The organism is Micromonospora sp. NPDC005257 (assembly GCF_042872445.1).
GTDB lineage: Bacteria > Actinomycetota > Actinomycetes > Mycobacteriales > Micromonosporaceae > Micromonospora.
Map to the genome: position 1 here is coordinate 55,896 of NZ_JBIAKL010000003.1, position 56,238 is coordinate 112,133.

54 protein-coding genes, 1 pseudogene and 1 riboswitch (2 of these 56 running past the window's edge) are annotated in these 56,238 nt (G+C 73.4%); of the genes and pseudogenes, 8 read left to right on the forward strand and 47 right to left on the reverse strand.

All coding sequences use genetic code 11. The features are described 5' to 3' along the window. The 6 genes from rplT to ACFYO8_RS07105 all read right to left on the reverse strand — a co-directional run. Positions 1-331: the 5' portion of a 50S ribosomal protein L20 gene (gene rplT / locus ACFYO8_RS07080; protein WP_354866882.1), read on the reverse strand. It extends 62 nt beyond the left edge of the window; 331 of the gene's 393 nt are visible here — the first part of the coding sequence; the start codon lies at positions 329-331; its stop codon lies beyond the left edge, outside the window. 32 nt (positions 332-363) lie between these two features. After that, positions 364-558 carry a 50S ribosomal protein L35 gene (rpmI, locus tag ACFYO8_RS07085; RefSeq protein WP_184684674.1) on the reverse strand — a complete coding sequence of 65 codons (195 nt, stop codon included), beginning with the start codon at positions 556-558 and terminating at the stop codon, positions 364-366. Positions 559-577: 19 nt separating this feature from the next. After that, complete coding sequence (gene infC, locus ACFYO8_RS07090; RefSeq protein ID WP_354867591.1) at positions 578-1,225, reverse strand: translation initiation factor IF-3; 648 nt, start codon at positions 1,223-1,225, stop codon at positions 578-580. A 322-nt stretch (positions 1,226-1,547) separates the two neighbouring features. Continuing rightward, positions 1,548-2,021 carry a PH domain-containing protein gene (locus tag ACFYO8_RS07095; protein ID WP_354866884.1) on the reverse strand — a complete coding sequence of 158 codons (474 nt, stop codon included), beginning with the start codon at positions 2,019-2,021 and terminating at the stop codon, positions 1,548-1,550. A gap of 86 nt (positions 2,022-2,107) precedes the next feature. After that, positions 2,108-2,953, reverse strand: coding sequence for an ATP phosphoribosyltransferase (gene hisG, locus ACFYO8_RS07100; RefSeq protein WP_357706808.1), 846 nt, complete (start codon positions 2,951-2,953; stop codon positions 2,108-2,110). A gap of 43 nt (positions 2,954-2,996) precedes the next feature. Beyond that, complete coding sequence (locus ACFYO8_RS07105; protein WP_013285536.1) at positions 2,997-3,260, reverse strand: phosphoribosyl-ATP diphosphatase; 264 nt, start codon at positions 3,258-3,260, stop codon at positions 2,997-2,999. Between the two features lie 102 nt (positions 3,261-3,362). On the opposite strand from ACFYO8_RS07105, the gene ACFYO8_RS07110 reads away from it, so the two are divergent. Further along, positions 3,363-3,935, forward strand: a complete 573-nt coding sequence (locus ACFYO8_RS07110; RefSeq protein ID WP_387256864.1) for a winged helix-turn-helix domain-containing protein — start codon at positions 3,363-3,365, stop codon at positions 3,933-3,935. After that, complete coding sequence (locus ACFYO8_RS07115; protein ID WP_387256865.1) at positions 3,932-5,170, forward strand: MFS transporter; 1,239 nt, start codon at positions 3,932-3,934, stop codon at positions 5,168-5,170. The genes ACFYO8_RS07110 and ACFYO8_RS07115 overlap by 4 nt, the downstream gene beginning before the upstream one ends. Positions 5,171-5,308: 138 nt before the next feature. Here ACFYO8_RS07115 and ribH read toward each other — a convergent pair whose 3' ends face one another. The 7 genes and pseudogenes from ribH to rpe form a co-directional block, all read right to left on the reverse strand. Continuing rightward, positions 5,309-5,806: a 6,7-dimethyl-8-ribityllumazine synthase gene (ribH, locus tag ACFYO8_RS07120; RefSeq protein WP_355097335.1), complete on the reverse strand. Its 498-nt coding sequence runs from the start codon at positions 5,804-5,806 to the stop codon at positions 5,309-5,311. Between the two features lie 4 nt (positions 5,807-5,810). Next, positions 5,811-7,076 (reverse strand): bifunctional 3,4-dihydroxy-2-butanone-4-phosphate synthase/GTP cyclohydrolase II, encoded by a 1,266-nt coding sequence (locus ACFYO8_RS07125; RefSeq protein ID WP_354866892.1) that lies wholly within the window; start codon positions 7,074-7,076, stop codon positions 5,811-5,813. Further along, a complete protein-coding gene (gene pnuC / locus ACFYO8_RS07130) occupies positions 7,073-7,768 on the reverse strand; it encodes a nicotinamide riboside transporter PnuC (RefSeq protein ID WP_354866894.1) in 696 nt (231 codons plus the stop codon). Before pnuC ends, ACFYO8_RS07125 begins: the two co-directional genes overlap by 4 nt. Then, positions 7,758-8,379 (reverse strand): annotated as a pseudogene (locus ACFYO8_RS07135) (riboflavin synthase); the annotation flags it as partial. The pseudogene ACFYO8_RS07135 and the gene pnuC, both read right to left, overlap by 11 nt. Position 8,380: 1 nt before the next feature. Continuing rightward, positions 8,381-9,442, reverse strand: coding sequence for a bifunctional diaminohydroxyphosphoribosylaminopyrimidine deaminase/5-amino-6-(5-phosphoribosylamino)uracil reductase RibD (gene ribD / locus ACFYO8_RS07140; RefSeq protein ID WP_355095665.1), 1,062 nt, complete (start codon positions 9,440-9,442; stop codon positions 8,381-8,383). Positions 9,443-9,610: 168 nt separating this feature from the next. Next, positions 9,611-9,783, reverse strand: a riboswitch (FMN riboswitch). A gap of 80 nt (positions 9,784-9,863) precedes the next feature. After that, on the reverse strand, positions 9,864-10,820 hold the full coding sequence (locus tag ACFYO8_RS07145; RefSeq protein WP_354866900.1) for a response regulator: 957 nt from the start codon (positions 10,818-10,820) through the stop codon (positions 9,864-9,866). Between the two features lies 1 nt (position 10,821). Next, complete coding sequence (rpe, locus tag ACFYO8_RS07150) at positions 10,822-11,502, reverse strand: ribulose-phosphate 3-epimerase (RefSeq protein ID WP_354866902.1); 681 nt, start codon at positions 11,500-11,502, stop codon at positions 10,822-10,824. A gap of 261 nt (positions 11,503-11,763) precedes the next feature. On the opposite strand from rpe, the gene ACFYO8_RS07155 reads away from it, so the two are divergent. Beyond that, entirely contained in the window at positions 11,764-12,651 is an 888-nt protein-coding gene (locus tag ACFYO8_RS07155; RefSeq protein ID WP_355095666.1) for a septum formation family protein, read from the forward strand. Positions 12,652-12,727: 76 nt separating this feature from the next. Beyond that, positions 12,728-13,618, forward strand: a complete 891-nt coding sequence (locus ACFYO8_RS07160) for a septum formation family protein (protein WP_354866905.1) — start codon at positions 12,728-12,730, stop codon at positions 13,616-13,618. A 46-nt stretch (positions 13,619-13,664) separates the two neighbouring features. On the opposite strand, the gene ACFYO8_RS07165 is transcribed toward ACFYO8_RS07160, so the two are convergent. From ACFYO8_RS07165 to pyrR, 20 genes are all read right to left on the reverse strand, one after another. Beyond that, a complete protein-coding gene (locus ACFYO8_RS07165) occupies positions 13,665-15,410 on the reverse strand; it encodes a M28 family peptidase (RefSeq protein WP_354866907.1) in 1,746 nt (581 codons plus the stop codon). A gap of 235 nt (positions 15,411-15,645) precedes the next feature. Beyond that, complete coding sequence (locus ACFYO8_RS07170; RefSeq protein ID WP_354866909.1) at positions 15,646-17,193, reverse strand: transcription antitermination factor NusB; 1,548 nt, start codon at positions 17,191-17,193, stop codon at positions 15,646-15,648. Continuing rightward, a complete protein-coding gene (fmt, locus tag ACFYO8_RS07175; RefSeq protein WP_354867595.1) occupies positions 17,190-18,116 on the reverse strand; it encodes a methionyl-tRNA formyltransferase in 927 nt (308 codons plus the stop codon). Before fmt ends, ACFYO8_RS07170 begins: the two co-directional genes overlap by 4 nt. Before the next feature lie 5 nt (positions 18,117-18,121). Further along, positions 18,122-18,682 carry a peptide deformylase gene (gene def / locus ACFYO8_RS07180; protein WP_354866911.1) on the reverse strand — a complete coding sequence of 187 codons (561 nt, stop codon included), beginning with the start codon at positions 18,680-18,682 and terminating at the stop codon, positions 18,122-18,124. 42 nt (positions 18,683-18,724) lie between these two features. Further along, positions 18,725-19,987, reverse strand: coding sequence for a cytochrome P450 (locus ACFYO8_RS07185; RefSeq protein WP_354866913.1), 1,263 nt, complete (start codon positions 19,985-19,987; stop codon positions 18,725-18,727). A 94-nt stretch (positions 19,988-20,081) separates the two neighbouring features. After that, positions 20,082-21,059 (reverse strand): AAA family ATPase, encoded by a 978-nt coding sequence (locus tag ACFYO8_RS07190; protein ID WP_354866915.1) that lies wholly within the window; start codon positions 21,057-21,059, stop codon positions 20,082-20,084. Between the two features lie 223 nt (positions 21,060-21,282). Then, a complete protein-coding gene (locus ACFYO8_RS07195) occupies positions 21,283-23,277 on the reverse strand; it encodes a primosomal protein N' (RefSeq protein WP_354866917.1) in 1,995 nt (664 codons plus the stop codon). A 59-nt stretch (positions 23,278-23,336) separates the two neighbouring features. Beyond that, positions 23,337-24,527: a methionine adenosyltransferase gene (gene metK, locus ACFYO8_RS07200; protein ID WP_354866919.1), complete on the reverse strand. Its 1,191-nt coding sequence runs from the start codon at positions 24,525-24,527 to the stop codon at positions 23,337-23,339. 97 nt (positions 24,528-24,624) lie between these two features. Further along, on the reverse strand, positions 24,625-25,833 hold the full coding sequence (coaBC, locus tag ACFYO8_RS07205; RefSeq protein WP_354866921.1) for a bifunctional phosphopantothenoylcysteine decarboxylase/phosphopantothenate--cysteine ligase CoaBC: 1,209 nt from the start codon (positions 25,831-25,833) through the stop codon (positions 24,625-24,627). Between the two features lie 14 nt (positions 25,834-25,847). Then, positions 25,848-26,114, reverse strand: a complete 267-nt coding sequence (rpoZ, locus tag ACFYO8_RS07210; protein ID WP_013285517.1) for a DNA-directed RNA polymerase subunit omega — start codon at positions 26,112-26,114, stop codon at positions 25,848-25,850. A 3-nt stretch (positions 26,115-26,117) separates the two neighbouring features. Continuing rightward, the gene (locus tag ACFYO8_RS07215) at positions 26,118-26,669 is read right to left on the reverse strand and encodes a guanylate kinase (RefSeq protein WP_355096936.1); all 552 of its coding nucleotides are present in this window, start codon (positions 26,667-26,669) and stop codon (positions 26,118-26,120) included. Positions 26,670-26,694: 25 nt separating this feature from the next. Continuing rightward, the gene (gene mihF, locus ACFYO8_RS07220; protein ID WP_013285515.1) at positions 26,695-27,012 is read right to left on the reverse strand and encodes an integration host factor, actinobacterial type; all 318 of its coding nucleotides are present in this window, start codon (positions 27,010-27,012) and stop codon (positions 26,695-26,697) included. A 175-nt stretch (positions 27,013-27,187) separates the two neighbouring features. Further along, entirely contained in the window at positions 27,188-28,027 is an 840-nt protein-coding gene (gene pyrF, locus ACFYO8_RS07225) for an orotidine-5'-phosphate decarboxylase (protein ID WP_355096938.1), read from the reverse strand. An 86-nt stretch (positions 28,028-28,113) separates the two neighbouring features. Continuing rightward, complete coding sequence (locus tag ACFYO8_RS07230) at positions 28,114-29,388, reverse strand: adenosylmethionine--8-amino-7-oxononanoate transaminase (protein WP_354866928.1); 1,275 nt, start codon at positions 29,386-29,388, stop codon at positions 28,114-28,116. 128 nt (positions 29,389-29,516) lie between these two features. Continuing rightward, a complete protein-coding gene (locus ACFYO8_RS07235) occupies positions 29,517-30,530 on the reverse strand; it encodes a quinone-dependent dihydroorotate dehydrogenase (protein WP_355096757.1) in 1,014 nt (337 codons plus the stop codon). Between the two features lie 130 nt (positions 30,531-30,660). Continuing rightward, the gene (gene carB, locus ACFYO8_RS07240; RefSeq protein ID WP_357706822.1) at positions 30,661-34,008 is read right to left on the reverse strand and encodes a carbamoyl-phosphate synthase large subunit; all 3,348 of its coding nucleotides are present in this window, start codon (positions 34,006-34,008) and stop codon (positions 30,661-30,663) included. Beyond that, on the reverse strand, positions 34,001-35,173 hold the full coding sequence (gene carA / locus ACFYO8_RS07245; RefSeq protein WP_355095086.1) for a glutamine-hydrolyzing carbamoyl-phosphate synthase small subunit: 1,173 nt from the start codon (positions 35,171-35,173) through the stop codon (positions 34,001-34,003). The genes carB and carA overlap by 8 nt, the downstream gene beginning before the upstream one ends. A gap of 61 nt (positions 35,174-35,234) precedes the next feature. Next, positions 35,235-36,512 (reverse strand): dihydroorotase, encoded by a 1,278-nt coding sequence (locus ACFYO8_RS07250; RefSeq protein WP_357706824.1) that lies wholly within the window; start codon positions 36,510-36,512, stop codon positions 35,235-35,237. Beyond that, complete coding sequence (locus ACFYO8_RS07255) at positions 36,509-37,435, reverse strand: aspartate carbamoyltransferase catalytic subunit (RefSeq protein WP_354866936.1); 927 nt, start codon at positions 37,433-37,435, stop codon at positions 36,509-36,511. Before ACFYO8_RS07255 ends, ACFYO8_RS07250 begins: the two co-directional genes overlap by 4 nt. Continuing rightward, a complete protein-coding gene (gene pyrR, locus ACFYO8_RS07260; protein WP_354866938.1) occupies positions 37,432-38,016 on the reverse strand; it encodes a bifunctional pyr operon transcriptional regulator/uracil phosphoribosyltransferase PyrR in 585 nt (194 codons plus the stop codon). Before pyrR ends, ACFYO8_RS07255 begins: the two co-directional genes overlap by 4 nt. Positions 38,017-38,300: 284 nt before the next feature. Between pyrR and ACFYO8_RS07265 the strand changes: the two genes are divergently transcribed. Beyond that, on the forward strand, positions 38,301-38,789 hold the full coding sequence (locus tag ACFYO8_RS07265) for a transcriptional regulator (protein WP_013285505.1): 489 nt from the start codon (positions 38,301-38,303) through the stop codon (positions 38,787-38,789). A 62-nt stretch (positions 38,790-38,851) separates the two neighbouring features. Here the strand turns inward: ACFYO8_RS07265 and nusB are convergent, their stop codons facing one another. From nusB to aroB, 4 genes are all read right to left on the reverse strand, one after another. After that, the gene (gene nusB, locus ACFYO8_RS07270) at positions 38,852-39,262 is read right to left on the reverse strand and encodes a transcription antitermination factor NusB (protein WP_174361785.1); all 411 of its coding nucleotides are present in this window, start codon (positions 39,260-39,262) and stop codon (positions 38,852-38,854) included. A 23-nt stretch (positions 39,263-39,285) separates the two neighbouring features. Continuing rightward, entirely contained in the window at positions 39,286-39,843 is a 558-nt protein-coding gene (gene efp, locus ACFYO8_RS07275; RefSeq protein WP_354866941.1) for an elongation factor P, read from the reverse strand. Positions 39,844-39,929: 86 nt separating this feature from the next. Then, positions 39,930-40,370: a type II 3-dehydroquinate dehydratase gene (gene aroQ / locus ACFYO8_RS07280; protein WP_355095078.1), complete on the reverse strand. Its 441-nt coding sequence runs from the start codon at positions 40,368-40,370 to the stop codon at positions 39,930-39,932. Beyond that, on the reverse strand, positions 40,367-41,443 hold the full coding sequence (gene aroB, locus ACFYO8_RS07285) for a 3-dehydroquinate synthase (RefSeq protein ID WP_355095080.1): 1,077 nt from the start codon (positions 41,441-41,443) through the stop codon (positions 40,367-40,369). The genes aroQ and aroB overlap by 4 nt, the downstream gene beginning before the upstream one ends. Positions 41,444-41,536: 93 nt before the next feature. On the opposite strand from aroB, the gene ACFYO8_RS07290 reads away from it, so the two are divergent. After that, positions 41,537-42,079 (forward strand): DUF2243 domain-containing protein, encoded by a 543-nt coding sequence (locus tag ACFYO8_RS07290; protein ID WP_355095082.1) that lies wholly within the window; start codon positions 41,537-41,539, stop codon positions 42,077-42,079. Then, positions 42,076-42,876, forward strand: a complete 801-nt coding sequence (locus ACFYO8_RS07295; RefSeq protein ID WP_355095084.1) for a cytochrome c oxidase assembly protein — start codon at positions 42,076-42,078, stop codon at positions 42,874-42,876. The genes ACFYO8_RS07290 and ACFYO8_RS07295 overlap by 4 nt, the downstream gene beginning before the upstream one ends. A 229-nt stretch (positions 42,877-43,105) precedes the next feature. Here ACFYO8_RS07295 and ACFYO8_RS07300 read toward each other — a convergent pair whose 3' ends face one another. From ACFYO8_RS07300 to ACFYO8_RS07310, 3 genes are all read right to left on the reverse strand, one after another. Next, entirely contained in the window at positions 43,106-43,615 is a 510-nt protein-coding gene (locus tag ACFYO8_RS07300; RefSeq protein WP_354866949.1) for a shikimate kinase, read from the reverse strand. Then, on the reverse strand, positions 43,612-44,790 hold the full coding sequence (aroC, locus tag ACFYO8_RS07305; RefSeq protein WP_354866951.1) for a chorismate synthase: 1,179 nt from the start codon (positions 44,788-44,790) through the stop codon (positions 43,612-43,614). The genes ACFYO8_RS07300 and aroC overlap by 4 nt, the downstream gene beginning before the upstream one ends. Positions 44,791-44,948: 158 nt before the next feature. Next, on the reverse strand, positions 44,949-45,773 hold the full coding sequence (locus ACFYO8_RS07310) for a shikimate dehydrogenase (protein WP_354866953.1): 825 nt from the start codon (positions 45,771-45,773) through the stop codon (positions 44,949-44,951). 437 nt (positions 45,774-46,210) lie between these two features. Here ACFYO8_RS07310 and ACFYO8_RS07315 point away from each other — a divergent pair, with 437 nt between their 5' ends. Then, complete coding sequence (locus ACFYO8_RS07315; RefSeq protein ID WP_355096000.1) at positions 46,211-46,462, forward strand: RICIN domain-containing protein; 252 nt, start codon at positions 46,211-46,213, stop codon at positions 46,460-46,462. 73 nt (positions 46,463-46,535) lie between these two features. On the opposite strand, the gene mltG is transcribed toward ACFYO8_RS07315, so the two are convergent. The 7 genes from mltG to ACFYO8_RS07350 all read right to left on the reverse strand — a co-directional run. Further along, on the reverse strand, positions 46,536-47,738 hold the full coding sequence (gene mltG / locus ACFYO8_RS07320) for an endolytic transglycosylase MltG (RefSeq protein WP_354866957.1): 1,203 nt from the start codon (positions 47,736-47,738) through the stop codon (positions 46,536-46,538). Then, positions 47,735-48,196 carry a Holliday junction resolvase RuvX gene (ruvX, locus tag ACFYO8_RS07325; protein ID WP_354866959.1) on the reverse strand — a complete coding sequence of 154 codons (462 nt, stop codon included), beginning with the start codon at positions 48,194-48,196 and terminating at the stop codon, positions 47,735-47,737. Before ruvX ends, mltG begins: the two co-directional genes overlap by 4 nt. Positions 48,197-48,323: 127 nt before the next feature. Next, positions 48,324-51,005, reverse strand: coding sequence for an alanine--tRNA ligase (alaS, locus tag ACFYO8_RS07330; RefSeq protein ID WP_355095998.1), 2,682 nt, complete (start codon positions 51,003-51,005; stop codon positions 48,324-48,326). Further along, positions 51,002-51,307, reverse strand: coding sequence for a DUF6167 family protein (locus ACFYO8_RS07335; protein WP_354866963.1), 306 nt, complete (start codon positions 51,305-51,307; stop codon positions 51,002-51,004). Before ACFYO8_RS07335 ends, alaS begins: the two co-directional genes overlap by 4 nt. Positions 51,308-51,339: 32 nt before the next feature. Continuing rightward, a complete protein-coding gene (locus ACFYO8_RS07340; protein WP_354866965.1) occupies positions 51,340-51,801 on the reverse strand; it encodes a DUF948 domain-containing protein in 462 nt (153 codons plus the stop codon). Positions 51,802-51,947: 146 nt separating this feature from the next. Next, complete coding sequence (locus ACFYO8_RS07345) at positions 51,948-52,565, reverse strand: hypothetical protein (RefSeq protein WP_355096002.1); 618 nt, start codon at positions 52,563-52,565, stop codon at positions 51,948-51,950. Between the two features lie 2,441 nt (positions 52,566-55,006). Next, a protein-coding gene (locus ACFYO8_RS07350; protein WP_354866967.1) for a replication-associated recombination protein A crosses the window boundary here: on the reverse strand, positions 55,007-56,238 show its 3' portion. Its footprint extends 259 nt past the window's final position; only the last 1,232 of its 1,491 coding nucleotides appear in the window; its start codon lies off the right edge, out of view; its stop codon occupies positions 55,007-55,009.

Below are 56,238 nucleotides of genomic sequence, written 5' to 3' on the forward strand. Positions count from 1 at the left end.
CGACGATCGCCGCGAAGGCCGCGGCGTCGTTGACGGCCATGTCGGCCAGGATCTTCCGGTCGACCTCGATGCCGGCCAGGCGCATGCCCTGGATCAGCCGGTTGTAGGTCAGGCCGTTGGCCCGGGCGCCGGCGTTGATCCGCTGGATCCAGAGCTGCCGGAAGTCGCCCTTGCGGTCGCGACGGTCCCGGTAGGCGTACTGCATCGAGTGCAGCACCTGCTCCTTGGCCTTGCGGTACAGCCGGGAGCGCTGACCGCGGTAGCCGCTCGCGGTCTCCAGCAGGGTACGACGCTTCTTCTGGGCGTTCACAGCCCGCTTGACGCGTGCCATCTCAACTCCTTCTTCGGTTCAGGTGGCGCGCGTCAGCGGCCGAGCAGCTTCTTGATGCGCTTGATATCGGCCTTGGCCAGCTCGACGGTGCCGGTCAGCCGACGGGTCTGGGTGCTGGGCTTCTTCTCCAGGTTGTGGCGAAGGCCGGCCTGCTGGGCAACGATCTTGCCCTTGCCGGTCACCTTGACCCGCTTACCCATGCCCGTGTGGCTCTTCATCTTCGGCATTGGAACGTCTTCTCCCCTGTTACTGGCCGCTGGTCTCAGCGGTCGTGCCGGTCTCACCGGCTGCTGCGGTCTCGCCGGCCGTCGGGGTCTCGCCGGCCGGAGCGGCCGGTTCCTCCGCGGTCCGGTCGCGCGGTCCACCGCGGGACGCCGTGGCGGCGACCGCGGAGGCCTTCACGGCCCGGTGCGGAGCGAGAACCATGATCATGTTTCGGCCGTCCTGCTTCGGCGCGGCCTCGACGTATCCAAGGTCCGTGATCTCGGACTCGAGCCGGCGCAGGAGCCGGTAGCCCAGCTCCGGGCGGCTCTGCTCCCGACCGCGGAACATGATCGTCACCTTGACCTTGTCGCCGGCCTTGAGGAACCGCACCACGTGACCCTTCTTGGTCTCGTAGTCGTGCGGGTCGATCTTCGGCCGGAGTTTCATTTCCTTGATGACGGTCTGCTGCTGGTTACGCCGCGCTTCGCGCGCCTTCAGTGCGCTCTCGTACTTGAACTTGCCGAAGTCCATGAGCTTGCACACCGGCGGGCGCGCCATCGGCGCAACCTCGACCAGGTCCAGGTCGACGTCCGCGGCCAGCTGCAGGGCGCGCTCCAGCGGGACGATGCCCACCTGCTCACCCTCAGGACCGACCAGTCGGACCTCACGTGCCCGGATCTGCTCGTTCACGCGTGGTTCGACGCTGATGGGGCCTCCTCGAGTCGAGTCTCCTAATGCCGACTCCGTGGGCTCCCAGGTGGGAGCCGACCCGGAAAGCAGAAGGCCCCGGCGTATGCCAGGGCCCACTCGACCGGTCGGCACGATCACAGGATCGCGCATCCGGCGTCGGGACGTGCCCGAAACCGGGACCGGACCCGGCCACCGTGGCGGCGACTCGGGTGGGAGCGGGCGCTCCGCTTCTCGACCGCCCGCACGTCAGTGACGGAGGCAGTCTGGTCGACTCCGCAACACTACACCCTCGGCCCAGGGCCGCCCAAACCGGGATCGCTGGTCAGCGGGGTGCCGGCTGGCCGGCGGACAGCGCCACCAGGTGCGCCTGGTGCAGGCGGCGCAGCGCGCGGACGGCCTCGACCGCGCTCTCCTTGTCGGCGGCCTGCAACGCGACCATCGGCAGCAGGTCGTCGTCGTGCAGCTCCAGGCTGGCCCACGGGGCGCCCCTGTCGAACCGGACACCGCGGACGACCTCCCAGGGCAGCTCGTACGAGCTGAACACGTTGCGCACCCGCACGCCCTTGGCGTCGGCGACCACCCGGGGGCGGGTGAACAGCAGGAAGCCGAGCGCGCCGAAGACGCCCAGACCGATCATGGCGAACTGGTCGCCGCGCTGGAACGTGCCGTAGCCGTTGCCGGTGGCGCCGGTCAGCGACGTCGCGACGAGGCTGAACACCACGAACAGCGTGACGGCCGACACCCAGCAGACGACCCGGACGCGGCGGGGTCGCACGGTCACCACGGAATCGCTCACCCGACCAGTCTGCCATCCGGCTCGCGCGCGTCTTCGGCCGCCACACGGTCCGGGCCGCTCCGGCGCGACCCGGAGCGGCACCGGCCTCACAGCCGGCAGGCGTGGATGTTGGTGACCAGGATCGCGCGGGCGCCCAGCTCGTACAGCTCGTCCATGATCCGGTGCACGTCGTCGCGGAGCACCATCGCCTGCACCGCGACCCAGCCCTCCCGGTGCAGCGGCGAGACCGTGGGCGACTCGATGCCCGGGGTCAGCGAGCTGGCCCGGTCGAGCAGCCCGGCCGGCACGTCGTAGGCGAGCATCACGTAGCGCCGGGCCACCAGGACGCCGTGCAGCCGGCGCAGCAGTTGCTCCTGCTGCGCGCCGCCGGGCGCGCCGGCCCGGCGGACCAGCACCGCCGAGGAGCGCAGCAGCGGCTCCCCGAAGACCACCAGGCCGGCCTGGCGCAGCGTCGCGCCGGTCTCCACCACGTCGGCGACCACGTCGGCCACGCCGAGGCGGATGGCGTTCTCCACCGCGCCGTCGAGGCGGATCACGTCGGCCTTGACGCCCAGCTCGGCCAGGTGCCGTTCGACCAGACCGGGGTACGCGGTGGCGATGCGGTGCCCGCCGAGCTGCTGGACGGAGGCGACGTCGTCGGGCCGGGCGGCGAACCGGAAGGTGGCCCGCCCGAAGTTGAGGTCCAGGATCTCCTCGGCCGGGGCGCCGGAGTCGATCAGCAGGTCCCGCCCGGTGATGCCGACGTCCAGGTCACCGGAGCCGACGTAGGTGGCGATGTCCTTGGGGCGCAGGTAGAAGAACTCGATGTCGTTCTGCTCGTCCCGGCAGACCAGGTCCTTCGGGTCGGTGCGCTGGCGGTAGCCCGCCTCGCGCAGCATCTGGGCAGCCGACTCGGCCAGGGTGCCCTTGTTGGGTACGGCGACGCGCAGCATGGGAGTGCTCCTTCGTTCGATCGGATGATCAGCGGACGGGCACTCACAGATGTCGGTAGACGTCCTTCAGTTCCAGACCGGTGGCCAGCATCAGCACCTGCGCCTGGTAGAGCAGCTGGGAGATCTCCTCGGCGGCCCGCTCCGGGCCCTCGTGCTCGGCGGCCATCCACGACTCGGCCGCCTCCTCGACGACCTTCTTGCCGATGAAGTGCACGCCCTTGGCGAGCGCCTCGACGGTGCCCGAGCCCGGGGTGCCGGCGGCGGCCTTGGCCTGCAGCTCGGCGAACAACTCCTCGAACGTCTTCACGGGAGGCGATTCTTCCAGCCGCCCGCGGTGGCCCGTCGCGGCGGGTGGGACGGACTCGAAAGACCCCTTTCGAAAGGGATCTTTTGAAAGTAGTCTTTCGATATGGCTGAGCAACACCCCCGCGAGATCACGGACGTGGAGACGCTCCGCGCGTTCGCCCACCCCCTTCGCCTGCGCATCCTCAACGCCGTCGGCCTGCACGGCCCGCTGACCGCCACCGAGGTGGCCGAGCGGGTCGGGGAGAGCCCGGCCAACTGCTCCTGGCATCTGCGTCAGCTCGCCAAGTACGGCTTCGTGGCCGAGGCGGGCGGCGGCACCGGCCGCCAACGGCCCTGGCGCCTGGTGACCGACGGGCACCGGTGGGGCGACGGCGACGAGAGCCCCGAACTGGCTCGGGCCGGCGACGCCGCCGCCCGGGTGCTGCTCGATCTGGAGTACCGCAAGCTCTGGGACTGGATGGCGGCCCGCCGGCAGGAGCCCGCCGAATGGCGGGACGCGGGCTTCTTCAACCAGTTCATCGGCTGGTACACCGCCGAGGAACTGGCCGGGCTGCGCGAGGAACTCCGGTCGTTGTTCGCCCGCCACCTCGACCGGCTGCAGGATCCGGCGGCGCGGCCGGCCGGGTCCCGCCCGGTGCGCCTGATGGCCTGGGGCGTACCGGAGGTGGAGCGGTGAGGGGCCTGCTGCGCCAGCCGGACTTCCGGCTGTTCTTCCTCGCGCTGACCGTGAGCATGGTCGCCGAGTCGGTGCTACTGCTGGCGCTCGCGGTGTGGGTGAAGCAGATGACCGGCTCGGACGGGCTGGCCGGTGCCACCTTCGTCGCCCTGACCGCGCCGATGGTGCTCGCGCCGCTGGTCGGCTGGGTCGTCGACCGGGCGCCCCGGCGGCGGCTGTTCGTGGCGCTCAACGCGGGCACGGCCGTCCTGCTGCTGCCGCTGCTCACCGTGCACGACGACAGCCGGCTCTGGGTGATCTACGCGGTCGCCGCCGGTTACGGACTGTCCTACCTCGCGCTGGGCGCGACGGTCACCGCTCTCGTGCAGGAACTGGTCCCCGTCTCCCTGCTCCCCGACGCCAACGGCGCCACGCAGACCGTCAAGCAGGGCCTGCGGCTGGCCGGCCCACTACTCGGCGCCGGGCTGTTCGTGCTGCTCGGCGGTCCGGCCCTGGCCGGGGCCTGCGCGGCCGGTTTCCTACTGGCCGCGGTCGCCGGGCTGGGTCTGCGGCCCGCCCCGGGCGTCACGGTCGCCGGGGGTCACGCCGCGGGAGGGCGCGACGAACTCGTCGCCGGGGTACGGCACCTGCTGGGCGAACCGGCGCTGCGCCGGGCCCTGACCGCCGTCGTCATCGCCACGGTCGGCCTCGGTCTCGGCGAGACGCTGTGGTTCGCGTACGTCGACCAGGGGCTCGGCCGGGAGCCCGCCTTCCTCGGTGTGCTCGTGTCGCTGCAAGGCGTCGGCGGGCTGATCGGCGGCGTCGGGTCGGCCGCGCTGGTGCGTCGCCTGGGCGAGCTGAACGCCATGGCGCTCGGGGTCGCCTGCGTGGCGCTGGGCGGCCTGGCGCTGGTCCGGCCCGCCCTCGGCCTGGCGGTCGCGGCGAGTGTGCTGATCGGACTGGGGCTGCCGGTCGCCTGGGTCGGTGTGATGACGCTCGTGCAACGGCGTACCGCCCCGCAGCTGGTGGGCCGGGCCTCGTCCGCGCTGGACGCGCTGGCCAGCGGGCCGCAGGCGGTGGCGATCGGCGCGGGCGCGCTGCTGGTCGGCCTGGTCGACTACCGGATCCTCTACGCGTCGATAGCGTTCGTGCTCACGATCGCCGCCGGCTACCTGCTCACCGGCCGGCACCTCAGCCCACCGGCCGTGACCGGCGCTCCCGCCACCCCACCGCCCTCCGAACTGCCCATCACCTAGCCCCACCCCACCCCGCCGATCATGACGTCAGCGGTCTCAACCGTCCGGTTTGTCCACGCCAAGGAAACAAGTGTTCCTCCGCCGGTGGCACGGGATCCCGCAGACGCGGGGCCAGGTTGCGCCGTGCCGGGCGCACAGTCAGGCGAAGCCGACGCGGTGGGCGGACTGGGCGTCCAGGCCACGGATCGCGAGAGCGGCGTCCAGCGCCGCTACGGTCGCCGACCAGCCCTTGTCCTCGGCCGAGCCGGGCAGCCCGGCCCGGTCCCGCGCCTGCTCGATGGTGTCCACGGTCAGCACCCCGTGCGCCACCGGCTTGCCCTCGTCCAGCGCCACCCGGGTCAGCCCCTCGGTGACCGACTGGCAGACGTAGTCGAAGTGCGCTGTCGCGCCGCGTACCACCACGCCGAGCGCGACGACCACGTCGTAGCGGCGGGCCATCGCCTGGGCCACCACCGGCAGCTCCACCGAGCCGGCCACCCGGGCCACCACGGCCCGCGCCCCGCACGCCTGCGCGGCGGCCACCGCACGCTCGGTCATGTGGTCGGTCAGCTCGCCGTGCCATCGGGCGGCCACCACACCGACAGTCATCCCGGCCGCGTCCACAGCGGTCACGCCCGGCTCACCGAAACCCGCCATCGCCCTACGCTCCGATCTCGTCACCGGCGACCGGGCGGCCCATCGGCGCCTCGGTCACCTCGTCCAGTCCGTCCAGCAGGTGACCCATCCGGTCCCGCTTGGTGCGCAGGTAACGCACGTTCTCCGGGTTGGACCGCACGGGCAGCCCTTCCCGGCCCGTCACGGTGAGGCCGTACCCCTCCAGGCCGGCCCGCTTGGCCGGGTTGTTCGTCAGCAGCCGCATCGAGCGGACGCCCAGGTCGTAGAGGATCTGCGCGCCGGTGCCGTAGTCGCGGGCGTCGGCCGGCAGCCCCAGGTCGAGGTTCGCGTCAACGGTGTCGCGGCCCTGGTCCTGGAGCTGGTACGCCTGGAGCTTGTGCAGCAGGCCGATGCCGCGGCCCTCGTGCCCGCGCACGTAGAGGACCACGCCGCGCCCCTCGGCGGCGACCCGGGCCAGCGCGGCCTGCAACTGCGGCCCGCAGTCGCAGCGCAGCGAGCCGAACACGTCGCCGGTGAGGCACTCGGAGTGCACCCGCACCAGCACGTCCCGCCCGTCGCCGAGATCACCCATGACCAGCGCGACGTGCTCGGCCGGGTCGTGCTCGACGCGGTAGCCGAGCGCCCGGAACACGCCGTACGGGGTGGGCATGCGCGCCTCGGCGGCCAGCTCGACCTGCTTCTCGGTACGCCGCCGGTAGGCGATCAGGTCCGCGATGGTGACCAGGGTCAGCCCGTGCTCGGCGCAGAACTTCTCCAGGTCCGGCAGGCGCATCATGGTGCCGTCGTCGTTCACCAGCTCGCAGAGCACCCCCGCCGGGCGCAGCCCGGCCAGCCGGGTCAGGTCCACCGCCGCCTCGGTGTGCCCGGGGCGGCGCAGCACCCCGCCGGCGCGGGCGCGCAGCGGCACCACGTGACCGGGCCGGGCCAGGTCGGTCGGGCCGGTGGCGGCGTCGGCGAGCAGCCGGATGGTGTGCGACCGGTCGGCGGCCGAGATGCCGGTGCTGACGCCCTCCCGGGCGTCCACCGTCACCGTGTACGCGGTGCCGCGCCGGTCCTGGTTGGTGTGGTGCATCGGCGGCAGGTCGAGCCGGTCGCACTCGTCCTCGGTCAGCGGCACGCAGATGTAGCCGGAGGTGTAGCGGACCATGAACGCCACCAGCTCCGGCGTGGCCAGCTCGGCCGCGAAGATCAGGTCGCCCTCGTTCTCGCGGTCCTCGTCGTCGACCACGACGACGGGGCGCCCGGCGGCGATGTCCGCCACCGCCTGCTCGATCGATCCGAAAGTGGTCATGCCACTGCCTCCGAGTACGTCGCCGGGATCGGGGCGGGCGCGGTCGCGACGGCCCGGGAGGTGCGCCACCAGCTGTACATGCCGGCGGCGCAGAACGCGCCGTAGACCAGGTACATGGCGGCCGACGGGTAGAAGCCGCCGCGCAGCAGCAGCGGCACGCCGACCGCGTCGACGGCGATCCAGATCAGCCAGAACTCGACCCAGCCGCGGGCCATGCCGTAGGTGGCGAGCAGGCTGCCGACCAGGATCCAGGCGTCCGGCAGCGGGCCCCACGAGCCGAGCGCGGCGAGCACCGGGTATGCGGCGGCGGTGCCGACGGCGGCGGCCACCAGCAGGCCGAGCCGCTCCCGCCAGGTGGCCCAGCGCGGCACCACGGCCGGCTCGTCCCCGCCGCCGGCGCGGCGGTTGCGCGACCAGCGCCACCAGCCGTAGACGCTGACGGCGAAGAAGAAGACCTGCCGGCCGGCCTGGCCGTAGAGGTCGTGCGCCTGCGGGGTGACGAAGACGCCGCCGAGGAACACGGTGAGCAGCAGCGCGTTGCCGATCATGCCGACCGGCCAGGCCCAGACCACCCGGCGCAGCCCGAGCAGCGCCGAGGCGAGCCCGAAGACGTTGCCGACGATCTCCCGGACCAGCACCGGCGAACCCGCCACGTGCACCTGGGCGTCGAGCAGCCAGCCGAGCGGGCCCATCACCGGGCACCCCCCGCGTTCCGGTCGCCGAGCAGCCGCTCGACGTACTTGGCCAGCACGTCCACCTCCAGGTTGACCGGGTCGCCGAGCTGCTTCGTACCGAGGACGGTGAGCTTCAGCGTCGTGGGGATCAGGCCGACGGAGAACCAGTCGTCGCCCACCTCGGCGACGGTCAGGGACACGCCGTCGACGGTGATCGAGCCCTTCTCCACCACATAGCGGGCCAGCCCGGCGGGCAGCCGGAACCGCACCGTCTCCCACTGCGCGGCCGGCTCCCGGGCGATGATCTCGCCGACGCCGTCGACGTGGCCCTGGACCAGGTGTCCGCCGAGGCGGCTGTTGAGCGCGGCGGCCCGTTCCAGGTTGACCGGGTCGCCGGGGCGCAGCGCGCCGAGCGCGGTGCGGCGCAGCGTCTCGCCCATCACGTCGGCGGTGAACACGCCGCCGTCGACGTCGACCACGGTGAGGCAGACGCCGTTGACCGCGATGGAGTCGCCGTGCCGGGCGTCCGAGGTGACGAGCGGGCCGCGGATGGCGACCAGCGCGGAGTCGTCGCCGGTCTCGGTGCTCCGGACGATCTCGCCCAGTTCCTCGACGATGCCGGTGAACATGTCAGGCCTCCCTCTTCCGGGGCAACGCGGTGATCCGCAGGTCGGGGCCGACCCGCGTAACGTCGGTGATCTCCAGGTCGATGGCGTCGGCGATGGTCGTCACGCCGGCGCCGAGCAGCGCGGTCGGGCCGGCGCCGAGCAGCTTCGGCGCGACGTACCCGACGATCCGGTCGACCAGGCCGGCGGCGAGGAACGCGCCGGCCAGCGTCGGCCCACCCTCCAGCAGCGCGGCCCGCACGCCCCGGTGGTGGAGCTCCGCGAGCAGCGCGGCCAGGTCGACCCGGCCGTCCGGCCCGGCGCCGACCTCCGCGGCGGTGGCCACCCAGGTGCGGGCGGCGCCGTCGCGCACGCGGGCGTCGGCCGGGGTACGCCCCGAGCTGTCCACCACCACCCGCAGCGGCTGCCGGATGGCCAGGGTGCCGTCGCGCAGGTTGCGGGCGGTCAGGCGCGGATCGTCGGTGAGCACGGTGCCCACCCCCGCGAGCACCGCGTCGACGGTGCCGCGCAGCGCGTGCACGTCGATCCGGGCCGCCTCGGAGGTGATCCACATGCTGGTGCCGTCGGCGGCGGCGGAGCGCCCGTCGAGCGTGGCCGCGTACTTCCAGATCAGGTACGGCCAGCCGCGGCGCATCGAGGTGAGCCAGGCGACGTTGCCGGCCTCGGCCTCGTGCGCGCGTACCCCCAGGGCGACCCGGACCCCGGCGGCGCGCAGCGTGGCCGCGCCGCCCGAGGCGATCGGGTTGGGGTCGGGCACCGCGATGACCACGCGGGACACCCCGGCGGCGATGAGCGCGTGGCTGCACGGGCCGGTGCGGCCGGTGTGGTCGCAGGGTTCCAGGGTGACGACGGCGGTACCGCCGCGGGCGCGCGTGCCGGCCTGTGCCAGCGCGACGATCTCGGCGTGCGGGCCGCCGGCGTACGCGTGGAAGCCCTCGCCGACCACCTCGCCGTCGGCGTCGAGCAGCACGCAGCCGACCACCGGGTTGGGGCTCGTGGTGCCGAGTCCGCGCGCGGCCAGTTCGATGGCACGCCGCATCGCCTCGTCGACTGAGACGCTCGCCATGGCCGCCTGTCCTCCCGCTCGCCGGTCGCGCGCGGGCGGTTCGGGAGGACAGGCCACGAAAGCCGCGGACACGCGGCGGCGGAGAACCCGGGGACGGCGACGCCGACCCCGGGGAGCCCACGCGGCGGCTGAGGGTGCTCAGCGGCCGGCAGGGGCCTCCCCCGTTCCGCGCGCTGTCTCCCATCCGGACTTTCTGGGGACGGACGAGCCGCACCCCAACCGTCGGCCCCGGATTCTCACCAGGTCCACCGTCCGGCCGAAGCCGTCCGGGTCGCGGGCTTACCACGGTCGGACCGTGGATCACCGCCGGTTCGGAATTTCACCGAGCCCCGCCAGCGCGTGGTGGGTATACGGGAAGTCTTACACGTTCCACCGCGGCGCGCGCCACAGAGGCGAGCTACCTCACAGCAGGACCGCACGATCACGTAACGCCGCGGCGGCGGTCCACCGCCACGTACGACCCGGGCTGGCTCTTGGCCACCGTCTTCATCTCGGAGGCCATGGCGATGGCCTCCAGCGGATCGGTGAAACGCTTGCCGGAATCGGACAGCGACACGCCGATGGAGAGTGTGACGAGCGCGGCGCGGCGGATGTTGCCCCGCCGGTCCTTCAGCTCCACGAAGCCGCGTTCCCGGTCGGTGGAGTCGTAGAGCGCGTCCGCGGCCTTCTCGAAGTCGACCACGGCCCGGCTGGTCAGCGGCCGGACCTGGCTGGGGGTGCAGACGATGACGAAGTCGTCGCCGCCGACGTGGCCGAGGAACGCCGGCGGGACCCCGATCGACACCACCGCCCGGTGCAGGCTGCGGGCCAGCGCCGAGATGAACTCGTCGCCGCGCACGAAGCCGTACCGGTCGTTGACGCTCTTGAACCGGTCGATGTCGATGTAGCCGACGGCGTAGTCGACGCCGTCGCGTACCCGGTCGCTGATCTCCCGCCGGATCCGGCTGTTGCCGGGCAGGCCGGTCAGCGGCGAGACCTCCCGGAACTCCTTGTTACGCCGCAGCGTGGAGTTGACCCGGGCCACCAGTTCCAGCGTGTCGAACGGCTTGACCAGGTAGTCGTCGGCGCCGACGCTGAGCCCGTTGACCTTGTCCTGGGTCATCCCCTTGGCGGTGAGCATGATCACCGGCAGAGCCGAGGTCATCGGGTCGGCGCGCAGCCGCCGGGTCAGCTCCAGCCCGTCGATGCGCGGCATCATCAGGTCGACCACGGCCAGATCGGGCCGCTGCCGCTCGATGATCTCCAGCGCCTCCTGGCCGTCGGCGGCGTGCAGCACCTCGAAGCCGTGCAGGCGCAGGTTGAACTCGACGAAGCGGGCGATGTCCTCGTCGTCGTCGACGACGAGGATCACGTCGGGTCGCTCGCCGGCCGGGTCCATCTCAGGCCCCGGTCATCGCGCGTTCCGCCAGGCCCCGCAGGCGGCGTACGGCCTCCGCGGGGTCGTCGGCGCCGTAGACGGCGGTGCCCGCGACGAACGCGTCGGCACCGGCCGCGGCGGCCTGCTCGATGGTGTCCGCGGCGATGCCGCCGTCGACCTCGATGCGCAGCTCCAGGTGCCCGCTGTCGACGTGCCGGCGGGCCGCGCGCACCTTGTCCAGCAGGTGCGGCAGGAATCGCTGGCCGCCGAAGCCGGCCTTGATCGTCATGATCAGCAGCGTGTCGAAGCTCGGCAGCAGCTCCAGGTACGGCTCGATCGGGGTGTCCCGGTCGATCGCCAGCCCCGCCTTCGCCCCGGCCGAACGCAGGTCCTTGGCCAGCGCCACCGGGTCGTCGCACGCCTCGGCGTGGAACGTGACGTTGTACGCCCCGGCGTCGGCGTACCCGGGCGCCCAGCGGCGCGGGTCGGTGATCATCAGGTGCACGTCGAACGGGATCCCGGTGACGGCGCGCAGGCTCTGCACCACCGGCAGCCCGATGGTCAGGTTGGGCACGAAGTGGTTGTCCATGACGTCCACGTGCAGCCAGTCGGCGGCGGACTCCACGGCACGGACCTCGTCGGCGAGGCGGGCGAAATCGGCGGCCAGAATGCTCGGCGCGACGATCGGCGGCGGTACGGTCACCGGGCCAGTGTACGAACGCGATGATCCGGAGGTCGCGGCGCGCCTCCCGGAGCGACCATCGGTGACCTCGCCGTCACCCGCGGTGCACAATCCGGCCGTCCGGAGAGAAAATCGGCACGAATAGTCGTCGGTGACTGGCCGATCGATTGAAAGATGACGAAACTCCTACAGGGACGGTCACGTATGCTGCACGCCCGGGCGCGGGGGACGCCGGTCGAGCCTGCGCCGACCGGCTGCCATCTCTCCCGGAAGGGGCGGACGATGCGACGGTGGCTCCTCGTGCTCGCGCTGGCCGGTGCCGCGACCGCGGTGCTCGCGGGCTGCGCTCAGGCACACCGGGCCGACGGCGACCTGATCGACGACTGGGCGGCGCTGCCGGCGCCGCAACCGTTCGTCCCGGCGTCCGAGACGTGCCTGCCACGGCTGGGCACCGTGGTGGCCGCCGCCACGTACGAGACGGTGAACTGCGCGGGCAGCCACCTGGCCGAGACCGTGCACGTCGGCCGCTTCAACGGGGCGGCGGCGCAGGGCGTACGCCCGGAACCCGGCTCCCCGGCGCTGCGCACCGCGCGCGCCGAGTGCGACCAGCGGGCCCGGGAGATGATCGGCGGGGACTGGCGGGCCGCCCGGCTCGCGCTGAACATCGCGCTGCCGACAGTCACCGCCTGGACGTCCGGCGCCCGCTGGTTCCGCTGCGACCTGGCCGAGACCGACAGCATCGACAACACCCGGCCGGTCAACCGGGTCGGCAGCCTGCGGGGCGCGCTCGTCGGCGACAACCCGCTGCTGCACAGGTGCTTCGACCCGAAACTGATCGGCCAGAACCTCAACTACATGGCCCCGGTGCTCTGCACCGAACCGCACCGGGCGGAGTTCGTCGGCGTGTACGAGGAACGCGACATGAGCTGGGCGGAGTTCACCCGGGGCGCGCCCGCCACGCACCGGCGTTGCATGACGCTCATCGCCGCGTTCGCCGAGGTGCCGGACAACGCCGAACTGCCGTACCGGGCCGGGTCCATCTTCTACCCGCCGTCGCAGCGGGAGTGGGAGGAGGGCGACCGGGGCGTGCGCTGTTTCCTGTGGAGCGACGACCGCAAGCTGAACCGCTCGGTGCGCGGCGCCGGACCCGAGGGACTGCCTGTCGCCTGAGCGGCTGCCGTATGCTGCACCGCCGAGGCGTACCGGTCGACCGGGCGGCGCCGGACGCGCGGGGAGGTCGGTCGGGATGCGGCGATGGCGGGTGGCGGTCACCGTGGGCGCGGCGCTGGCACTGGCGCTCGGCGGCTGTGCCGCGCCGGCCGGAGTGGACCGTGACCTGGTCGACGACTGGCCCGCGTTCGCCGCGCCGGCCGGGTTCGTGCCGCAGTCCGGGGCCTGTCATCCCACGGTCGCCGACGTCGGCTACCTCAGCGGCTACCAGCCGGTCGACTGCGCCACCCCGCACCGCACCGAGACGCTGCACGTGGGCACGATGACCGGAGCGGAGGCGGAGCGTTCCGCGCCGCCGCGTACCGGCTCGGCGGGAATGCGTGCCGCGCACGCCGACTGCGCCCGCCAGGTCACCCGGGCCGTCGGCGGGGACTGGCGCGGCGGGCGGATGCGCCTGGCAGTGGTCTTCCCCTCGGCGCTCGCGTGGTCCGGCGGCGCCCGCTGGTACCGCTGCGACGTCGCGGAGATCACCGACCTGGACGAGGGCGCCGTGTCGCAGCGCACCGGCAGCCTGCGCGGCGCGTTGAAGCCCGGATCGAAGCTCGCGCTCGGCTGCTTCAACCCGAAGCTGAGCAAGAACGAGGTGCAGTCGATGCGGCCGGTGGCCTGCGCCAGCAAGCACCACGCCGAGTTCGTCGGCGTCCACCAGGCGCCGGACATCAGCTACGCGGAGTTCGAGCGCACGTCACTGCGGACGCACAAGGCCTGCCGCGGCCTCATCGCCAAGTACGCCGGGCTGCCGAACGACGGCAACATGCAGTACCGGGCCGGCACCATCATCTACCACCCGTACGAGGAGCAGTGGCGTGACGGCGACCGGGGAGTGCAGTGCTTCCTGTGGGTCTCCGGGCGGACGCTGACCCGCTCGGTCAAGGGCGCTGGCGCCAAGGCGCTGCCGATCAACTAAAGACCCGGGCGGGGCGGGCACGCTCGCCCACCCCGCCCGGGGCCGCTCAGCCGACCTGCAGCGTCACGTCGTCCACGACGAAGCTGGTCTGCAACGAGGAGTCCTCGACCCCGGTCCACTTCAGCGTGACCGTCTGACCGGCGTACGCGGCCAGGTTGAAGGTGCGCTGGGTGTAGCCGGTGGCCTTGTTCAGGTTCGAGTACGTGGCCAGCGTGGTCGAACCGACCTGCACGGTCAGCTTGTCGTACGCGGTCGAGGTGGTCGTCTCGGCCGTGTCGATGTGCAGCCAGAACGAGAACGTGTAGCTACTGCACCCGGCCGGCAGCGTGACCGACTGGGACAGCGACTCGGTACGCGAGGAGCCGTACCCGTTCATCCACGCCTTGTACGACCCGGTGCGGGCCGCCTGGCTGGAGCTGTTGGTGATCACGCCGGAGCTGGCCGTCCACGGCGCGGTGCCGGACTCGAAGCTGCTGTTGCCGATGAGCTGGCCGCCGGTGCAGCCGCCGCTGCCGCCGGTCACGGTGATCGTGTAGCTGGCGGTGCGGGTGGCCGAGCCGGTGCCGGTCACGGTGAGGGTGAACGTGCCGGTGGTGGCCGACGACGAGGCGGTGACGGTCATGGTGGCCGAGCCGCCCGAGGTGACCGAGGACGGGCTGAAGCTCACCGAGACGCCGCTCGGGGCGCCGCTGGCGGACAGCGCCACGGTCTGCGCGCTGCCTGCGGTGGTGGCGGTGCTGACCGTGGCGGTGGTGGAGCCGCCCCGGGCGACGCTGCCGGAGGTGGGGCTCACCGAGACGGAGAAGTCGTTCGTCGGCGTGCCGCCACCGACCGCGAGCTGCCAGATCGTGTACGCCACGCCGTCGGCGGCCCGGTTGAGGATGGTCGTGTTGATGTTGCTGGTGTTGTCGCAGGAGCGGTGGTAGCACCCGTCGTACGCCGCGCCCGCGGTGCCGCCCCACTTGCTGGCCTGCGCCGAGCTCTTGGTGTAGCTGGCGCCCGCCGCGTAGCCGGAGGTCTGGATGCCGGCGTTGGCGAACGAGTAGTCGTCCGAGCGGCCCTGCCCCTCGGTGTTCTCCTCGGGCGAGATGCCGAAGGAGTCCCAGTACGCCTTCAGCGGCGCGGCGGTGGCCGAGGTGATCCGGTTGATGAAGTAGCCGCCGTTGAGCGAGCCGACCATGTCGAAGTTGTAGTAGCCCTTGATGTAGCCGCGCTGGGTGGAGCTGAGCTGGTTGACGTAGTGCTTGGAGCCCTGGAGGCCCTGCTCCTCGCCGTTCCACCAGGCGAACCGGACCCGCTTGGTCATGGTCGGGTTCTGCGCGGCCAGCACCAGCGCGTTCTCCAGCAGTGCCGACGAGCCGGAGGCGTTGTCGTTGATGCCCGGGCCGGCGGCGACGCCGTCCAGGTGCGCGCCGAACATGACGACCTGGTCGGACGGGCCCTGCGGCCACTCGGCGATCAGGTTGTTGCCCGGGTAGGTGCAGGTGGAGCAGTTCTGCTCGGTGACCGTGTAGCCGGCGGCCTGGAGCTTGCCCTTGACGTAGTTGACCGACGCCGTGTAGCCGGCCGAGCCGGAGCGCCGGTTGCCGCCGTTGCTGGTGGCGATGGAGTTGAACTGGGTGAGGTGGGCCTGGATGTTGCTCAGGGAGACGTCGGGCGCGGCGAGCGCGGCGACGGCCGGGGCGGGGGCGGCCGGGGCGGGCGCGGCGGAGGCGGTGCCGGCCAGGCTCGCCGTCGTCAGCGTGGCGACGAGGGCGAGCGCGAGGCTCGTGGTCGGCGTTCTACGTCTCATGGAGACTCCTCGTGGGGGGTTCGCGGCGGGCGGGGGTGCCGGGACCGGTGGTCGAAACAGTTACATGCATCGATCACACAGTCAACGGGCTGTCACATCCCACCGGCCCCCTCCCTCCACCGGGATGCCGCACACGCTCCATCCCTCCCCATTTCTCCGCATGATCAAGGAGTTCGTGTCCGGGCACGGCGGCCCCGAGGACACGAACTCCTTGATCGACTGCGGGAAGAGCGGGTCAGACGCGGCGGAGGACCGCGAGGAACATGGCGTCGGTGCCGTGGCGGTGCGGCCAGAGCTGCACCGTGGGGCCGTCACCCAGGCCCGGCATGCCGGCCGGCAGCAGCGGCCGCGCGTCGACGAAGTCGACGGCGAAACCGCACCGCCGGGCCGCCTCGGTCACCGTCACGTGCGTCTCCACCACGTGCGGCGAGCAGGTCACGTACGCGACCAGGCCGCCCGGCCGGGCCGCCCGCAGCCCGGCGGTGAGCAGTTCCCGCTGCAACCGGGTCAGCGGCGGCAGGTCCGAGGGCTGGCGGCGCCACCGCGCCTCCGGGCGGCGGCGCAGCGCGCCCAGCCCGGTGCACGGCGCGTCCACGAGCACCCGGTCGAAGTGCCCCTCCGGCAGCTCCGGGTCGCCGCCCACGGTGCGCCCGTCGATGTTGAGCACGGTCACCGGCAGCCCGCGGGTGGCCTGGGCGACCAGTCGGGCCCGGTGCTCGGCCACCTCGACCGCTGTCAGCCGCGCGCCACGGGGCGCGGCGAGCGCGCCGAGCAGGCCCGACTTGCCGCCCGGGCCGGCGCACAGGTCAAGCCAGCGGCCGTCCGGGCCGTCGAGCGGGGCGGCCACCAGCGCGTCCGCCACCAACTGGGAACCCTCGTCCTGCACGTGCGCGCGGCCGTCGGTCACCGCCGGCAGGTCACCCGGCGCGCCGCCGGAGAGGTAGACCGCGTACGGCGAGAACGCGCCGGGGGCGCCGCCCACCTCGTCGGCGAGCGCCACCGGATCGGCCAGGCCCGGCCGGGCGCACAGGTGCACCGGCGGGCGCTCGTTGTCCTCGATGAGCAGCCGGGTCGTCTCACCCATGTCGCCGCCGAGCGCCTCGGCGAACGACCGCACGATCCACTGCGGGTGGCTGTACGCGAGAGCGAGGTGCCCGACCGGGTCGGTCTCCTGCGCCGGGGCGAGCCTGGCCACCCAGGCGTCGGCGTCCCGGGTGGTGATCTCGCGCAGCACCGCGTTGGCGAACCCGGTGGCGCCCGGCCCCACGGATCGGACCAGGTCCACGGTCGACGACACCGCCGCGTGCGGGGGCACCCGGGTGTGCAGGATCTGGTACGTCCCGAGCCGCAGCGCGTCGCGCACCGGCGGGTCGATGCGCTGCACGTCCCGCCCGGCCGCGTCGGTGACGATCGCGTCGAGCGTGCCGGTGTGCCGCAGCGTGCCGTAGGTCAGCTCGGTGGCGAACGCGGCGTCCCGGCCGGTCAGCCCGGCCTCGCGCAGCATCGCCGGGAGCACCAGGTTGGCGTACGCGTCGTCGCGGTGCACCGCCGCGATCACCTCGTAGGCGACCTGCCGGGGCAGGTCCACCGCCGGACGGGCCGGACGGCGCTCGCCCCGGCGGTCGCCGCCGCGCCGGTCGCCGCCGCGCCGGTCGGCACGCTCACGGTTGCCGAACCGGTCGTCACCCCGGCGCTCGGAGGCGGGCCGGTCGGCGTGCTCGCGCGCGTACCCCCGGGAGCGCTCGCCCTCGACGGGCCGGTCCGGACGCGTCGGCCCCGTCACGCGAACACCTCCCCGGCGGTGACCCGGGCGCCGCGCGCCCAGTCGCCGGCTGGCATGGCCTTCTTGCCGGCGGCGCGCACCTCGCCGAGGCGCACCGGCGTGGTGGCGGTGCCGACGAGCACGCCGGACTTCTCCACGTGCAGCTCCCCCGGCTTCAGCTCCGGACCGTCGGCAACCGGGGTGACCGGGCCGAGCTTGACCCGGTCGTCGCGGAACGTGGTCCACGGGCCGGGCGCGGGCGTGCAGGCGCGGATGCGCCGATCCACCGCGAACGCGGGGTCGCCCCAGCGGACCCGGGCGTCCTCCACGGTCAGCTTCGGGGCGAGCGAAACGCCGTCGGCGGGCTGCGGCACGGCCCGGGCGGTGCCGGCGCCGATCGCGTCGAGGACGGCGACCAGCAGCCCGGCGCCGGAGTGCGCGAGCCGTCCCAGCAGGTCACCGGAGGTGTCGGCGGGGCGGATCTCGTCGGTGACGGTGCCGTAGACCGGGCCGGTGTCCAGCCCCTCCTCCAGCTCGAAGACGCTGGCTCCGGTCAGCTCGTCGCCGTGCAGCACGGCGTGCTGCACCGGGGCGGCGCCGCGCCAGGCGGGCAGCAGCGAGAAGTGCAGGTTGATCCAGCCGTGCCGGGGGATCTCCAGCGCCACCGGCGGCACCAGCGCGCCGTAGGCGACCACCGGTACGCAGTCCGGCGCCAGCTCGCGCAGCCGGTCGAGGAACTCCGGCTCGCGTGGACGGGCCGGGGTGAGCACCTCGACGCCGTGCGCGTCGGCCCACGCGCCGACCGGCGAACGGACCAGCCCACGGCCACGCCCGGCCGGGGCGTCGGGGCGGGTGACCACGGCGAGCAACTCGTGCCCGGAGGCGGCGATCGCGTCCAGGGCCGGTACGGCGACAGCCGGCGTGCCGGCGAAGACCAGGCGCATCCGGGTCACCGCCCCAGGCCGAACGGGTTGCCGGCGGCGTGCGGGCTGAGCTTGACGGTGGGCGGGGCGGCCTGGTCGTACCACTCGGCCTGGCGGATCGCCTTCATGGCCTCCTTGCGGCCGGCCTGATCGAGCCGGTCGACGAAGAGGACGCCGTCGAGGTGGTCGGTCTCGTGCTGCACGCAGCGGGCCATCAGGCCGGTGCCGACGATCTGCAACGGGTCGCCGTAGCCGTTGAAGCCCTTGGCGATCACGTTCTGCCGGCGCTTGGTGTCGAAGTAGAGCCCGGGGATGGACAGGCAGCCCTCCGGGCCGTCCTGTTCCTCGGCGTCGGGGAACTCCAGCACCGGGTTGACCAGGTGGCCGAGGACGTCGTCGACGTCGAAGGTGAACACCCGCAGGCCCACCCCGAGCTGCGGCGCGGCCAGGCCGGCGCCGCTCTGCTCGCGCATCGTGTCGGTCAGGTCGGTGATCAGCTTGCGCAGCTCGACGTCGAAGTCGACGACCGGGTCGGCCGGCGTGCGCAGCACCGGATCGCCGAACAGACGGATGGGCTGGACGGTCACTCGGCGTGGCTCCTTGTCTGGGTCGAACGATGCGCGTCCAGTCTACGGAGTCGGCCCGGCCGCCCCGGGCGGCGTACCGGCAACGGTGACCGGGGACGCCTCCCGGCCCACGCGCACCGGCATCGTGGCGTGACCACGCAGGGTGAGCCGGACCCGCCGTTCGGGCCGGCCCGCGAGGGCCAGCTCCGGCAGCCGGCGCAGCAGCAGCGGGAACGCCACCTGCGCCTCCAGCCGGGCCAACGCCGCGCCGAGGCAGTAGTGCGGCCCGGCACCGAAGGACAGCGGCGCGATCTGGGCCCGCGACGGGTCGAAACGGGCCGGGTCCGGGTAGCGGCGGGGATCGCGGTTGGCCGCGCCGAGCATCACGATGACCCAGCTCTCCGGCGGCAGGTCGACGTCGCCGTGCCGGGACGGCGCGGTGCTCATCCGCGAGGTGAGCTGCACCGGCGAGTCGTAGCGCAGCAGCTCGTCGACGTAGGCGGGGGCGAGGTCCTGCCGCTCGCGCAACGCCGCCGCGGCGCGCGGATGCTCCAGCAGGGCCACCAGGCCGTTGCCGAGCAGGTTGGTGGTCGTCTCGAAGCCGGCCACCAGCAGCACGATCAGGTTGGCCAGCAGCTCGTCGCCGGAGAGCCGGTCGCCGCCGTCGTGCGCCTGGACCAGCGCGGTGGTGAGGTCGTCGGCCGGCGCCCGGCGGCGGGCCGCCACCAGCTCGGTGAAGTAGGCGCGCAGCTCCGCCGCGCCGCGGTCGGCCACCGCCAGCTCGTCGGCGGTGATCTCCGGTTCGAGCACGCCGGTCAGGTCGGTGGCCCAGCGCCGGAACAGCGGCCGGTCCGCCGCCGGCACGCCGAGCAGCGCGCAGATCACGCCGACCGGCAGGGGGTACGCGAACGCGGCCATGAAGTCGACCGGCTCGTCGGCGGCGAGCATCGCGTCGACCAGCTCGTCGGCCTGTGCCCGCACCACGTCACGCATGGCGGCGATCCGGCGCGGGGTGAACGCGCCGGCGGCCAGCCGCCGCATCCGGCTGTGGTCGGGCGGGTTGGTGCGCAGCATCGACCGGGAGATCGACAGGAACGCCGGGCTCTCCCGCCAGCCGGGCAGGAACTGGTCGCGCAGCGCGTCGTCCATCACCCCGAACCGCGCGTCGCGCAGGATCGCGTCGGCCTCCGCGTACCCGGTGACCACGTAGAAGACCGGCCCGGCCTGGACCACCGGGCCGTGTGCGCGCAGCCGTTCGTACGTCGGGTAGGGGTCGAGACGACCCTCGGGGGACATCAGCAGCGCGAGCGCGTCGGTGGGATCCACGATTCCGCCTCCCCAGGCATCGGAGGCCTTCATCATGCTCCGGCCCGCCGGATCGGGTGAACCCTCGCCGGCGAGGTGGCGGTGTCGCGCGCCCTCAGGCGCCGGCGCCCGGCTCCCCGGCGAGCACCGGGCCGCCGCCGAGCAGCGCGTGCTCCGGCAGCGGCAGCGCGATGCCGTGCGCGTCCTCCCAGTCGTGGATCAGCCCCGGCCGGGCCTGCGCGGTGAAGTAGTCGACGGCGCTGATCCCGCCGACCACCGGCTCGTCCACCTCGGCGACCAGCCGGGCCGCGACCATCGGCAGGCCGGCGCGCACGGCGGCGCTGAGCCGCCGGTGCCCGTCGACGACGAAGAAGTACTCGCCGGTGTAGCCGATGCTCAGCGGCTCCGGCTCGTCGCCGCTGCCGGCCGCCTCGGCGGCGTCGGCGTCCCAGAGGCCGCGCAGCGTCGACACGTCCTCGGTGGGGTACACCCGGTTCGGGTCGAGCAGCAGCAGCGGCCTGCCGGCGCGCAGCACGTCCGCGCCGAGGCGGCCCTCGTAGACGTCGACGACGTGCTGGATGACCTGCTCCGGGTTCGCCCGGGTGGTGTCGCAGACCAGGTCGTAGTTGCGCAGGCGGGCCTTGTCGACGCCGTACCGGACGATGAACCGGCTGCGCTCGCTCTCGCTGCGCTCGCGCAGCTTGGCCCGCGCCTCCTCCAGCGAGGTGTAGCTCTCCGCCGGGCCGGACGGGCGGGCCAGCACCCGCCGGGCCGCCTCGCTCGGCTCGGTGATCATGTGCACCTTGAGCGCGTCGGTGAAGAAGTGCCAGGCCAGGCGGGAGTCCATGACCAGGGACTCGCCGGAGGCGGCGATGTCGCGCTGGAGCTGGTCGACGTAGCCGTCGACGGCCTGGTCCAGCTCGGCGTGCAGGTTGAGCTGGAGGGCGGTCATCTGCCGCTCCTGGGCCATCTGGCGGTAGAGGTCGCCGACGCTGACGCGGCGCAGCCCGAGCCGCTTGGCGATCTCGACCGAGACGGTGCTCTTGCCACTGCCGAGGTCACCGTTGAAGACGATCGACTGACGAACGGTCACGACTGGTCCACCCCTGCTCACCGGCTGACTGACGACATCGAGTGTCGGCCCGACGTGCTCTGGCACCCGCCGCGCCGCGTCCCGCGCGGGGAAACCGCGCGGCTGGGCATGACGGGCGATGCTATCACCGCCCGCTACTCGATTGCCGGACCAGGTGTGCGGCAAACCCCAGCTCACGACCGTGCGCGAGGGCCCGCGTGCGCACCGTCACTCCGGTCGCCGGTCAGAACAGGGTGAGCGGATCGACCTGGAGCCGCACCGGGTCCGCCGCCTTGCGGGCGCTGCGCCGCCCGGCGGCGGCGTGCAGCGCCTCGGCCAGCGCGGCGGCCCGGGACCGGGGCACCCGGACCAGCATCCGCTCCCGGCCCTCGTCGGCCGGCACCGGGCCGAGCACCTCGGCGTCGCCCGGCAGCCGGGCGCCGGCGAGCAGGTCGGCCACCGCCTCGGCCGCACCGGTGACGCTCGCCATCCGCACCGCCGGCGGGAAGCCCAGCTCCCGCCGCTCGGCCAGTTCCCGGGCGGCGAACCACGCGGAGTCCCAGCGCAGCAGCGCCTGCACCGGGGCAAGCGCGCCGTCCGCGACCACCACCACCCGGCCGCCCGCCGTACCGGGCCGGGCCAGCGCGGCGGCGGCCATCCAGCGCCGCAGCGCCTCCTCACCGGCCCGCAGGTCGGCCCGGGTCAGCAGCGCCCACGAGTCGAGCAGCAGCACCGCGCCGTAGCCGCCCTCGACGACCGGCTCCGCGCCCGGGGTGGCGATCACCAGCCCGGCCCCGCCCGGCACGCTCGCCAGCACCTCCTCCCGCCCCGAGGTGCGCACCGGCACGCCGGGGAACGCCCGGCCCAGTTCCTCGGCGGTCCGCCGGGCGCCGGTCACCGAGGCGCGCAGCCGCCGCCCGCCGCACTCCGGGCAGGCGTACGCGGCGGCCACCCGGCCGCACCAGCGGCAGGCGGGCGTGCCCTGCGCCGAGGGCAGGGCGAGCGGCCCGGCGCAGTGCTCGCAGCGGGCCGGGGCGCGGCAGTCGGCGCAGGCCACCGACGGCACGTAGCCCCGGCGGGGCACCTGCACCAGCACCGGCAGGTCCCCGCGCAGCGCGTCCCGGGCGGTGGTCCAGGCCAGGCTCGGCAGCCGCGCCGAGGCCGCGCCGGGATCGCGGGCCAGTTGCGGGTCGTCGCCGGTGGGCGCCATGGCCGGGGTACGCGCGCGCACCACCGCCCGGTCGGCCGTCACCTCGCGCGCCCAGCCGGTCTCCACCAGCAACTGCGCCTCGGCGGTACGCGCGTACCCGCCGACCAGCGCGGCGACGTCGCCGAGCTGCGCCCGGGTGAGCAGCACGTCCCGGGCGTGCGGGTAGGGCGCGCGCGGCTCGGCGTGCAGGTCGTCGCCGTCGTCCCAGACCGCCACCAGGCCGAGCCGCCGCACCGGGGCGAACATCGCCGCCCGGGTTCCGACCACCACGTCCACCTCGCCCGTGCGGGCGGTGAGGAAGGCCCGGTAGCGGCGGGCCGGGCCGTCTGCGGCGGTGAGCCGGACGTGCCGTCCCGCGCCCAGCACGGCGGTCAGGGCGGCGTCGAGGCGGTCCAGGTCCCGGGCGTCGGCCACCACCACCACCGCGCCCCGGCCGCCGGCCACCGTGGCGGCGACCGCGTCGGCGTACCGGTCGGCCCAGTCCTCCCCCGGCAGCGCGGACCAGACCGCGCGGGCGGGCCGGCCGTCGGTGAGCGCGCGCAGCAGCGCCGGCCCGGCCGGGTAGTCCCGCCAGCCGCGCGGGTCCACCTCCGCCAGGGCGGGCACGGCGCCGCCGGCGGGCGCGGGGCTGTCGGCGGGTTCGGTGCCGTCGGCGGGCGCTTGACCGCCGTCGGGCGCGGGCACGTCGGTGGACGGCGCGGCGGCGTCCGTGACGGCCTTCTCGGCGCGGGCGTGCCGGGGCGGCACCGCGAGCCGGAGCACGTCGGCCAGGCTGCCGGCGTACCTGTCGGCGACCGCCCTGGCCAGCCGGGCCACCTCCGGGGAGAGCACCGGCACCGGGGAGACGACCTTCTCCAGGTACGCCAGCTTCGGATGCTCGGACGACTCGGCGCGCTCCAGCAGCCAGCCGTCGACGAGCTGCCCGGCGAACCGCACCTTCACCCGCACCCCGGGCCGGGCGTCGGCGTCGAGCGCCTCGGGCACCAGGTAGTCGAACGGGCGGTCGAGGTGGGGCAGCGGGACGTCCACACAGACGCGCGCGACCGGCGACCCCTGCGCGGGTCGCCGGTCGCGGCGCGTGGTGGCGGTCAGGCTCCCGCGGCCGACTTGAGGTCGGCGGCCCGGTCGGTGCCCTCCCAGGTCAGCTCCGGCAGCTCCCGGCCGAAGTGGCCGTACGCCGCGGTCTGCTGGTAGATCGGGCGCAGCAGGTGCAGGTCCCGGATGATGGCGGCCGGACGCAGGTCGAACACCTCGGCCACGGCCTTCTCGATCGAGGCGACCGGCACGGTCTCGGTGCCGAACGTCTCGATGAACAGGCTCACCGGGTGCGCCTTGCCGATCGCGTACGCGACCTGCGCCTCGCACCGCTCGGCCAGCCCGGCGGCGACCACGTTCTTGGCGACCCAGCGCATCGCGTACGCGGCCGACCGGTCGACCTTCGACGGGTCCTTGCCGGAGAACGCGCCGCCGCCGTGCCGGGCGTAGCCGCCGTACGTGTCCACGATGATCTTCCGGCCGGTCAGGCCGGCGTCGCCCATCGGGCCGCCGATCTCGAACCGCCCGGTCGGGTTCACCAGCAGCCGGTAGCCCTCGGTGTCCAGGCCGAGGCCCTCCAGCTCGGGCTCGATGACGTGGTCCCGGATGTCCGGGGTGAGCAGCGACTCCAGCGAGATGTCCGCCGCGTGCTGGCTGGACACGACCACGGTGTCGAGCCGGACCGGGCGCAGCCCGTCGTACTCGATGGTCACCTGGGTCTTGCCGTCCGGCCGCAGGTAGGGAACGGTGCCGTCCTTGCGCACCGCGGCGAGCCGGCGGGCCAGCCGGTGCGCGAGCGCGATCGGCAGCGGCATCAGCTCGGGCGTCTCCGAGCAGGCGAAGCCGAACATCATGCCCTGGTCACCGGCGCCCTGCGCGTCCAGCGCGCTCTCCGACCCGCCGGTACGCAGCTCGAAGGCGTTGTCGACACCCTGGGCGATGTCCGGCGACTGGGCGCCGATGGACACGCTGACGCCGCAGGACGCGCCGTCGAAGCCCTTCTTCGACGAGTCGTAGCCGATGCCGAGGATGGTCTCCCGGACGATGGTCGGGATGTCGGCGTACGCCTTCGTGGTCACCTCGCCGGCCACGTGCACCTGGCCGGTGGTGATCAGCGTCTCCACCGCGACCCGGCTGTGCGGGTCCTGGGCGAGCAGGGCGTCGAGAATGCCGTCACTGATCTGGTCGGCGATCTTGTCCGGGTGGCCCTCCGTGACCGATTCGGACGTGAAGAGACGTGTCACGGCACTCCTAAGCATGTGAAGACTTCTAAAGGTCGCTCGGCGGCAGTTTAACCGTCCTCGTTCCGACCCGACCCTCTTAAAACGTGCTGACCAACCGTCAGGAAGGCAACGGCAATCGCGGGCAGACGAGGTCCCAGACCGCGTCGGCCAGGGCCTCCTTGGGCTGCTCAGACAGCCGGTGCACGGCGCCGTCGGCGCCGATCACGGTGGCCGCGTTGGTGTCGGCGCCGAAGACCTTGTCCACGCCGACCTCGTTGACCACGATCAGGTCGGCCCCCTTGCGGGCCAGCTTGGCGCGGCCGTTGGCCTCCGCGTCGTCGGTCTCGGCGGCGAAGATCACCAGCACCTGCCCGGGACGGCGGAGGCGGCCCAGCTCGGCGGCGATGTCCGGGTTGGTGACCAGCTCGATGGTCGGCGCCACGCCGTCGTCGGACTTCTTGATCTTCCCGCTGGCGTAGGTGGCGGGCCGGAAGTCGGCGGGCGCGGCGGCCATCACCACGGTGTCCGCGTCGGCGGCCGCCGCGAGCGTGGCGGCGCGCAGCTCCTCGGTGGTGCCCACCCGCACCACGTCCACCCCGGCCGGGTCGGGCAGCGCCACGTTGGCCGCGACGAGCGTGACCCGGGCGCCCCGGGCCACGGCCGCGCGGGCGAACGCGTACCCCTGCTTGCCCGAGGACCGGTTGCCCAGGAACCGCACCGGGTCCAGCGGCTCCCGCGTGCCCCCGGCGGTGACCACCACGTGCCGGCCCGCCAGGTCGGCCTCGCCCTGGACGCCGCGGGCCAGCGCCCGGCGGGCCACCGCGAAGATCTCCGCCGGGTCGGGCAGCCGGCCCTTGCCGGTGTCCCGACCGGTGAGCCGGCCCACGGCCGGCTCGATCACGCGGACGCCGCGCGAGCGCAGCGTGGCCACGTTCGCCACGGTCGCCGGGTGCTCCCACATCTCGGTGTGCATGGCCGGGGCCAGCAGCACCGGGCAGCGCGCGGTCAGCAGCGTGTTGGTGAGCAGGTCGTCGGCGAGGCCGTGGGCGGCCTTGGCGATCAGGTCGGCGGTGGCCGGGGCGACCACGACCAGGTCGGCGTGCTGCCCGAGCCGCACGTGCGGCACCTCGTGCACGTCGGACCAGACGTCGTCGGCGACCGGCCGGCCGGACAGGGCCGCCCAGGTCGGCGCCCCGACGAAGCGGAGCGCCGAGGCGGTCGGCACCACCCGGACCCGGTGACCCGACTCGGTGAAGAGCCGGAGCAGCTCGCACGCCTTGTAGGCGGCGATGCCGCCGCCGACCCCGAGGACGATCTCGGCGGGCATCGGCGCGGGCGCGGTTACGGCTGGTCGGTCGGCTCGGCGGTGAGCAGGCCCGCGTTGATCTCGCGCATGGCGATGGAGAGCGGCTTCTCCTGCGGGGTGGTCTCCACCAGCGGGCCGACGTACTCCAGCAGGCCCTCACCGAGCTGGCTGTAGTAGGCGTTCACCTGACGGGCACGCTTGGCGGCGAAGATGACGAGCGCGTACTTCGAGGTGGTCTTCTCGAGCAGCTCGTCGATCGGCGGGTTGGTGATGCCCTCGGGGTTGGTGGCGATGGATCCCACGAATTAAACCTCTGCGTCTCGTGCGCCGCCCGCGGGCGGTCGGGCCGGAGCCAGGAAGGACGAACCGAGTAATCCTACCAGCTCCGCCGCGGCGCGATCAGTGTGGTCGTGTGCCACCTCGTGGGCGAGGACGGCCGCGACGTCCGGGTCGGCCCGGTACGCCGGCGGCGCGAGCAGCACCAGCCGGGCGCCGGGCGCCGCCGCCCGTACCGCCAGCGCGCCGGCCGGGTCCAGCGGCAGCAGCACCGGCCGTCCCTCGGCCAGCCGCGCGCGTACCTGGGCCCGGGGCACCCCCCGGCGGTACGGCCCGATCCGGCACCACTCCAGCAGCTCCCCGGCGGCGATCAGGCGGTCGAAGCCGGGCGCGTCGAGGAAGACGCGGTCGACGCCGTCACGCTCGTCCGGGCGCGGTGGCCGGGTGGTGGCGACCACCGGGACCCAGACAGACACAAGGCGCGCCCGGACGGCCTCGACGACACTGCTCCGGCCGGACCCGGAGGGACCGGTCAGGACAGTGAGCCGAGCCACCGGGCGCGCCTCGTCATCCGTGCTCACCGCTTGTTTCTACACGGCGGGCCGTTCAGTTCGCGGCGAACTCTCCGAGCAGAGCCTTGCGCTGCTGCTCGCCGAGGCCGCGCAGGCGACGGCTGTCCGCGATCTTGAGCTTCTCCATGATCTGGGTGGCCCGGATCTTGCCGATGCCCGGCATCGCCTGGAGCACGGCCGAAACCTTCAGCTTGCCCACGACGTCGTCGGACTCGGCCCGCTCGAGGACGGTGGCGAGGGTGGTCTTGCCCTGCTTGAGCTGCTCCTTCAGCTCAGCGCGGGCCTTGCGGATCTCCGCGGCCTTCTCCAGCGCGGCAGCGCGCTGCTCGGGGGTCAGTGACGGGAGCGGCACCAGTTCTCCTCAGGTCCCTAGTACGGCGGGCTGAGCGCCCCACCGCATCTGTGAAACGTGGTGTCGCTGGCAACCAAAGGGGTCCGTGGTTCCCAGCGCGGGGAAAACTAGCGGTCAACGGAGATTTCGGCAACGTGGACGCGCGATGATCAACACAAAGTGACCGAGCCGTCAGTCAGTCCGCGACGCCCAGGGCGGCCCGGCAGTCGGCCAGCACCCGCTCCGTCGCGGCCCGCAGGCCGGCCGGGTCGGGGCCCGCGCCGAGCACCTCCCGGGAGTACGACGGAAGCACCGACGGCAGCGCGGCGCCGAACACGGTACGCAGCCCGGCGGGCGTTCCGCCCTGCGCGCCCATCCCCGGCGCGAGCAGCGGCCCGTTTGCCGATTCCAGATCGTGACCTGTCTCACCGACCGTCGCGCCGACCACCAGACCGAAGCTGCCGAGCGGCTCCGCGCCCTGATTGAGCTGGGAAATCGCGTCGATCACGGTCTGCGCCACGGTGCGTCCGTCGGCACCCACGGCGCGCTGCACGGAGGCCCCCTCCGGGTTGGAGGTGAGCGCCAGCACGAAGACCCCGCCCCCGTGCTCGGCGGCGGCGGAGAACATCGGGGCGAGCGAACCTACTCCCAGGTAGGGGCTCGCGGTGACCGCGTCGACATACAGAGGGCTGGATGGATCGAGGTACGCCGAGGCGTACGCGGCGACCGTCGAGCCGATGTCGCCGCGCTTCACGTCAAGCAGAGTTAACGTTCCCATATCTCGCAACTGTCGGATAGTTGACTCAAGTACGCCGACGCCGCGCGCGCCGAAACGCTCGAAGAACGCCGACTGCGGCTTCATCACGGCGACCCGGTCACCGATCGCCTCCACCACCGTGCGGCAGAACCGCTCCAGGCCCGTCACGTCGTCGGGCAGGCCCCAGGCGGTCAGCAACCCCGGGTGCGGGTCGATCCCCACGCAGAGCGGCCCTCGTTCCGCCACGGCCCGGTGCAGGCGGGCGCCGAACGTCTCCATCGTGTCTCTCCCTCTCCCGGCGGCCCCGGGCCGCCTGGCGTGTCCGGCGACGGCCTCCCGTCGCGCCCTGTCGAACCCGGCCGGGCTCAGCCGGCCTTGACCGCCGCGGCCACTCCGGCCGTGATCCGCGCCACGTCCGCGGCGTCGCAGACGTACGGCGGCATCGTGTAGACGAGATCCCGGAACGGACGCAGCCACACCCCCTCGGCCACCGCCGCGGCCGTCGCCCGGGGCAGGTGCACCTCGTGGTCGAGCTGCACCACGCCGATCGCGCCGAGCACGCGTACGTCGGCCACGCCGGGCGCGTCCCGCAACGGCGCCAGGCCGGCCCGCAGGCCCGCTTCGATGCCCGCCACCCGTCCCGCCCAGTCCCCGGCCCGCAGCAGGTCCAGGGAGGCGTTCGCGACCGCGCAGGCGAGCGGGTTGCCCATGAACGTCGGCCCGTGCGCCAGCACCCCGTCGGCGGAGATCGCCCGCGCCACCTCCGGCGTGCACAGCGCCGCGGCCAGCGTCAGGTACCCGCCGGTGAGCGCCTTGCCGACGCAGAGCACGTCCGGGGCGACTCCGGCGTGCTCGGCGGCGAACATCCGGCCGGTCCGGCCGAAGCCGGTGGCGATCTCGTCGAAGACCAGCAGGATGCCGTGCCTGCGGGTCACCTCGCGCAGCACGCGCAGGTAGTGCGGATGGTGGAACCGCATGCCCCCGGCGCCCTGGACGACCGGCTCGACGATCACCGCGGCCAGTTCGTCGGCGTGCCGCTCGACCGCCTCCACCAGCGCCGCCTCGTACGCCGGATCCGGCGGCGCGTCGAAGCCGGGCGGCGGCGCCGGCGCGAACACCTGCCGGGGCAGCACGTCGCCCCAGAGGTGGTGCATGCCGCCCTCCGGGTCGCACACGCTCATCGGGTGGAACGTGTCGCCGTGGTAGCCGCCCCGCCAGGTGCCGAGCCGGCGGCGTCGCGGGCGTCCCCGCGCCCGCTGGTACTGCAGGCACATCTTCACCGCGACCTCGACGCTCACCGAGCCGGAGTCGGCCAGGAAGACGTGTTCCAGGCCGTCCGGGGTCAGCTCGACGAGCGTGCGCGCCAGGCGTACCGCGGGCTCGTGGGTGAGCCCGCCGAACATGACGTGGCTCATCCGCCCGAGCTGGTCGGTCACCGCGGCGTCGAGCACCGGGTGCCGGTAGCCGTGGATCGCCGCCCACCACGACGACATGCCGTCGACCAGCTCCCGCCCGTCGGCGAGCCGCAGCCGCACCCCTTCGGCGCTGCGCACCACGTACGGCGCGCTCGCGCCGGGCATCGCCGCGTACGGATGCCACACGTGCCGCCGGTCGGCCTCCAGAATCTCCTCGGGCGTCACGTCTCCTCCTCCGTCACCCCTCCCCCTCTCTCTCCCTCGCGATCTTGCAGTTGCCGCCCCGGCCGCGCCCGGAATGAGGCGGTGTGCCGGGGCCGGTAGTGCAAGATCGCGCGGGTGCAGGGGGTGGGTCAGGGTCGGGTGGTCCGGGTTATGGCTCGGGTCAGGGCCGGGCCCCGGTAGATGAAGCCGGTGTAGAGCTGGAGCAGGGAAGCGCCGGCGTCGAACATGCGGGTGGCGTCGTCGGGATGCAGGATGCCGCCCACGCCGATCACCGGCAGCCGTCCGCCGGTCTCGCGGTGCACGAACGCGACCATCTCCCGGGCCCGGGCGGTGAGCGGTCGGCCGGACAGCCCGCCGGTCTCGGCGCCGCGCTCCCGGTCGGCCGCGGCGAGCCCGTCGCGGGCGAGCGTGGTGTTGGTGGCGATGACCCCGGCCGCGCCCCGCTCCAGGCACACCTCCAGCAGCTCGGCCACGGCGGGTTCGGTCAGGTCCGGGGCGATCTTCACCAGCACCGGCTTCTCCCCCACCAGCGCGGCGAGCAACGCGTCCAGGTGGGACCGGTCCTGAAGCGAGCGCAGTCCGGGGGTGTTCGGCGAGGAGACGTTGACCGCGAAGTAGTCACCGTGGTCCTTGAGCGCCCGGTACGAGGCGAGGTAGTCCTCGACCGCCTCGTCCAGCGGGGTCACCTTGGACTTGCCCAGCGAGATGCCCAGCGGCACGCCCAGCGGGCGCGGCAACGCGGCCAGCCGGTCCGCGAGCGCCGCCGCGCCCGCGTTGTTGAAGCCCATCCGGTTGATCACCGCTTCGCTGTCGCGCAGCCGGAACAGCCGGGGCCGGGGGTTGCCCGGCTGGGCGTGCGCGGTCACGGTGCCGACCTCGACGAAGCCGAAGCCCAGCGCCGGCCAGGCCGGCAACGCGACGCCGTTCTTGTCCATCCCGGCCGCCAGCCCGACCGGGTTGGGGAAGCGCACCCCGAACACGGTCCGCGGCGCCGGCCGGAAGTACGCCGCCCGCAGCGCGGCGAGGACCGCCGGCCGCCGCGACACCGCGGCCAGCCGTGCCAGCGTCCACTCGTGCGCCCCCTCCGCGTCCCCGCCCGCGAGCGAGAACAACCGGGGCCGCACCACCTGTTCGAAGATCACGCCCCGGTCCCCCGCCCGGCCCGCCCGGCCCGCCCGGCCCGCTCGGAACGCTCGGTGATCATGAGGTTGGCGGCGATGTGGATCTCCGTAACCGCCGCCAACCTCATGGTCGACGCAGGAGAGTGGCGGGTCACTCGCCCGCCCGCAGGGCGGCGTGCAGGTCCTGCAGCGGGCGGACCTTCAGGTCGCCCCGGATGCGCGCCTCGATGCCCATGACGGCGGCGGCGGCGCCGGGCACGGTGGTGACGCAGGGGATGTCCGCGCTCACCGCCGCGCTGCGGATCTCGTACCCGTCGGAGCGGGCGCTCGCCCCGGAGCCCTGCGGCGTGTTCACCACGAGCGCCACGTCCCCGCCGAGGATCAGCGAGACCGCGTCCGCGCCCTCACCCGACTCGTAGTGCTTGCGGATCTGCTCGCAGGCGATGCCGTGCCGGCGCAGCACCTCGGCCGTGCCGGTGGTGGCCACGATCTCGAAGCCCAGGTCGGCCAGGCGCTTGATCGGGAAGATCATGCCACGCTTGTCCCGGTTGGCGACCGAGACGAAGATCTTCCCGGCGGTGGGCAGCGACCCGTACGCGGCGGCCTGCGACTTGGCGAACGCCTGACCGAAACCGGTGTCGATGCCCATCACCTCGCCGGTGGACTTCATCTCGGGGCCGAGCAGCACGTCGATGCCCTTGCCGGACGGGGTGCGGAACCGCTTGAACGGCAGCACCGCCTCCTTGACCGCGATCGGCGCGTCGGCCGGCATGGTGCCGCCGTCGCCGGTCGGCGGCAGCATCCCCTCGGCGCGCAGCTGCGCGACGGTGGCGCCGAGCGCGATCCGGGCCGCCGCCTTCGCCAGCGGCACCGCCGTGGCCTTCGAGACGAACGGCACGGTCCGGGAGGCGCGCGGGTTGGCCTCCAGCACGTAGAGCATGTCGCCCTGCAGGGCGTACTGGACGTTGAGCAGGCCGCGCACCCCGACGCCGCGGGCGATCTGCTCGGTGTAGTGCCGCACCTGGGCCAGGTGCGAGCCGGCCAGGGTGATCGGCGGCAGCGCACAGGACGAGTCGCCGGAGTGGATGCCGGCCTCCTCGATGTGCTCCATCACGCCGCCGAGGTAGACGTCGCCGTCGGCGTCCACGAGCGCGTCCACGTCGATCTCGATGGCGTCGTCCAGGAAGCGGTCCACCAGCACCGGCCGATCCGGTGAGATGGCGGTGGCCCGGCCGATGTAGTCACGCAGCGTGGCGTCGTCGTACACGATCTCCATACCGCGACCGCCGAGCACGTACGAGGGGCGGACCAGCACCGGGTACCCGATCTCGTCGGCGATCGCCTTCGCCTCGTCGTACGAGGTGGCCATGCCGTGCGCGGGCGCGCGCAGGCCGGCCCGGGCCAGCACCGTGCCGAACGCGCCGCGCTCCTCGGCCAGGTGGATCGACTCCGGGGAGGTGCCGACGATCGGCACTCCGGCGTTCTTGAGCCGCTGGGCCAGACCGAGCGGGGTCTGACCGCCGAGCTGCACGATCACCCCGATCACGCCGGGGCCGCCCGCCTCCTTGCCGGAGGTGTCCTCGGCGTGCCAGACCTCCAGCACGTCCTCGAACGTCAGCGGCTCGAAGTAGAGCCGGTCGGCGGTGTCGTAGTCGGTGGAGACCGTCTCCGGGTTGCAGTTGACCATGACGGTCTCGTAGTCCACGGCCCGCAGCGCCTGAACAGCGTGCACGCACGAGTAGTCGAACTCGATGCCCTGACCGATCCGGTTCGGCCCGGAGCCCAGGATGAGCACCTTGGGCCGGGCCGACGGCGCCACCTCGGTCTCCGAGTCGTACGTCGAGTAGTGGTACGGCGTGGTCGCCTCGAACTCGGCCGCGCAGGTGTCCACCGTCTTGTAGACCGGCCGGACACCGAGCCGGTGCCGCAGCATGCGTACGCCGTCCTCGGCGGCCAGCTCGGGACGCAGCGCGGCGAGCTGCCGGTCGGACAGCCCGGCCCGCTTGGCCCGGCGCAGCAGCGCGCCGTCGAGCACCGGCGCGTCCACGATCTCGGCGCGCAGCTCGACGAGCGAGGCGATCTGGTCCAGGAACCACGGGTCCATGCCGCCGGACGCCTCGGACACCTCGGCGATCGACGCGCCGAGACGCAGCGCCCGCTCGACCGTGTAGAGCCGGCCGTCGTGCGGCGTGCGCAGCGCGGCGAGGGTGTTCTCCCTGGTGGCGCCGTCGGGGTCCGGCACGGTCCAGAAACCGGACGCCTTGGTTTCCATCGAGCGCATCGCCTTGTTCAGCGCCTCGGTGAAGTTGCGGCCCAGGCTCATCGCCTCGCCCACCGACTTCATCGTGGTGGTCAGCTCCGGGTCCGCGCCGGGGAACTTCTCGAACGCGAACCGGGGGATCTTCACCACCACGTAGTCGAGTGTCGGCTCGAACGCGGCGGGCGTCTTGAGCGTGATGTCGTTCGGGATCTCGTCGAGGGTGTAGCCGATGGCGAGCTTCGCGGCGATCTTGGCGATCGGGAAGCCGGTGGCCTTCGACGCCAGCGCCGAGGAACGCGACACCCGCGGGTTCATCTCGATCACGACGATCCGCCCGTCGGCCGGGTCGACCGCGAACTGGATGTTGCAGCCGCCGGTGTCCACGCCGACCTCGCGCAGCACGGCGATGCCGAGGTCACGCAGCCGCTGGTACTCCCGGTCGGTGAGCGTCATGGACGGCGCGACGGTGACGCTGTCGCCGGTGTGCACGCCCATCGGGTCGACGTTCTCGATCGAGCAGACCACCACCACGTTGTCGTGGCGGTCGCGCATCAGTTCGAGCTCGTACTCCTTCCAGCCGAGCACGCTCTCCTCGATGAGCACCTCGTGCACCGGGCTGGCCGCCAGGCCCGCACCGGCGATGCGCTCCAGGTCCTCGTCGTTGTGCGCCATGCCGGAACCGAGGCCGCCCATCGTGAACGACGGCCGGATGACCACCGGCAGGCCCAGGTCGGCGACCGTCTCGCGGACCTCGTCCATCGAGTGGCAGACCCGCGAGCGCGGCACCAGCGCGGACGGATCGTCCAGGCCCAGCCGTACGCCGGCCTTCGCGACGATCTCCTTGAACAGCTGCCGGTCCTCGCCCCGGTTGATCGCCTCGATGTTCGCGCCGATCAGCTCGACGCCGTACTTCTCCAGCACGCCCGCCTCGTGCAGCGCGACGGCGGTGTTCAGCGCGGTCTGCCCGCCGAGCGTCGGCAGCAGCGCGTCGGGGCGCTCCTTGGCGATGACCAGCTCGACGAACTCCGGGGTGATCGGCTCGACGTACGTGGCGTCGGCGAACTCCGGGTCCGTCATGATCGTCGCCGGGTTGGAGTTGACCAGGCTGACCCGGATCCCCTCGCTGCGCAGCACCCGGCAGGCCTGGGTGCCCGAGTAGTCGAACTCACAGGCCTGTCCGATCACGATCGGCCCGGAGCCGATCACCAGAACGTGCTTGAGGTCGGTCCGCTTAGGCATTCTTGCCGCCTTCACTCTGGTTCTGGTCGAAGCCACGGCCTTCGATCAACTCGGCGAAGCGGTCGAAGAGGTAGTCCGCGTCGTGCGGGCCGGCCGCCGCCTCCGGGTGGTACTGGACGGTGAAGGCGGGCACGTCCACGGCCCGCAGCCCTTCGACCACGTTGTCATTGAGGCAGACGTGTGACACCTGGACACCGCCGAACTCGGTCTGGATCACCTGATCCGGCACCACGGCGCCGTCCCCGGCGCCCGGCACCTGCACGGCGAAGCCGTGGTTGTGGCTGGTCACCTCGACCTTGCCGGTGGCCCGGTCGAGCACCGGCTGGTTGATGCCGCGGTGGCCGTACCCCAGCTTGTAGGTGCCGAAGCCGAGCGCCCGGCCGAGGATCTGGCTGCCGAAGCAGATGCCGAACAGCGGAATCCGCCGGGTCAGCACCTCCCGGGCCAGCGCCACCGGGCCGTCGGCGGTCGCCGGGTCGCCCGGGCCGGGCGAGAAGAAGACCGCGTCCGCGCCGGTGGCGAGCAGGTCCTCGATCGTCGACCCGGCGGGCAGCACGTGGGTGGTGACGCCGCGGGCGGCGAGCCGGCGCGGCACGTTGCGCTTGATGCCCAGGTCCACCGCGGCGACAGTGAACCGGTGCTCGCCCTGCGCCTCGACGACGTACGGCTTGGCGGTGGTCACCTCGTCGGACAGGTTCGCGCCGACCATCTGCGGCGAGCGGCGCACCCGCTCCAGCAGGGCGGCCGGGTCGTCCTCGACGCTGGAGATGCCGACCCGCATCGCGCCGCGCTCGCGCAGGTGCCGGGTCAGCGCCCGGGTGTCCACCCCGCTGATGCCGACGACGCCCTCGGCGGCGAGCCGGTCCTCCAGGCCGCCGCCGGCCCGCCAGTTCGAGCTGATCCGGGCCGGGTCGCGCACCACGTACCCGGCCACCCAGATCCGGTCGGACTCGTCGTCCTCGCTGTTGACGCCGGTGTTGCCGATGTGCGGCGCGGTCTGCACCACCACCTGCCGGTGGTACGAGGGGTCGGTGAGCGTCTCCTGGTAGCCGGTCATGCCGGTGTTGAAGACGGCTTCGCCGAAGGTCTCCCCGACGCTGCCGTACGCCTCGCCGTGGAACGTGCGCCCGTCCTCCAGGACGAGGATCGCCGATCTACGCTTCACCATGCTGCGCCCCCTTCGATCCGGACTGCGGGACTCCGCTCCGCTACGTTCCTCGCTCGGATCACTTGACAGCCTTTCCGTCCAGGACCGTCGGCTCGCCGCGCAGGAAGGTCGCCACGATGCGACCCGGCAGCGTCATGCGGGCGTACGGGGTGTTGCGACTGCGACTGGCCAGCTCCGCCGGTTCGATGACGCGCCGGGCGGCCGGGTCGACAAGGGTCATGTTGGCCGGTACCCCGGGCGCCGGGTCGAGGCCGTGCCCGGCGAGCCCGGCGATCCGGGCCGGCGTGCGGGACATCCGCTCGGCGATCAGGTCCCAGCGGGGGCCGAACACGTCGAGCGCGATGGACAGCGCCGTCTCCAGGCCGAGCATGCCCGGCCGGGCGTACGCCCACTCGCACTCCTTGTCCTCCACCGCGTGCGGCGCGTGGTCGGTGGCGATGACGTCGATCACGCCCTCGGCCAGCGCCTCCCGCAGCGCGGCGATGTCGGCGGCGGTACGCAGCGGCGGGTTGACCTTGAAGACCGGGTCGTAGCTCTCCACCTTGGCGTCCGTGAGCAGCAGGTGGTGCGGCGTCACCTCGGCGGTGACCCGTACCCCGCGCGCCTTGGCCTGGCGCAGCACCTCGACGCTGCCGGCGGTGGAGACGTGGCAGACGTGCAGGCGGCTGCCGACGTGCTCGGCCAGCAGCACGTCCCGGGCGATGATCGCCTCCTCGGCGACGGCCGGCCAGCCGGTCAGGCCGAGGCGGGTGGACACCTCGCCCTCGTGCATCTGCGCGCCCTCGGTCAGCCGGGGCTCCTCGGCGTGCTGGGCGATCACGCCGTCGAACGCCTTGACGTACTCCAGCGCCCGGCGCATCAGCCGCGGGTCGGACACGCAGTGCCCGTCGTCGGAGAAGATCCGCACCCCGGCCGCCGAGTCGGCCATCGCGCCCAGCTCGGCCAGGCGCTCACCGGCCAGCCCGACCGTGACCGCGCCGATGGGCTGCACGTCGACCAGGCCGGCCTCCCGGCCGAGTCGCCAGACCTGCTCCACCACGCCCGCGGTGTCGGCGACCGGCGAGGTGTTCGCCATCGCGCACACCGCCGTGTAGCCGCCGAGCGCCGCCGCCCGGGAGCCGGACTCGACCGTCTCGGCGTCCTCCCGGCCGGGCTCGCGCAGGTGGGTGTGCAGGTCGACCAGGCCGGGCAGCGCGACCAGGCCGGTCGCGTCGATGACTGTGGCGTCGTCAGCGGCGAGCCCGCGGCCCGTCTCGGCCACCACGCCGTCGCGGATGAGCAGGTCGGTCGGCTCGCCGCCGACCACACTGACGTTGGTGATGAGGTACGCGGTCACCGGTTGTTCCCTCCGAGCAGCAGGTAGAGCACGGCCATCCGCACGGAGACCCCGTTGGCGACCTGTTCGACGATGGTGGAGCGGGGTGAGTCGGCCACCTCGGGCGTGATCTCCATGCCCCGGTTCATCGGGCCGGGGTGCATGACGATCGCGTGCTCGGGCAGCCGGCGCATGCGCGGCCCGTCGAGCCCGTAGCGGCGCGCGTACTCGCGGGCCGAGGGGAAGTAGGAGTCACCCATCCGTTCACGCTGCACCCGCAGCATCATCACCACGTCCACATCTGGGAGAACGGCGTCGAGGTCGTAACAGACGTCGGTGCCGGGCGCCAGGGCGGCGGCGATGTCGACCGGAATGAGCGTGGGCGGGCCGACCAGGGTGACCTTCGCGCCGAGCGTGGAGAGCAGCAGCACGTTGGAGCGGGCCACCCGGGAGTGCAGCACGTCGCCGACGATCGCCACGTGCAGGCCGTCGAGCCGGCCCAGCCGGGACCGCATCGTGTACGCGTCGAGCAGCGCCTGCGTGGGGTGCTCGTGGGTGCCGTCACCGGCGTTGACGACCGACCCGTCCACCCACTCGGCGAGCCGGTGCGGGGCGCCGGAGGCGGGGTGCCGGACGACCACCGCGTCCGCGCCCATGGCCTGCAGCGTGAGCGCGGTGTCCTTCAGGCTCTCCCCCTTGGCCACGCTGGAGCCCTTGGCGGAGAAGTTGATCACGTCGGCGCTGAGCCGCTTGGCGGCCGCCTCGAACGAGATCCGGGTCCGGGTGGAGTCCTCGTAGAAGAGGTTGACCACTGTGCGCCCGCGCAGCGCGGGCAGCTTCTTGACCTCGCGCCCGGCCACCGTCGCCATCTCCGCGGTGGTGTCCAGGACCAGGGTGGCGGTGGCGGCGTCCAGGTCGGCGCCGGAGAGCAGGTGCCGGATCATGCGGGTGTACCCCCGTACAACTTGACCTCGTCCGTGCCGTCGGTCTCGGCGAGGGTGACCTTGACGTTCTCGGCCAGCGCGGTGGGGATGTTCTTGCCGACGTAGTCGGCGCGGATCGGCAGCTGGCGGTGGCCGCGGTCGACCAGGACCGCGAGTTGCACGGACGCGGGCCGGCCGACGTCGCTGAGCGCGTCCAGCGCGGCCCGCACGGTGCGGCCGGAGAACAGCACGTCGTCGACGAGGATCACCCGCTTGCCGTCGATCCCGCCCGGCGGCAGGTCGGTCGGGCCGACCGCGCGGGTGGCGTGCCGGCGCAGGTCGTCGCGGTAGAGCGTGATGTCGAGCACGCCGACCGGGACGGTGACGTCCTCGAAGGTGCTGATCCGCGCCGCGAGGCGGTGGGCCAGCGGCACACCCCGGGTGGGGATGCCGAGCAGCACCGTGTCGGCGGCGCCCTGGGTCTTCTCCAGGATCTGGTGGGCGATGCGGTCGACCACCCGCGACACGTCCGCTGCGGCGAGGATCACCTTCACCGAGGGTTGTCGCGGCGGCGACGAGTGGGCAGCCGGTGGGTAGGCCACGGCGGACCTCCTTCCCCGCCTCACGGGACGGGTCGTTAAAGGACGTCTGGTCGGCTCCGGCCGGCCCGCAGGGGCCCGGACCGGGGCTTCACGCCACGTTACCAGCGGTCACCGGGCCGTCCGCCGCCGGTCCTGACCTGCTGGTCAGCCCGGAGAAATGGGGACAAGCCACACAGGGCACCGGACCCCGAGTACGGCAACACTTGACCACATGTCGCAATCCCCGTACCGTCACGCTCCGTAGCGATAGCTCGGAGAACCCGAACAGCACTGGGAGTGTCCGAATGCCCTCTGAATACGCCAAGTCGCTGGGCGCCCGCCTGCGCTCCATCCGCCAGCAGCAGGGCCTGTCCCTGCAGGGGGTGGAGGAGAAGTCGAACGGGCGGTGGAAGGCCGTGGTGGTCGGCTCGTACGAGCGCGGCGACCGCGCCGTCACCGTGTCCCGCCTGGCGGAGCTGGCCGACTTCTACCGCGTTCCCGTCTCGGAGCTGCTGCCCGACGGCAGTGGGGTGCGTCACGAGCCCACCAGCAAGATCGTGCTGGACCTGGAGCGGCTCTACGACGAGGCCTCCGAGGACCTCGCGTACGTGGCCCGGTACGCGCGTGCCATCCAGCAGCAGCGCGGCGACTACAACGGCCGGGTGCTCTCGATCCGCGCCGACGACCTGCGCGCCCTCGCGATCGTCTACGACGCCTCACCGTCGGGCCTGATCGAGCGGCTGACCGAGCACGGCGTGCTGGTCGCCGACCCGCGGGCGTTCTTCGCGTCCTGACATCCCCGTACGAGAAGGGCCCGTGCCGGCTGGCACGGGCCCTTCGTCGTTGTTGCGGCGCGTCAGCGCGTGGCGTACTCGGCGATCCGGCCGAGGATGCCGTTGAGGAACCGTGGCGAGTCGTCGGTCGACATCTGCCGGGCCAGCTCCACGGCCTCGCTGATCGCCACCGCGTCGTCGATCTCGTCGACGTACAGCAGCTCGTACACGGCGATCCGGGCCAGGTTGCGGTCGACCACCGGCATCCGCTCCAGCGTCCACCCCTCGGCGTAGCTGGCGATCGTCTCGTCGATCCGGTCGAGGTGCGCCGCCACGCCCTCGACCAGCCCGACCGCGTAGCCGAGGTGGTCGGGGCGCGGCTGCTCGATCCGTTCCAGGTAACCGGCGAGTACCTCGACCGGCGGGCGGTCCCGCAGGTCGGCCTCGAAGAGCACGTCCAGCGCCCGCTTGCGCGCCTTGCGGCGCGCCGGCATCTGCTGCTTGGGGCCCTCGGCCATCAGGCTCGGCCGAGATAACGGCCGTCGCGGGTGTCGACCTTGATCTTCTCACCGGTGGTGATGAACAGCGGCACCTGCACGGTCGCGCCGGTCTCGACGGTGGCCGGCTTGTTGCCGCCGGTCGACCGGTCGCCCTGCAGGCCCGGCTCGGTGTAGGTGACCTCCAGCACGACCGAGGTCGGCAGCTCGATGTACAGCGGCACGCCCTCGTGGGTGGCGACAGTCGCCTCGGCCTCCGGGAGGAGGTAGTTGGCCGCCTCGCCGACGGTGTTGCCGAGGACGGTGATCTGGTCGAACGTCTCCAGATCCATGAAGACGTAGTCCTCGCCGTCGGCGTACAGGTACTGCATGGTGCGCTTGTCCACGGTCGCGGTCTCGACCTTGGTGCCCGCGTTGAAGGTCTTGTCGACCACCTTGCCGGACAGCACGTTCTTCAGCGTGGTGCGCACGAAGGCACCACCCTTACCGGGCTTGACGTGCTGGAACTCGACGACGGCCCACAGCTCGCCGTCCAGGTTGAGTACCAGGCCGTTCTTCAGGTCGTTGGTGGTGGCCATTTCCTGCCTTGATCATCAATTGGCGGACAGACCGGCCAAGTCTACTCGCTCTGTCGAATCGGACTCGCGCCACGGAAAGGACCGGCTCAGGCGCCCGCGGCGAGCCGGTCGGCCAGGTGGTGCAGGGCCAGCCGGTAGCCGTCCACGCCGAGACCGCAGATCACGCCGGTGGCCACCGCGGAGACCACCGAGTGGTGCCGGAACTCCTCCCGGGCGTGGATGTTGGAGATGTGCACCTCGACCAGCGGGCCGCGGAGCATGGCGCAGGCGTCCCGCACCGCGATCGAGTAGTGCGACCAGGCGGCCGGGTTCAGCACCACCGCCGCCGCCTCGTCGGCCGCCTCGTGCAGCCAGGCGAGCATCTCGTGCTCGGCGTCGGTCTGCCGGACCACCACGTCCAGGCCCAGCTCCCGGCCGTGCCGCTCGCAGTCGGTCACGAGCTGGGCGTAGCTGGTCACCCCGTACACGTCGACCTGCCGGGTGCCGAGCCGGCCCAGGTTCGGCCCGTTCAGGACGTACACCCTCATGAGCTGATCTCCGCGTACGCGGCGGCGAGCAGGTCGTCCGACGGCGCCTCCAGGATCGCCGGGCGGGCGAGCCCGTCGAGCACGACGAACCGCAGCCGGCTCCCCCGGGCCTTCTTGTCCACCCGCATCGCGGCGAGCAGTTGCGGCCAGGCGTCGGCCCGGTAGCTGGTGGGCAGGTCGAGCGCGGTCAGCACCCGGCGGTGCCGCTCGGCGTCGGTCGCGTCGAGGCGGCCGGCGAGCCGGGCCAGCGTGGCGGCGTACACCAGGCCGACCGACACGGCGTGACCGTGCCGCCAGCGGTACCCCTCCACCTTCTCGATCGCGTGCGCCAGCGTGTGCCCGTAGTTGAGCACCTCGCGTACCCCGGATTCGCGCAGGTCCCCGGCGACCACGTCGGCCTTCACACGGACCGCGCGCTCGACCAGTTCCCGCAGCACCGGCCCGGCCGGGTCCAGCGCGGCGGCCGGATCCCGCTCGACCAGGTCGAGGATGACCGGGTCGGCGATGAACCCGCACTTGACCACCTCGGCCATCCCGGCGGCCAGGTCGGCCGAGGGCAGGCTGTCCAGCGTCGCCAGGTCGGCCAGCACGCCCGCCGGCGGATGGAACGCGCCGACCAGGTTCTTGCCGGCGGCGGTGTTGATGCCGGTCTTGCCGCCCACTGCGGCGTCGACCATGCCGAGCAGCGAGGTGGCGACCGGCACCCAGCGCACGCCGCGCAGCCAGGTCGCAGCGACGAACCCGGCCAGGTCGGTGACCGCGCCACCGCCCACCCCGACCACCGCGTCGGTACGGGTGAACCCGGCCGCGCCGAGCCGGTCCCAGCAGGCCGCCGCCACGTCGACGTGCTTGCCCGCCTCCGCGTCCGGCACCTCGATGAGCAGCGGCGTCACGCCGCCCTCGCGGACGCCGTCGGCGAGCCGGTCGGCCAGCGCCTTGAGCGGCGGCGCGTGCAGGAAGGCCACCCGCTCGGCGCCGGGCAGCAGCACCGGCGGCGGGTCGAGCAGGTCACGTCCCACGAGCACGTCGTACGGCCGCTCGCCGCCGACCGGGATCCGGGTCACCTCGTCCATCGCGGGCAGCCTAGTCCAGCGCGCCGACCTCGCGGGGGCGACTGTCCACTGGCTGGGTGTTTGCCCGCCCGGATCGAGGGTACGGGGGCCGGAATGAGCGAGACGACGGCACACGCGACCCGACCTGAGTCCGCGACGAGCATCCGGCTGCCCGCCACGATCCTCGGCGTCGGGCTCGGCGGCTTCGTCGACGGCATCGTCCTGCACCAGGTCCTCCAGTGGCACCACATGCTCAGCAGCACCGGCAGCGACCGGGCCGGCATCCGCGAGTACCCGGTCGACACCGTGTCCGGGTTGCAGATGAACACGCTCTGGGACGGGCTGTTCCACGTGGTCACCTGGGTGGCGGTGCTGACCGGCCTGGCGCTGCTCTACGCCCGGGTCACCACCTCGCGGGGCCGGCTGTGGCGCTCGCCCATGCTGTGGGGCTGGGCGCTGATCGGCTGGGGCCTGTTCAACCTGGTCGAGGGCGTCGTCGACCACCACCTGCTCGGCATCCACCACGTCCGCGGCGGCCCGAACCAGCTCTGGTGGGACCTCGGGTTCCTCGCCCTCGGCGTGGTGCTGATCGCGGCCGGCTGGGCGATCCAGCGCCGGGCCCGCGACGTGGACCTCTGCGCGCCGGAGCGGCGGTGATCCTGGCCCACGCCGGGCACGCCGGCGGCGGCTTCCCGGCGACCGCGCTGGTCCCGGTGGCGCTGTTCTGGGCGTACCTGGCCGCCGCGCTGCGCCTGCGTGACCCGGGCGGGCCGAGCTGGCCGCACGCCCGCACGGCGAGCTTCGGGCTGGGCGCGCTGCTGCTGACGGCCGGGCTGCTGTGGCCGGCCGGCGACTTCGTCGGGCACATGTGGCAGCACCTGCTGATCGGCATGCTGGCGCCGCTGGCGCTGGTGCTCGGCGCCCCGGTCACGCTGCTGCTGCGCACGCTGGACCGGCGTACCGGCCGGGCCCTGGTCCACCTGCTGCGGCACCCGGCCGCGCGGGTGCTCGGCCACCCGGTCACCGGTCTGCTGCTCACCGCGGGCGGGCTCTGGCTGCTCTACCTCACCCCGCTCTACCGGGCCACGCTGGACAGCCCGGTCCTGCACACGCTGGTGAACCTGCACTTCCTGCTCAGCGGCTGCCTGTTCGCCTGGTCGATCGCCGGGCCGGACCCGGGACCGCACCGCCCCCGCGTACCGGTGCGGCTTGTGGTGATCGGGTTCGGGGTCGCCGCGCACGCCACCATCGCCCAGCTGCTCTACGCCGGGCTGTTCGTCGACGTGCCGGCCACCGCCGCCGAGCTGCGGGCCGGGGCCACGCTCATGTACTACCTGGGTGACCTGGCCGAGATCGCGCTGGCGCTGGCGCTGCTCGCCACCTGGCGACCGGAGCGGAGCCCTCGCCGCCGGGCCGGACGCCGGACGGCCGGGACCGCCACGGCCAACGCCTGACCGTCCACCTCGCGCCGGCACGCCCTCTCACTCGCCCATGGCGTTCCACCCACCGACGTCACGCGCGCCGACTGGAACTCCACGGGTGCCACAACCCTCGGGAGACACCCACAGCGCTCCACCCACCGACGTCATCCACGGCGGCTGGAACGCCATGGGTGCATAACGCCTCCGGAGACGCCCACGGCGTTCCACCGAGGGAGCCGGGAGCCGGGCGTGGCTGGGCAGGTCAGGGCTTGAGCAGCGCGGCGATCTCCGCGGCCAGCTCCTGCGGGGTACGCCCGTCGGTGACCACCGTCGCGGTCGCCACCTCGGCATAGAGGGGGCGGCGCTGGTCCATCAGGTGCTTGAGCGTGGCGCGCGGGTTCAGCGCGAGCAGCGGCCGCCCGGCGCCCAGACCGACCCGCTTGACCGCGTCGGGCAGCTCCACCGACAGGTGCACCACCGTGTGGCCGATCAGCGCGGCCCGGTTCTCCTCGGCCAGGACCGCGCCGCCGCCGAGCGCGAGCACGCCCGCGTGCGACGCGAGCGCCGCCGCCACGGCGGCCCGTTCGAGGGTACGGAAGTGCTCCTCCCCCTCGTCCACGAAGATGTCCGGGATCGGCTTGCCGGCGAGGTCCTCGATGTCGGCGTCGGTGTCCCGGAAGCCGACGCCGAGCGCCTCGGCCAGTGCCGTGCCGACGGTGGTCTTGCCGGAGCCGGGCGCCCCGACCAGCACGCAGACCGGCCGGGTGCTCACCTGATCACCAGGCTGTCGAGGTAACCGTTCAGGTTGCGGCGCATCTCGGCGACCGAGTCGCCGCCGAACTTCTCCACCGCCGCCTCGGCCAGCACCAGCGCCACCATCGCCTCGGCCACCACCGCCGCCGCCGGGACCGCGCACACGTCGGAACGCTGGTTGATCGCGGTGGCCGGCTCGCCGGTGGTCACGTCGATGGTGGCCAGCGCCCGGTTCAGCGACGAGATCGGCTTCATGGCCGCCTTCACCCGCAGCGGCTCACCAGTGGTGATGCCGCCTTCCAGGCCGCCGGCCCGGTCGGTGATCCGCCGTACCCCGGTGGCGGTGGGCACGATCTCGTCGTGCGCCTCGGAGCCGCGCGAGCGCGCCTGCTGCCACCCGTCGCCGATCTCCACGCCCTTGATCGCCTGGATCGACATCAGCGCGGTGGCCAGGCGCGCGTCGAGCTTGCGGTCCCACTGCACGTGGCTGCCCAGGCCCGGCGGCACCCCGTACGCGAGCACCTCGACCACGCCGCCGAGCGTGTCGGCGGCCTTCTTCGCGGCGTCGACCTCGGCGACCATCCGGGCGCTGGCCTCGGCGTCGAGGCAGCGCAGCGGGTCGGCGTCGATGCGCGCGGCGTCCTCCGGGGTGGGGCGCAGCCCCGGCTTGACCGCCACCGGGCCCAGCTCGACCACGTGCGAGACGATCTCGACGCCGAGCGCCTGACGGACCAGTGCCTTGGCGACGGTGCCCACGGCGACCCGGGCGGCGGTCTCCCGGGCGCTGGCGCGCTCCAGGATCGGCCGGGCGTCGGTGTGCCCGTACTTCTGCATGCCGGCCAGGTCGGCGTGCCCCGGGCGGGGACGGGTCAGCGGCGCGTTGCGGGCCTGGCTCGCCAGCTCGTCCGGGTCGACCGGGTCGGCGGCCATCACGGTGCGCCACTTGGGCCACTCGGAGTTGCCGACCCGGATCGCCACCGGGCTACCGAGCGTCACCCCGTGCCGGAGCCCGCCGATGATCTCGACCTCGTCCTGCTCGAACGACATCCGGGCACCCCGGCCGTAGCCGAGCCGGCGCCGGGCCAGCTCGCCGGAGATCTCCCCGGTGGTCACCTCGATGCCGGCGGGTACGCCCTCCAGCATCGCGACGAGGGCGGGTCCGTGCGATTCACCTGCAGTCAGCCAGCGCAACACGACGGTCAGTCTGTCACGCCCGGTGGTCACCGGCGTACGCCGCCCGCCGCGTCCCGCCCTGCGGACAGGCCATCTCCGCGCACCGGTCACCCGCGCGGTCCGTGAGGTGTCAACAGGGGACCCCTCCTCTACCGGAGGCGTTAAGAAGGGGCCCTTCCTTACACCGGCAGCGCGGCGCGCATCGCGGCCCGTGGAGCGGGGACGCCGGTGAACTGCTCGAACTGACCGAACGCCTGGGCCAGCAGCAGATCCAGCCCGGAGACCACCCGGCAGCCGGCGGCGAGCGCCGCCGCGGCGAGCGGCGTCGGCCACGGGTCGTAGACCACGTCGAAGAAGACGGACTCCGGCCGCCAGTCGAAGTTGTCGGCCAGGGGGTCGGCGACGCCCTTCGGCACCGTGGAGATCACCACGTCGGCGCGGGCGTGCGCCGGTGCCCCGTCCCACTCCGCGCCCGCCAGCGGCACCCCGGCCGCCGCCGCGACCGGGCGCAGCTCGTCGACCGCCTCCGGGCGGCGGGCCACCACTGTCACCTCGGCCGCCCCGATCCGGGCCGCCGCCGCGATCGCGGCCCGGGCCGTGCCGCCCGCGCCGAGCACGGTGACGACCGCCCCGGCCACGCAGCCGGCGCCGGTGAGCACCTCGACCATGCCGGTGACGTCGGTGTTGTCCGCGTACCAGGTGCCGTCGGGCCGGCGTACCAGCGTGTTGGCGGCGCCGACGGCGGCGGCGACCGGCGAGACCTCGTCGGCGAGCGCGAGCGCCGCCTCCTTGCCCGGCATGGTCACCGACAGGCCGGCCCACTCCGGGCCGAGGCCCGCGACCAGGCCGGGCAGCTCGTCGGCGCCGGCTTCGATCCGGGTGTACGACCAGCCGGTCAGCCCGGCCGCCGCGTACCCGGCGGTGTGGATCACCGGGGACAGCGAGTGGGCGATCGGCTTGCCGACCACAGCGGCACGGCTCGGGCCTCTTTCGGGATTATGCACAGCGCGTAGGCCACCCAACGACACGAGGGACCACAAATTCATTACGCTGAGTGACTCCATAGATCATTTCGGAGAACATAGCAACCCCTTGCACTCGCTCGCAAACACCTGGTTACATTGCCAATTTTCCCTACACCAAGGAGCCCCATGAAGCTTCACCATGCCCTTGCCACAGTCACCCTTGGCGCCCTCCTTCCGACACTGCCCTTAGCTCCAAGCCCCGCCGCCGCAGCCGATGCCGGACCCTTCTGGTGGGCTTCGGCAAACAGCGGGTCGACTCGGTCGGTGATCGATGTCCAAGGTCCCACCACGGCAGAGTACGCAAAGGTCCACCTGTGGGAGTTCTACGGCGGAAACAGCCAGTACTGGTACCTCGCTGACGGCATACCAGGCGCATCGAGCAATACTCGCCTTCTGCGTAACAAATACAGTGGGAAATGTATTGGCCTGCAAGGCACCGCACCGCAAACGGAACCGCCGTTAACCAACAGACCTGCAACTACGGGGACACTCGGCAACAATGGCGACAAGAACGGCGCTTCGAGGGCGCCGGGAACACATATTATCGCTTCGTTAACGTCGCTACCGGCAGATGCTTGGACAATGCCACCGGCTCCACGGCCGATGGCAACAAGATTCAGATCTGGGGTTGCGCTGGCGACAACAACTACAACCAGCTCTGGTACTAGGCGCCACGGCTGGGCGGTAGCCCAGCCGCAAGCGCCCAGCGTCAATTGCGGCACGCTGGGCGCTTGCTTGCACTCAGATGATTCCAGCCTCTTTGGCCTTAGCCTCGTTGCGCTTGTGCTCTTCGTAAGTCTCCGCGAAGGCCGAATGCCCCTTGTTGTCAATCGCTACGAAGAAGAGCCACTTTCCCGGCGGCGGGTCCATCGCTCCTTCAAGGGCCTGCTTGCCCGGGTTGTTGATCGGGGTGGGGATCAAGCCGCGCAGCTTGCGGTTGTACGGGTTTTTCGGATTGTCCAGCTCGGCGCCGGTCATGTCCTTGGAGGCCTTGGTCTTCTGCCCGGTCAGCTCCAAATAGTAGTTGACCGTGACGTCCATCTCCAGACAGCCGCAGTCGAAGTTGCCCTTGTAGACCCGGTTGTAGGCGACCTGGGCAACCTTGCCCAGGTCGTCCTTGTTTCCCGCCTCCGCCTGCGCGAGTGATGCGACGATCAGCACCTCGTATGGGGTAATGCCGCCACGGTTCGCCTGCACGTTCTCGGCGAACTTCAGGTTCCCGGTGACGGTGAGGAAATTGTCCACCATCAGCTTGAGCACCGTCTCCGCGGTGGCCTTCGGCGGGATCTCGTAGGTGTCGGGGAACAGGAAGCCCTCGACCGACGGCTTGACCTTCTTGCCGTCGGAGCGCTTGAACCACCAGTCCGGTACGCCGAGCGCCTCCGGGTCCTTCGCGGCGGCCTCGAAGTCCTTGACCGGGATGTCGGTCTTCTCGGACAGCCGCTTGTAGACCGTCTTCGCGGTGAGCCCCTCGGGGATGGTGATCCCGTTGACGATCTTGTTCTTGAGGTCCAGCAGCGCCACGACCGCCGCGTCACCGCTCATCTGCTTGCGCAGCTTGTACGTGCCGGGCTGGATATTCTTGCTGCGCGAGTTCTCCTCGGCGGCCTCGATGAACGCCTTTGTGCTCTTCACCACGTCGGCCGCGACCAGCGCGTCGGCCATGTCGGCGATCAGCGCGCCCTGCTTGATCTCGACTGTCACCTCGCCGGAGCCGGAGCCGTCGTAGTCGGGGGTGACGAAGTAGTTCTGGACCCGGTCGAAGCCGTAGTACACGCCGCCGCCGATCCCGCCCAGCAGGATCAGCGCGAGCGCGAAGGCGAGAAGGGTCTTGCCCCGGCCGCCGCCGGACTTGCCCTGGCGCCGGCGCACCGCGCCGCGCCGGTGCCGGCCCTTCTCCCCCCTGTCCGGCTCGTCGAACCCCAGATCAAGATCGTCGATCATTGCGTCCGCCTCCGCTGTGCGTCCAGCCAGCTCTGCAGAATCTCCACCGCGGCGGCCTGGTCGACCACCGCTCGTTGGCGTTTTCCCCGGACGCCCCGTTCAGCCAGCCTACGACTCGCGACGACGGTAGACATCCGCTCGTCCGTCAGCGTCACCGGAATCGGCCCCATTACATCAGCCAATCGGCTGGCATATGCTGATACGTTCACCGCTGCGGGGCCGTGCTTTCCGGCGAGGTTGACCGGCAGCCCGACCACGATCCCCACCGCCTCGTGCTCGGCGGCGAGCCGGACCAGCTCGGCCATGTCGGCGGGCACCGCATCCGGTTCGGCGGTCAGATCGCGGGCCAGCGTCACCAGGGGCGTGGCGAGGATGCCGTGCGGGTCGCAGCGGGCCACCCCCACCCGGACCTGACCGACGTCGACACCCAGCCGGACGCCTCGGGACAGCTCGGTCACTGACGGACACCTCCCCGCCGGTATGGGCCAGGGCGGACCGGGTGGTCCGCCCTGGCGTACATCCGTTCGCTCATGCCGTGCCGGCTGGGCATGCCCTCACGGCCCTCGCTTCGCTCGGTGCGTTCGCTCATGCCGTGCCGGCGACCGCCCGCTCGACGGTGACCAGCAGGTTCGGCGCCTCCGTCGCGGGCAGGCCGCCGCCCTGGGCCAGGTCGTCGCTGCCTCCACCCCGGCCGGAGAACGCCGCCTTGACCAGGTCCTTCGCGCTCAGGTTCCGGCCCCGGGCGGCCTGGTTGACGGCCACCACCAGCGAGGCCTTGCCGTTGGCGCGGGCCGCCACCGCGACCACCGCCGGACGGGCCGCGTCGATCCGGCCCCGGATCTCCTGCGCGAGGGTCCGCACGTCGTTCGCGGCCGCGCCCTCCGGCGCCTCGGTGCCGACGTACGCGACGCCGCGCACGTCCTTCGCCTGCGCCGCCAGGGCGCCGGCCCCGCCGAGCACGAGCTGGGCGCGCAGCTTCTCCAGCTCCTTCTCCGCGTCGCGCAGCTGGGTGACCGTCTGCTCCACCCGGTCGGCGACCTGCTCCCCCGGCACCCGGAACAGCTCGGCCAGCCGGGACACCAGCAGGTGCTCACGGGCCAGGAAGCCGAACGCGTCCATGCCGACGAGCGCCTCGATCCGGCGTACCCCGGAGCCGACGGACGCCTCGGACAGGATCTTCACCAGGCCGAGCTGGGCGGAGCGGGCCACGTGGGTGCCGCCGCACAGCTCCCGGGCGTAGTCGCCGACCTCGACGACCCGGACCCGCTCGCCGTACTTCTCGCCGAACAGGGCCATCGCCCCGATCCGGCGGGCCTCCTCCTGGCTGGTGACGAACGCGTGCACCTCCAGGTCGGCCAGCAGCACCTCGTTTACCTGCTGCTCCACGTCGTGCAGCACGCTCGGCGCCACACCCGTCGGAGTGTTGAAGTCGAACCGCAGCCGGCCCGGCGCGTTCAGCGAACCCGCCTGGGTCGCCGACTCGCCGAGGAAGTTGCGCATCGTCTGGTGCACCAGGTGCGTCGCGGTGTGCGAGCGGGAGATCGCCCGGCGGCGGGACGCGTCGATCTCGGCGTACCCGGTCTCCCCGGCCCGCACCTCGCCGCGCAGCACCTTCGCCCGGTGCACGATCAGGCCGGGCACCGGCTGCTGCACGTCGAAGACCTCGACCTGGCCGCCGCCGACGGTGATGAGCCCCTGGTCGGGCTGCTGCCCGCCGCCCTCGGCGTAGAACGGGGTGGTGTCCAGCACCAGCTCGATCGTGTCGCCCTCGACCGCCGCGGCGACCGCCGCGCCGCCGGCCAGCAGCGCCCGCACCCGGGACTCGCGGCTCAGCTCGGTGTAGCCGGTGAACTCCACCGGCCCGCCGCCGTCGAGCACCGACCGGTACGCCGACACGTCCGTGTGCCCCGTCTTGCGCGCCTGCGCGTCGGCCTTGGCCCGGCTGCGCTGGTCGGCCATCAGCCGGCGGAAGCCCTCCGCGTCGACCTGCAACCCCTGCTCGGCGGCGATCTCCAGGGTCAGGTCGATCGGGAAGCCGTACGTGTCGTGCAGCTGGAACGCCTTGTCACCGGAGAGCGCCGCCTTACCGGCCGACTTGGTCTCGGCGATGGCGGTGTCCAGGATCGTGGTGCCGGCGCGCAGCGTGGCCAGGAACGCGTCCTCCTCGGCGTACGCGTACTGGGAGATCCGGCCGAAGTCCTCGGCCAGCTCCGGGTACGACGGCGCCATGCAGTCGCGGGCCACCGGCAGCAGCTCGGGCAACGCCCGGTCCTGGTAGCCGAGCAGCCGCACCGCCCGGATCGCCCGGCGCATGATCCGCCGCAGCACGTAACCCCGGCCCTCGTTCGACGGGGTCACCCCGTCGCCGATGAGCATGAGCGAGGTACGCACGTGGTCGGCGATCACCCGCAGCCGGACGTCGTCCGGGTGCGACTGGTTGGCCGCCTGACCGGAGTGCGCGCCGTAGCGCTTGCCGGTCAGCTCGGCGGCCCGGTCCAGGATCGGCCGGACCTCGTCGATCTCGTAGAGGTTGTCCACGCCCTGCAGAAGCGAGGCCATCCGCTCCAGGCCCATGCCGGTGTCGATGTTCTTCGCCGGCAGGTCACCCAGGATCGGGAAGTCCTCCTTGCCGGCGCCCGGGCCGCGCTCGAACTGCATGAAGACGAGGTTCCAGAACTCCAGGTAGCGGTCCTCGTCGACCTCCGGGCCACCCTCGCGGCCGTAGGCCGGGCCGCGGTCGTAGTACAGCTCGGAGCAGGGGCCGCACGGGCCGGGGATGCCCATCGACCAGAAGTTGTCGGCCTTGCCGCGGCGCACGATCCGCTCGTCCGGCACGCCGGTGCGCCGCCAGATGTCGTACGCCTCGTCGTCGTCCAGGTAGACGGTCGCCCAGATCCGCTCCGGGTCCAGCCCGAAGCCGCCCGCCTCGACCGGCTTGGTGGCCAGGTCCCAGGCGAGCGGGATCGCCCCGTCCTTGAAGTAGTCACCGAAGGAGAAGTTGCCGTTCATCTGGAAGAACGTGCCGTGCCGGCTGGTCTTGCCGACCTCGTCGATGTCCGGCGTCCGGATGCACTTCTGCACGCTCGTCGCCCGCGCGTACGGCGGGGTCTGCTGGCCCAGGAAGTAGGGCACGAACTGCACCATGCCGGCGTTGATGAACAGCAGGTTCGGGTCGCTGATGGCGGGCAGCGGAGCGGACGGCACCACGGCGTGCCCGTTCGCCTCGAAGTGGGCGAGGAACCGCCGCTTGATCTCCGCCGTCTTCATCGCTGGTGGTCCTCCGGGAAAATCTCTCGATCACCGATGCGCGGGTCCTCCCGCAGCTCGGCGAACTGGTCGTCGTACACCTCGCCGCGGGCGAAGGCCTCGTGGATCTCCTGCTCACGCTCGGCCATGCCGACCCGGACGTCGTCCATGAACGCCCGGACCGACTCGACCAGACCGCCGGCGGACTCGGACAGCCCGCTCGCGATACCGGCCGGGGTGTACGCCTGCGCCGTCCGGGTGGCCTTGCGCACCACCAGGACGCCCACGGCCAGCCCGATGCCCAGCCAGAACAACCGCCTCATGCTCTCATCCTTCCCGCGTACGCCGGTCGGGGTCAGCGGTTGCCGCGCTTGGCGGCGCGACGCTGCTGCTTGATCGTGTCGCGCACCTCGCGCTCGGTCTCGGCGTGCCGGCGGGCGGAGGCGGCCCGGCGGACGCCGTACCCGAACGCGGCCACCTTGACCAGCGGGTTCGCCGCGGCGGCAGAGACCACGGTGGCCAGGTTCGCCACGTTGGCGGTGACGTTCTGCGCGTGGTTGGTCATGGTGTCCACCTTGGCGAGCTGCAGGTTCACCCCGTCCAGCGAGGTCTGCACCTGCTCCAGCGCCACGTTGACGTTCTTCACCGTGGTGTTCACGTCGCCGAGCAGCGGCGCGGTGCGCTCGTTCACCTCGGTGATCATCCGGGTCGTCGCGTCCACGGTGTGCCGCAACCGCAGGATCGGCACCGCCAGCACGAGCACCAGCATCAGGAACGCGCCGGCCGCGATCAGCGCAGCGATCTCTCCACCACTCACGCGAAAGTCCTCCTCAAGCAGTGTCCCGGAACCCGACGCCCCGGAACGCGCGACCGTACCTACCCACTTCGCGCCGCGCCGACCCGGTCACCGGGCGCGGACGGGCGTGCCAGCCCCAGACCCTACCGTCCGTGATGAAAGTCGGCTCACGACGGTGAGGGGGTCGCCTCGCCCAGCGGGTCGTCGGTCAGGGTCGGGAACGGGTCCTCGCCGGTGAGTGACGGGTCGGTGGTCGGTGTCGGCCCGGTGCGCTCGTCGTCGATCGCGTTGCGCACCTTCACCGACACCAACGAGCCGGTGCAGTTCGCCGCTGCGGGCTCCGCCGGCGTGGACGGCACGGGCGCCCCGTCGACCGGCGGGGGCGTGCAGGTGCGGTCGCGTACCCACAGGTCGAGCGTGAGTTCGTCCCGGCGCCAGCAGGTATAGCTGCCCGGGACCTTCTCGTCCGGGCAACGGTCGACCTTCCAGCGCTGCCACCCGTCGCCGGCCAGCGCCTGCTCGTAGACCGCTACCGTCTCCTTCCAGCCCTGTTCCGACTCGACGGAACGTTCACGCAGACGGCAGTCCTGCAGGCACCAGCGGCTGCCACTGACGTTGTCCACCTTGTTGCCCTGCGCCCAGGTGGGCACGGCGAGCGCGTCGAGGGTGTCGAAGACCGGGTCGTGGCTGAGCGTACGAATGCCGAAGTAGAGCGGCACCGCCCCCAGCAGCACGAGGCTGACCAGGGCGAGGATGCCCAGCCGCAGCCGGGTGCGCTCGCGCATCTGCCGGCGCAGCTCGGACCGGGCGCCGCTCAGGCCGCCGGCCTCCGCGCCGCTGTCGTCCGCGCCGGGACCAGCGGGACGCGGTGCGCCGCCCCCGCCGGGCCGTAGCCCCGCCGGCTCGCCCGGGGGTACGGCCACAGCCGCCCGGGCCGCCGCGGTGCCCGGGCCGGGCCGGGCCGGTTCCGGTCCGGGTGGTGTCGCCCGTCCGGCGGGCCGCTCGTCCGGCGCGACCGGGCGGGCCACGCCCGCCGCCGCGCGGGCGGTCCCCGGCGCACCGGGCGGCACCGGGCCGTCGCCTGGTCCCCGCGCGCCGGGGGCCACCGGTGGACGAGGCGCCGCACCGGGCCGGACGGTGTCGTCGGGGCGGGCCACCCCACGCCCGGCGCCACCGGCCGAAGCACCACCGGGACGCCCACCGCCGACCGGGATCCCACCCGTGCGCTCGCTGTCGCCGCGCGGACCGAGGCCGGCCGGGCCACCACCGGAAACGGGCGGGGCACCGGGGCGGGCCGAACCCCGGGCCGGGCCGGGCCGGGCCGGATCGGACGGCTGGGGACGGGCCGACGGCACGACCGGGCCGGACTGGTCGGGGCGGAGCTGCGGGCCGGCCGGTTCGGCACGCTCCGGCGCACCGGGACCGGACTGCCCGGGTCGCCGGGAGCCCGGCTCGGGACGCACCGGCGGGACGGCGACACCGGCCCGGCCAGCGGACGCCTCCGGCGCGGCGCCCCGGCCACTGGATACGCCGGACGCGGCATCCCGGCCACGGGACATGTCAGGTGCGGCATCCCGGCCACGGGACACGTCAGGCGCGGCACCCCGGCCGCCGGGCACCTCGGGTGCGGCGCTCCGGCCGCCGGGCGTGCCACGACGGACGGCGGACGGGGTCGGGCCGGTCGTCGGGCCGCCGGACACCGGCGCGCCCGGCAGGTCCGGCGCGTTTCCGCTGCGCGGCACGACCGGGGCTTGGTCCTGGGCGGCCCGCCGGCCGGCACCCGGCGCGGGTACCGCCGCGGATCCGGGCACGTGGTGACCGGCGGTGGGCTCCTCACGCCGCGCGCGTCGCCCGCCTCCGGAGACCGGAGCGGCGTCCGGAACGGCTCGACCGGCCGGACCGCCGGGCACGCCGCCGTCCGGCGCGGCGCGGCGGCCCGCGCCGGAGACCGGCCGGGTGCCGGGCGGAACATCGTCGGTACGGGCCCGGCGGGCCCCACCGGAGACCGGCTGGATGCCGGCGGTGTCGTCTGGTCGGGCTCGTCGTCCGACCGGGGCCGGCGGGATTGTCGGATCGCCTCCGGCCGGGTGCGGGCCCTCCGGCCCGGCGGCGCCGTGCCGGCCGCGGGGGGTCGGCGGTACGCGGGGGTCGCCGTCGGCGGGCGGCCGGCCCAGGTCGGCGGGCACCCGGCCGGACGGCGGCGGGCCGGGTGGGACACGGTCGCCGGCGACCGGCGGCTGCTGGCCGGTCGGTCCGTCCGCGCGGCGGCGGTACGGCGCATCCGGCGGACGGGGCGCCTCGGGCACGCCGGGCCAGGGACCGTCGACGGGGCGGCGCGGGGTGGCGGTTTGGGGGCCGCCGGGCCAGGGACCGTCGGCGGCCCGGCGCGGGGCGCCCGTCTCGGGGCCGGCGGGTCGCACCGGCGGCGCGGCCGGACCGGGCCCGTCGGGGCGGCGCATGACCGGGGGACGTGGACCGGGCCGGCCATCGCCGGGCGTCTCCGGACCGCGCCGACCACCGCCGGAGGGCGCGTCCACCGCCGGTGGGCGGACCCCCGACGACGGGTCCCCGACCGGACGCCCGGCCGGGGGCGGGCCCGTGCCGGGCCGGCCCGGGGACGCGGGCGAGTCCACGCCCGGCCGTCCGGGGGTCGGCGGCACGGCGGCGCCGGGACGGCCCGCGGCCAGGGGCGCCGCCGGGCCGGAACGGCCGGTCGCGGGGGGCATCGTCGGGTCGGTTCGGTCGCCCGGGACGGGCCCGCTCGGCCGGGCACGGCCCGGGGTCTGCGGTGCGACGGCCGGGGGCGGTACGGGCCGGCCCGGAACCTGGGGCGCGGCGGCCGGCGGCGCACCGGGCGGGGCTGCCGACGGAGGCGGCACCGGCTGACCGGTCGAGAGCGGCGGTGCGCCCGGAGCCGGGGGCCGCGGGGCCGTGCGGCCGGCGGGCGGCGGCATGCCGGGGCCCGGGCCGGGGGCGGCCGGCCGGGCCGGGCCGGGCCGCGACGGGTCGGCGCCGGGGCGCGGTGCGGCGAGATCGCCGTCCGGCCCGAGTTCACCGCCCTGCTGCTTGGCGGTGCGCAGGTCGTCGATCCAGCCGAGTTCCTCGCCGACGACGGTCGGGTCCAACTCGGGCTCGGGTCGGCCACGTCCCCACCGGCGGCCCTTGCCCCGCGGGTCGCGCCGCTCGTCGGGGCCGTCCGCCGGCCGCTCCGGACCACGCGCCATCACTACTGACCCCCCTCGGCGGCGTCGCTGCCGCCCTCACTCGCCCCGCTGGCCTGCTCGCCGTCCCCCACCCGGGCCCCGTTTGCGGCGGCCGGGGCGCCGGCCTCCGCCCGGGTCGCCGGAGCCGGCAGCCCGCGCACGATCCGGCGCAGCAGCGGCAGCCGGGTGGCCACCGCCCGCTCCGCACCGTGCCCGCTGGGCTGGTAGTAGTCGGTTCCGACGAGGTCGTCCGGAGCGTACTGCTGGGTGACCACCCCCCGGTGGTCGTCGTGCGGGTAGCGGTAGCCGGCGCCGTGGCCGAGGCCGCGCGCGCCGGAGTAGTGGGCGTCGCGCAGCCCACGTGGCACCGGGCCTCCGCGACCCGCGCGTACGTCGGCGACGGCGGCGCCGATCGCGGTGGTGGCCGAGTTGGACTTCGGCGCGGTGGCCAGGTGGATGACCGCCTGGGACAGGTTGAGCCGCGCCTCCGGCAGGCCCACGTACTCGACCGCGTGTGCGGTGGCGGTGGCCACTGTCAGGGCGGTGGGATCGGCCATGCCGACGTCCTCACTGGCGAAGATCACCAGCCGGCGGGCGATGAACCGGGCGTCCTCCCCGGCCACCAGCATCCGGGCCAGCCAGTGCAGTGCCGCGTCCACGTCCGAGCCGCGCAGGCTCTTGATGAACGCGCTCGTCACGTCGTAGTGCGCGTCGCCGTCCCGGTCGTAGCGCACGGCCGCCACGTCGACCGCCTGCTCGGCCACGGCCAGGTCGATCCGGCCGGTACCCAGCGCGGTCGCGGTGGCCGCCGCCGCCTCCAGCGCGGTGAGCGCCTTGCGCACGTCGCCCCCGGCGAGCCGGACCAGGTGGTCCTCCGCCTCCTCGGCCAGCACCAGCGCGCCGCCGAGCCCGCGCTCGTCGGCCACCGCGCGGCGCAGCAGCCCACGTACGTCGTCGTCGTCGAGCGCGTGAAGGGTGAGCAGCACGCAGCGTGACAGCAACGGCGAGATGACCGAGAAGTACGGGTTCTCGGTGGTCGCCGCCAGCAGCGTGACCGTACGGTCCTCGACGGCGGCGAGAAGCGAGTCCTGCTGGGTCTTGCTGAACCGGTGCACCTCGTCGATGAACAGCACTGTCGGCGGGCCGCCGGAACGGCGTTGGCGCCGGGCGGTGTCGATCACGGCGCGGACGTCCTTCACGCCCGCGCTCAGCGCGGACATCGCCACGAACCGCCGGTCGGTGGCCCGGGCCACGA

Excerpts from the sequence above, each read along its gene's own strand:
- rpmI (WP_184684674.1), bottom strand. The coding sequence starts at position 558 with ATGCCGAAGATGAAGAGCCACACGGGCATGGGTAAGCGGGTCAAGGTG.
- hisG (WP_357706808.1), bottom strand. The coding sequence starts at position 2,953 with ATGCTGCGCGTCGCCGTACCCAACAAGGGCACCCTGGCCGAGTCGGCT.
- ACFYO8_RS07110 (WP_387256864.1), top strand. The coding sequence starts at position 3,363 with ATGGCTGAGCAACACCCCCGCGAGATCACGGACGTGGAGACGCTCCGC.
- ribH (WP_355097335.1), bottom strand. The coding sequence starts at position 5,806 with ATGGCGGGTTTCGGTGAGCCGGGCGTGACCGCTGTGGACGCGGCCGGG.
- ACFYO8_RS07125 (WP_354866892.1), bottom strand. The coding sequence starts at position 7,076 with ATGACCACTTTCGGATCGATCGAGCAGGCGGTGGCGGACATCGCCGCC.
- pnuC (WP_354866894.1), bottom strand. The coding sequence starts at position 7,768 with ATGGGCCCGCTCGGCTGGCTGCTCGACGCCCAGGTGCACGTGGCGGGT.
- ribD (WP_355095665.1), bottom strand. The coding sequence starts at position 9,442 with ATGGCGAGCGTCTCAGTCGACGAGGCGATGCGGCGTGCCATCGAACTG.
- ACFYO8_RS07145 (WP_354866900.1), bottom strand. The coding sequence starts at position 10,820 with ATGGACCCGGCCGGCGAGCGACCCGACGTGATCCTCGTCGTCGACGAC.
- ACFYO8_RS07155 (WP_355095666.1), top strand. The coding sequence starts at position 11,764 with ATGCGACGGTGGCTCCTCGTGCTCGCGCTGGCCGGTGCCGCGACCGCG.
- ACFYO8_RS07160 (WP_354866905.1), top strand. The coding sequence starts at position 12,728 with ATGCGGCGATGGCGGGTGGCGGTCACCGTGGGCGCGGCGCTGGCACTG.
- ACFYO8_RS07165 (WP_354866907.1), bottom strand. The coding sequence starts at position 15,410 with ATGAGACGTAGAACGCCGACCACGAGCCTCGCGCTCGCCCTCGTCGCC.
- fmt (WP_354867595.1), bottom strand. The coding sequence starts at position 18,116 with ATGCGCCTGGTCTTCGCCGGCACGCCGGCTGTCGCCGTACCGGCCCTG.
- coaBC (WP_354866921.1), bottom strand. The coding sequence starts at position 25,833 with ATGCCCGCCGAGATCGTCCTCGGGGTCGGCGGCGGCATCGCCGCCTAC.
- pyrF (WP_355096938.1), bottom strand. The coding sequence starts at position 28,027 with ATGGAGACGTTCGGCGCCCGCCTGCACCGGGCCGTGGCGGAACGAGGG.
- carB (WP_357706822.1), bottom strand. The coding sequence starts at position 34,008 with ATGCCTAAGCGGACCGACCTCAAGCACGTTCTGGTGATCGGCTCCGGG.
- ACFYO8_RS07255 (WP_354866936.1), bottom strand. The coding sequence starts at position 37,435 with ATGATCCGGCACCTGCTCTCCGGCGCCGACCTGGACGCCGCCACCGCC.
- ACFYO8_RS07265 (WP_013285505.1), top strand. The coding sequence starts at position 38,301 with ATGCCCTCTGAATACGCCAAGTCGCTGGGCGCCCGCCTGCGCTCCATC.
- nusB (WP_174361785.1), bottom strand. The coding sequence starts at position 39,262 with ATGCCGGCGCGCCGCAAGGCGCGCAAGCGGGCGCTGGACGTGCTCTTC.
- efp (WP_354866941.1), bottom strand. The coding sequence starts at position 39,843 with ATGGCCACCACCAACGACCTGAAGAACGGCCTGGTACTCAACCTGGAC.
- aroQ (WP_355095078.1), bottom strand. The coding sequence starts at position 40,370 with ATGAGGGTGTACGTCCTGAACGGGCCGAACCTGGGCCGGCTCGGCACC.
- aroB (WP_355095080.1), bottom strand. The coding sequence starts at position 41,443 with ATGGACGAGGTGACCCGGATCCCGGTCGGCGGCGAGCGGCCGTACGAC.
- ACFYO8_RS07290 (WP_355095082.1), top strand. The coding sequence starts at position 41,537 with ATGAGCGAGACGACGGCACACGCGACCCGACCTGAGTCCGCGACGAGC.
- ACFYO8_RS07315 (WP_355096000.1), top strand. The coding sequence starts at position 46,211 with ATGTATTGGCCTGCAAGGCACCGCACCGCAAACGGAACCGCCGTTAAC.
- mltG (WP_354866957.1), bottom strand. The coding sequence starts at position 47,738 with ATGATCGACGATCTTGATCTGGGGTTCGACGAGCCGGACAGGGGGGAG.
- alaS (WP_355095998.1), bottom strand. The coding sequence starts at position 51,005 with ATGAAGACGGCGGAGATCAAGCGGCGGTTCCTCGCCCACTTCGAGGCG.
- ACFYO8_RS07335 (WP_354866963.1), bottom strand. The coding sequence starts at position 51,307 with ATGAGGCGGTTGTTCTGGCTGGGCATCGGGCTGGCCGTGGGCGTCCTG.
- ACFYO8_RS07345 (WP_355096002.1), bottom strand. The coding sequence starts at position 52,565 with ATGCGCGAGCGCACCCGGCTGCGGCTGGGCATCCTCGCCCTGGTCAGC.